This is a genomic window from Tritonibacter horizontis (assembly GCF_001518015.1).
Taxonomy (GTDB): domain Bacteria; phylum Pseudomonadota; class Alphaproteobacteria; order Rhodobacterales; family Rhodobacteraceae; genus Epibacterium; species Epibacterium horizontis.
Map to the genome: position 1 here is coordinate 1 of NZ_LPUY01000096.1, position 43476 is coordinate 43476.

Sequence of the window (43476 nt, forward strand, 5' to 3'; positions counted from 1 at the left end):
AAAAAGGTGAAAACTTCAGCCTTGGAGGTGAAATCGCAAGTGTCCAGATAATCGACCAAAGCAAGGAGATCACCGCCGATTTTCGGCACCGGGCCCTGCGGCACCATGCCGAGGGCATATTCATGGCCGAGACGATCTTCGGCCAGACCCTCACGCTCTCGACCGGGCGCATCATCCCGACCCGATGGGTTGGCGAACAACATGTGAAAGAGGATCTCGGCTTCATCCCGAGCTTTGCCGATTGGGTGAAGGCCATCCGGCCCGAACCCTGGATGGGCCGGTCCGAGCGGATCGAGGCGCAGGTCGATCCGCATCACGCCTCGCCCGTGGTCGAGGTCAGCTGACATGACTGATCCCGCATACTTGCGCCTCGGTCTGCCGCCGACGGCGTCGCCCCAGACAGTTCTGCGCGCGGCGGTCCGGGCGCTGCACCCCGACACGCGCGCCGTTTGCGGCCTCCGGACCGCGCGCAAGCGTTTCTACCGGCAGATGCTCTGCGCGCATGCCGCACGACAGGCAGCGGGCGACAGTCTCACCGGCTGATCGTCCCCAACCACCCCTTCATTCGAACACAACGCCCGGCCGCCCGGCCGCCCGGCCGGGTTTTCCCCATTCAGGAGGTCCCCATGGCGGATTACTTCACCCATTTCTCATGCCTGATCGACGTCGGCAGCCCCGAAAAGGCCGCCCGCGCACTCGAGCTGTTTCATGACCTGCGCGCTGCGGATCAGCACGCAGACGAGCCTGAGGTCTCGGGCTTCACTCTTGCGTGCCAGGACGCGCCCGAGGGCAGCACCCTCTGGATCCATGAGGACGAGCACGGCGATGTCGAGGCGGTCATCCGCTTCGTGCTGCGCCTTGCGGAAGAGCTCGATCTCACCGGCCTCTGGGGGTTCCAATATTCCCTGACCTGCTCCCGGCCGCGCCTCGACGCTTTCGGCGGTGGCGCGCATGTCATCGATCTTGGTGCCCGCAAGTCCATCGGCGCGACCAGCACGCAAGAATGGCTGGCCGCCGCGCTGAACGGGGAGGACGTCGATGCCTGAGGTCATCTGCACCACCGTCTACCAGTTCCCCGAGCTTTCAGATGCAGCCAAGGAAAAGGCGCGCAGCTGGTATCGCGAGCTTGGGCCTCACGACGATTGGTGGGACACGGTCTACGAAGATTTCGAACGTATCTGCGATATTCTCGGCGTCCGGCTCAAAACCACGCCTGTGCGGCTGATGGGCGGCGAGACGCGGGCCAAACCCTGCATCTGGTTTTCAGGTTTCTGGAGCCAGGGTGACGGAGCGTCGTTCGAAGGGTACTTTGGTCACGCGAAGGGCGTCGCTGCGCGCATCCGGGACTACGCCCCGACCGACGCGACGCTACATGGCATCGCCGACCGGCTGCAGGCCATCCAGCGGCGTAACTTCTACCAGCTCGCTGCCGAGGTCAGCCACCGCGGTCGCTACTACCACGAATACACGATGTCGGTGGACGTCACCCGCGACAGCCCGACATGGCAGCCGCCCACCGAGGACGCAGAAGAGACCGTGACCGAGGCGCTGCGCGACCTTGCCCGCTGGCTCTACCGTCAGCTTCAGAGCGAATACGACCACCTTACCTCGGACGAGTCCGTTGAGGACGGCATCATTGCCAATGAATACACCTTCACCGCAGGGGGGCGGCGGTTCGGATGACACATGGGAGGGCTCAACCCATCTCTTGCAGAATATCCAGAATGTATGTATATTCTGCACAAATGGAGACCCCGATCATGCATGATCTTCCCGAGTTCAAGGCGGCCGACCTGACGCGGCACACAAGTGACCTGTTCGATGCGGCTATCCGGTCGCCGATCGCGATCACGAAGCACCGCAAGCCGAAATTCGTGCTGATGAGCATGGATCAGTATCAGCAACTCACCCGAGGGGCCACGCAGCAGGCTCACATGCTCGAAGAGATGCCCGAGGATCTCAAGACGCTGATGATAGAAGGGCTCGAGCGGGACTTGACGCAGGCGGATGACTAAGCCTGCGGCTGGAGAGGTTTTCCGCTATCCGTTCCTGTGGAAACGCGAGCAGATGGCGGGCGAGACCGAGGGCCGCAAGACACGGCCTGTCTGTATCGCCGTCACTGTCGCCAAGTCCGATAGCGAGACCGTGGTGTTCATCCTGCCGATCACGACGCAACCGCCCTTGCCCTCGCGCAAGTGCATCGAGGTGCCACAGATCGAGTCGCAGCGTGTGGGGTTGGAGACCCATGTCCGCAAATGGGTCATGCTGGACGAGATCAACACCGATATTCTGGAGCGGTCCTATGTCTGGGAGGACCGCACGCCCATCGGCACGTTCAGTTCCGTCTTCACATCCAAAATCCAGTCCAGCCTGATCGCGCTTGCCAGGTCGGGCGGGGCATCGATTGTTGATCGGCTGAAGTAGTCTCAATCACCGCAGGGGCTACCCAGCTTCATTTGTTCCCGTCGATCCACTTCGACATCAGCCCCTTGTCGCGGAAACATTCGTCCGGCACGGCGCGGCGCTTGATCCGGGCGAGGCGTTCGGCGAAGGCGACCTGCTTCGATGTTGGGCGGCTGTCCTGCGCACCCGGGTTCATCTTGGCTTGTGCGTCGATCCAGGCGCTCAAGGAGCGCCGATCTTGCTGAACCTTCCACGGCAGAAGCGTCTGGTTGCGCAGGGCCAGAGCGCGCGCATAGGCGATCTGCTTTGGCGTCGCGGGCAGGGCGTTAGCGGTGCTTTCCATCGGGGATCTCCCTTCTTAGCTTGGTTTCAAAATAGAACATAACAGGAACAAAAGCAAGCCGCCTGTGGAAATCATGGGGTTTGAGAGGAAGAGGAGGGCCGGGGGAGGTCAGGCCTGAGGGTGCTCGAAAGAGGGTGTCCGGGCCTGATCCTGTTCCTCATTCCGGAGTTTCCCGATGACCCATCTCGCCCCCTTTGCGACCGAGCGCGCCCTTGCGCCTGTCGCCCCTATCCCGTCCCTCGATACGGCCGCTGCGATCTTGAGCGTGGCCGAAGCGCTGCAGACTGATCTGGCGCAGGGTTTCCAGATCGATGCGCTGCGCCTGCGCGTTGAGATGGAGCGCGTCTTTGGCGGCTCTGATGCGACCGGCGCCTGGGACTGGAAGCTGGCCTATGAAGCGGGCGAGGCAGCGCTGGTCCTGTTCCTGCGGAAGTTCGGCCGTGCGCTCCTGGCCCGGGCGGGCTCGCCCGCGGCGCTGCTGCCGATCCTCGTCAAGGTGGCGGGCCTTTTGCCGACCCATACGCGGCGGTCCGAGGAGATGGAGCGGTTCCAGCAGTTCTCGACGCCGCTGCCCATGGGGCTGGCGGCACTGGCTGCAGCACAGATCACCGCGCGCGATCTGGTGCTGGAGCCATCGGCTGGGACGGGCCTTCTGGCGGTCCTCGCAGAAATCGCGGGCGGCAGCCTCGCGTTGAACGAGTTGGCCGACACCCGCGCCGATCTTCTCCGCCGCCTGTTTCCGGGGCGGCCTGTCACAGGCTTTGACGCGGCGCAGATCGACGATCATCTCGACGCGGGCGTCCGCCCGAGCGTCGTCGTGATGAACCCGCCATTCTCGGCGGTGGCCAATGTCGACGCTCGCACCACCGAGGCGACAGCCCGGCACCTGCGCTCGGCGCTTGCGCGTCTGGCCCCCGGCGGACGGTTGGTCGCCATCACCGGTGCGGGCTTCGCGCCCGATGCGCCCGCCTGGGTCGAGACCTTCGCTCGCCTGACCGAGACCGCGCATCTGGTCTTTACGGGTGCTGTGTCGGGTGCGGCCTTCGCCAAGCACGGCACCAGCTTCGAGACGCGGATTTCGGTCTTCGACAAATTCCGCGGTGGCGAGGCGGGCGGCATCACAGCCGATCTGGCGCGCCCGATATCGCCTGATGTCGCCAGCCTGCTGTCGCTGATCACTACCCATGTCCCCCCGCGCCTTGTGCTGGCGCAGGTCGTACCAGCAGGGCAGGGCCCCTCTTCCCCCTTCCCGGGAAATCCTACCCGCACCACGCGTACGGCCCTCAGCACATCCCGCGCAACAGATGCAACGAACCCCACCAACACCGCGCCGCAGATCGAGGCCTCAGACCTCGCCTATACCCTTCGGGATGTGACCGAGGACGGTACCAATGCGCGCTTGTCGGATGCAATTTATGAGACCTTCCGCCTGCAGGCCATCGACATTCCCGGCGCGGCACCGCACCCGACGAAGCTTGTGCAATCTGCGGCCATGGCCTCGGTCGCGCCCCCGAAACCCAGCTATCGCCCCAAGCTGCCAGCCGCTGTACTGTGTGATGGCCTCCTGTCCGACGCGCAGCTTGAGACCGTGATCTACGCGGGCGAGGCGCATGGCGCGTATCTCGCGGGGTCTTGGACTGTCGATGAAACCGGCGACATGGTCTCGGCCGCGCCCGACGATGCCGCGGACGCTGTCCGCTTCCGCCGTGGCTTCTTCCTTGGCGACGGCACCGGGGCGGGCAAGGGCCGCCAGTCGGCCGGGATTGTGCTCGACAATTGGTGCCAAGGCCGGCGCAAGGCGCTCTGGATATCGAAGAGCGACAAGCTTCTCGAGGACGCTCAGCGCGACTGGTCTGCCCTTGGCCAGGAGCGCTTGCTGGTGACGCCGCTGTCGCGCTTTGCGCAAGGCAAGGATATCCCGCTGACCGAGGGCATCCTGTTCACCACCTATGCAACGCTGCGCTCAGAGGAGCGCGGGGCCAGGAAATCCCGCGTCGACCAGATCGTCGACTGGCTGGGGGCGGATTTCGACGGGGTGATTCTGTTTGACGAAAGCCATGCCATGGCCAATGCCGCAGGATCGAAAGGCGATCGCGGCGATGTCACGGCCTCGCAGCAGGGCAGGGCGGGCCTGCGCCTGCAGCACAAGCTGCCCAATGCCCGCGTGGTCTATGTTTCGGCCACCGGCGCAACCTCGGTGCACAACCTCGCCTATGCGCAGCGCCTCGGGCTCTGGGGTGGCGAGGACTTTCCGTTTTCGACGCGGGCGGAATTTGTGCAAGCTATCGAAGCTGGCGGCGTTGCCGCGATGGAGGTGCTGGCCCGCGATCTGCGGTCGCTTGGCCTCTACACGGCGCGCTCGCTGTCCTATGACGGCGTCGAATACGAGATGCTGGAACATGCGCTGACACCGGAGCAGCGCGGGATCTATGATGCATATGCCGGGGCCTTCGCCATCATCCACAACAACCTTGCGGCGGCCATGGAGGCCGCCAACATCACGGGCGACAGTGGCACGCTGAACCGGCAGGCCAAATCCGCCGCGCGCTCGGCTTTCGAGTCTGCCAAGCAGCGCTTCTTCGGCCATCTGCTCACCTCGATGAAAACCCCAACCCTGATCGCTGCCATCGACGCCGATCTCGCCGCGGGCCACGCGGCCGTAATCCAGATCGTCTCGACAGGTGAGGCGCTGATGGAGCGGCGCCTGTCAGACATCCCTACGGATGAGTGGAACGATGTGCGGGTGGATATCACGCCAAGAGAGGCTTGCCTGGACTACCTCGCCCATTCCTTCCCGGTGCAGCTCTATGAGCCCTTCACCGATAGCGAAGGCAACCTCTCCTCGCGCCCGGTCACGCGCGATGGCCAGCCAGTGGAATGTCGTGAAGCGGCGCGCAGGCGCGATGCGCTGATCGAGCATCTGGCCTCGCTGCCGCCGGTGCCCGGCGCGCTGGACCAGATCGTCCAGCGCTTCGGCACTGATCTGGTGGCCGAGGTCACGGGCCGCTCGCGCCGCATCGTGAGAAAAGGCGATGGTCCTGCCGCGCACCTCGTCGTCGAAAGCCGGGCGGGCTCTGCCAACCTCGCGGAAACCGCTGCCTTCATGGATGACCAGAAGCGCATCCTGATCTTCTCGGACGCGGGCGGCACGGGGCGCAGCTATCACGCCGATCTCGGGGCGAAGAACCAGCGCCTGCGGGTCCACTACCTCCTGGAACCGGGCTGGAAGGCCGATGCGGCCATTCAGGGACTGGGCCGCACCAACCGCACCAACCAGGCGCAACCACCGCTGTTCCGGCCCGTTGCTACCGATGTGAAAGCAGAGAAACGCTTCCTCAGCACCATCGCGCGTCGCCTCGACACGCTCGGGGCGATCACGCGCGGCCAGCGTCAAACCGGCGGGCAGGGGCTGTTCCGGCCCGAGGACAATCTGGAGTCTCCCTATGCCCGCGATGCCTTGCGCCAGCTTTACCGCCGCATCTATCGCGGCGATGTCGCGGGGTGCTCACTTGGCGCTTTCGAGGATGCCACAGGTCTCAGCCTGACCGATGACAATGGGCTGAAGGATGATCTGCCCCCGATCACGACCTTCCTCAATCGCCTGCTGGCGCTGACGATCGACATGCAGGCCGTGCTGTTCTCGGTCTTCGAGGAACTCCTCGACCAGCGAATCGAGGGCGCTATCGCTGCCGGGGTCTACGACCTCGGGCTCGAGACGCTGCGCGCCGAGAGCTTTCAGGTGACGGATGCGCGTGTGATCTACACCCATCCCGGCTCCGGCGCAGAAACCCAGCTCCTGACCATCGCGCAAAAGCAGCGCAACACGCCGACCGCGCTCGCTGATGCGCTCGACTGGCTGGACGATCCGAAGGCGCGTTTGCTAGTTAACAGCCGCTCAAACAGGGCTGCCGTGCAGGTGCCCGCGACCAGCCTGATGCTAGACGACGGCACCATCGAACCGCGGCTGAGGCTGATCCGGCCAACGGAGGCCAGCACGGTTCCGGCCCGGATGATGGAGGACACCCATTGGCTCGAAGCCGACCGCGCAGTCTTCGCCGCCGCCTGGACCGCGGAACTGGCCGAGGTGCCGGAATTCTCGGAAACCACGCTGCATATCGTGGCGGGGCTGCTGCTGCCGATCTGGAAGCAGCTCCCCCAGGATGAAACCCGCGTCTACCGGCTGCAGACCGATGACGGTCAGCGCATCATCGGTCGCCGCGTTTCGCCGTCGTGGGTCGCGACCACACTTGCCGCCGATGCGCCGAAGCTCACGGCGGCGCAGGTCCATGCCCTTGTTCTGGAGGGCAAGACCGTGGTGCGCTTGGCCGAAGGGATGGAGCTGCACCGCTCGCGCGTCATGGGCGTCAACCGGATCGAGCTGTCGGGCTTTTTGGGTGCCGCCAAGGACCGGCTGAAGGCAGATGGGTTCTTCTCGGAGATCATCGCCTGGAAGCTGCGGCTCTTCTGCCCAGCAGACTCCAGCGGCATCACAGTGCTTGATCGTCTGCTTGCACGTTGTCCCGTGACAGGACTACATGCGCGTGGAGGGTGCTGAGCCATGTATTCCGAGACTGAAGATGTGATCCGCGCTCTGGCGGAGAACGCAGAGAGCGTGTGTCGCGCCTACCTTCCCGCCGGACGGCGGGAAGGGTCCTACTGGATCGTCGGCGATTTGCAGAACAACCCCGGCCGGTCGCTCTTCGTGCGGCTGACTGGACCCACATCAGGACCGGGAGCCCGTGGCAAATGGCAGGACGCGGCTGTCGGACTGCATGGCGATCTCCTCGACATCATCCGCGAGCGAACCGGGATCTCGCGCTTTCCCGATCTTCTGGCCGAGGCCCGAGCGCATCTTGGCCGTCCCCAGCCGGTCCTCCCGAATACGCCAGTGCCGAAGAAGGCCAAAGCCCCCGGTGGCACACGAGCCGCGGCGGCGCGATTGTTTGCGGCCTCGGTGCCGGTCGCAGGCACGCTTGCCGACACCTACCTCCGCGCCCGGGGCATCAGCCAAGGCGGCACGATGAGCGCGCTCCGCTTCCACCCAAACTGCTGGCATCGGGATGAAGGCCAGACCCGGAGCGTCCCTAGACCAGCGCTGATCGCGGCGGTCACCGATGGGGCAGGGGCCTTGCAGGGCGTGCATCGCACCTGGCTGGCGCCTGACGGACAGGGAAAGGCGGCCGTCGAGACGCAGCGACGGGCCATGGGTCACCTCCTCGGCAATGCCGTCAGGCTGACCCCGCATGACGACATCCTCGTCGTCGGGGAGGGCATCGAGACCATGCTGTCCCTCGTCGAAGCCGTGCCCGGCCTGCCCGTCTGGGCCGCGCTCTCGTCGGGACACCTCGGGGCCGTCCTGCTGCCGGAGGGGCTTCAGTGCCTCTACATCGCCATCGACCGCGATCCGGCGGGGCGCGCAGCGGCAGAGAGGTTGAGCGCCAGAGCCCTTGACGCCGGGATTGCCGTCCGGGTGCTGGAACCGCGGCTCGGAGATTTCAACGATGATCTCCGGGCGACCGGCAAAGAGGCGCTGCGCCAGCATCTGGCAGGGCAGATCGGGCTTGAGGATCGCCAACGCCTGTTGGGCTGAGCCACATCGCGCAGGGGGCGGTCAGGGGTTGAGGGGGTAGGCGTCCTGCAGTCCTGTCGCGGGTGTGGATCATCACCTTTGCCTCTTCCCGGGTAAATCTCATCCACCCGACACCCGAGCGGCCTTCAAGAGATGGGCAGGCGGCCGTCAAAGGGGACGCCTCATCAAGGGCGGCAGGCAAGCTATTTCCGCCGCGGGGGACGAGCCCCCGCTTTGCATCGCGAAACAAATAGCTTGCCTGCCGCCCTCCTCCACATGCGTTCCGGCCCCGAAAGGCGGGGTGAAGGGGCGTCCCCCATGACGGCTTTCGCAGCCCATGAAGGCCGCGCGGGTTGTCGCGCGGATGAGACAGGCCCGGAGGCAAGAAACTGATGACGATCCACACTCACGACGACGCGTATGAACCCGCCTACACCGCATCCCAGACCGCCCATGCGCTCGACGAGCTGCAGCTCTATGGCTACCGCCCCTTTGACGAGCCCGATCCGCGTCCGATGCCCGATGGGCAGCGCCTCGCCGTCGCCGTCGCCGACATCTTCGATGCCCTCGTCGCGACCCTGGAAGATACCCGCATGGAACCCGACCTCGAAGAGGTGCTCTGGGGCCAGGTCAACCTCTTCCACCGCGCCACGGCGAGGGTTGAGCGGTCGCTCGATGAGAACGAACAGGCGCAGCGCCGCCTGCAGCGCGAGCAGGACGGCTCCGAGGTGAAGGCGAACGAGCTTGAGCGCCTGACGGCCGAAGGCCTGACCCTGATCGAACGGCGCAACTGCATGGACATGATGCGCGATCACGCCGCCACCGAGTTCGTCCATCACACAGGTTCGACCTGGCGGCCTCGCACCGGCTCGATGGTGAACCGCCAGCACATGACAGCAGCGCTCATCGACAGCCGCGACTTCCTTGCCGCCAAGCGCCGCGCAGAAACCGAGGTGATGTTGCCCGCAGGCCCCAAGGTCGCCCTCACCGGCGGGACCGACTTCAACGATCACCGCCTGATCTGGGGCAAGCTCGATCAGGTCCGGACCAAGTATCCCGACATGGTCCTTCTGCACGGGGGAAGCCCGAAGGGCGCGGAGCTCATCGCCGCCAAATGGGCCGAGGCCCGGGGCGTGACGCAGGTGGCCTTCAAGCCCGATTGGACCAAGCATGCCAAAGCCGCTCCCTTCAAGCGCAACGACGCGATGCTGGATGTGCTCCCCGTGGGTGTTCTCGTCTTTCCGGGCACCGGCATCCAGGAGAACCTTGCTGACAAGGCCAAAAAGCTCGGCATCCCGGTCATGAAGTTCGAGAAGGGGGCATGAGCCCCCTTTTCCTCTCGCGGGGAAATCGAGGTGGCAGGGTATGCGTCCACTTGATATTATGGAAGAAAGCCTGCTGGATCACGATATGTCTCACTCTGTCGCTCAACTTGAGGTGTTCCCGACCGACCTGCAGATGCGGCGGATCGATCCAGCCTGCAACATGAGGCGGTTTTACCGCATGAGCATTCAACCCGATCTCTTTGGGGGCGCCAGCCTGGTGCGCGAATGGGGCCGCATTGGCGCGCGCGGGCAGATGATGATTGAGCAGCATCCAGATGAAGGGCGCGCCGTAACCGCGCTGATGAAACTTGCGGCGATAAAGAAGCGGCGGGGTTATGCATGATGCGCGGCCGCGGTTCGAAAAGCGGGCAGACACAGGAAAACGAGGGGGAGATGGCACTCGACATCGATAAGATTGATGATGCGGCTCTCGCGATCCTTAGCCTGACGCTGCATTACGGCGATCAGGTCTGGAAGGGAGTCGATTGGGCCATCACCAACCGGCTTTTCGAGAAAGGCCTGATTTTTGATCCCAAAAACAAGGCGAAATCGCTGAGCCTGACCCCAGAAGGGGTCGCGCATGCGCGGGAAATTCTCGCGCGGGAGTTCAGCAAGGCCGAGTGACGGGCGGCTTTGCGGGACCTTACAGTCGTTCGCTGCATCTGCGCGCAATTTGCTCGCATCTGCAGCATCAGCAACGCGCAGGGCGGATTCCGGTCATTGGCTGCGGTTTGCGTGGAGGTCTGGAATGCGGGACAAAGCCGCCGTTTCAACGAACAGCCTCAATCCCATCTTCTATCTATAGTATTGACTCCAATCATAGAGCTGTCCGAAAACACCGCAAAGTGCATCTCCCTTCGCAGTAAGCGAGTACCCGACACGTTGACGTGCATCGTTCTTTGGAGAACGCAATATCAACCCTTGCTCCTCGAATTCCTTCAACTGATCGGTCAGTACCTTCCGACTGATGCCGTCTATCGCTCGTGTGAGCTCTAGAAAATGAAGTTCACCTTCCGTTAGGCAGTGCAAAATTCTTGGCCCGTGTTTGCCACCTAACGTACGAAGTATTTCGGCGACGGGGCACGCACCGGTGATTGGATCTGCCCAAGACTTAATGAGAACATTTTTCTCTGTCACCTTGATCTCCCGTTACAAAAAAGTACCCAATTGTCGTGCTCGGCTGAGCGTTTAACAAACGCATTCAACACAGATTGGAGCTAGCACTTAGAATGTCAAGAACTGTCATAGAAACAATCCCCATACTGCCATTTGGCATGGTTAATTCATTCCTCATCGCCTTCGAGGGGAAAGCCATACTTATCGATACTGGCCTCCCTCAATCAGAGCCCAAAATTCTCAAGGCGTTGAAGAAACACTCTTTAGTCTGGTCGGATGTTAATGCCATCGTCCTGACGCATGCGCATATCGATCACGCTGGATCTGCAGTCGCGATTAAATCCCTAACATCCGCACCGATTATCGCACATGAAATGGAAATACCATATTGCCAAGGTGAACGGCCCACCTTGAACGCAACGGGGCTGTTTGGACGCCTCTTCTACAAAACAGGCGCGATTCTGGAACCCTTCCCCTATTTCCGGCCAGACGTTCCTATAGCGCAGCCCAAACTGAATCTTTCAGAATATGGTTTTCCGATGTGTACACTTCATTTCACTCCTGGACATACTCCTGGGTCGCTATCAGTACTGTTTGACGATGGACGGGTGATCGCTGGTGATCTGGCAGCTTCGGGAATACTTCTCGGTGGAATTGCCTTTCGCAAACGCCCCAAACGCCCTCCCTTTGAAGAAAGTGCCGCTCTGGTTGCTACGTCCCTTGAACAGCTTTTGGCACTAGGGGCGCGAAAATTCTATATTGGTCATGGTGGACCACTTGGAGCCAAAACGATCGACACTCATGTTCATGCGTTGAGAAAGATTAGCCCCTTACCGGGTTGATCGTCGATTTCTACCAACGTGAAACACCGGTCAAAATGGGCTCAAACCAGCCTCTCGCTGCAAGATGTGTCGACGGCGGCTGTGGGCCGAACACGATGCTGCACCTGCGAAATAGGCTTCCATGCTGCGATGTGCGTGACTGTAATGGTGAAGGTTTCGACATGGGCAAGCCCCGTAAGCGGGGCCGGGCTGCTGAGGCTCCGCCCTGAATTCCGACCTTGCTGTCTTCCTGTGCCAATACGTCTTGGTCTGTCTCATCCTGAGCCATCCCAAAACGTTTGCCACATGGTCGCCTTCACGATCCGCTTTCAGCCCTGACGGGTCTGCATCCCTCTTGCAAGGTGGACGCTGCCGCCGGGCGAAGCCGAGGGGCTCTAGTCTTCGCCACCTGGCATAAGACTCCGAAGGGCTATGCGTCTGGCTTCTGGTCGAACAGAATAACGTGCGCGCCTTCTTCACTGTCAGGGTTGCCTACCAGCACGAACGGCATATCCGACCCGTACTTCTCGTAGAGACAGCGGTATTTCATCTCGCCGCTGAGCGGATCGCGCACTTGGTCATAGCGAAAGCTGTGCTGAACGCCGTCTTCGATCCAGGCCTTGACGCCATCGGGGGTCACCAGTGCAAGCGGCGCGCCGTCCAGCAAGATTGTCTCGCCAACGTTGAAAATCTCTTTCATCTCATGGGTCTCCTATCGGTCTTCTTTGGTAGCGTTACAAACCGTCGTCGCCTTTGCAACGATCTCTGCCCCGCGTGTTCCCTCTCTCGGTGTCATTGGCCCGGATCACAATCGTGTCCTGCTCCGGTCGCTTGCGAACATTTTAGGGCTGGAGGCGGTCTATCCCGCGTCCTCATAGGGCTCGTACCTCAGGTTCGCGCCGTCCGCCTGATCAAAGTCATCGGACCATCTGGTACGGCGCATGCCGCAGCTCCATTGGAATACGACGCCGACCTCGACGTCTTCACCGTTTACCGTCGTCCAAATGACTTCGACGGGGTATCCCGCATACTTCTTCATGCTCTTCTCCTGACCTCCATTGGTCGGAGCCGCAGTAATCAGGTGGCAGGTATCTGCCTGTCCCTATATATGCTTGGCCAACACAAAACGGAGTTTAGTAACTTGCTTTACAGGCCTCTACATATTGCGCTCTTTCTGGGCGCGGCTTCATCGGCTGTCGCTGCCGAGTGGGAGATCGGCTTGTCGCGAGGTCTGGAGACCTATGCTGCGACTGCAAACGACGGGACCTTGCTCTTAGTTTGCGATCCTGACCGTGTCTACAACCCAAACGAGAGCCATGCGTACTTTTTGTCGCGTCACAGCGATGACAAAGCGCCACAACGCATTGTCTTTCTCGCGGCGACCGGAGAGCAGGCTGCCTTTTCAGTGCAGGACGGGATCGCAACGCAACGGGATGCTGATCCTGCCGAATGGGCACAGCTCATCGATATGATCGAGGCGGGCGGTCAGATTGCTGTCGTGACCGCACGCGATGCCTTTACGCTGGATCAGGACGCGCTGCCCGGGCTTCGATGCCGCTGATCTTTTGAGCGAGCTCTTCGATCTCGGAGTGCAGCAGCGCCTTACCGAAGGCGGATAACAGCAGCGTCACCCCATAGACGTTGAGCGGGTCATCAATGCTTGTCTGCAACGCCGCCATATGGGCGGCGTCGAGCCTGATCATCGATTTCATAAAGGGGGCACCAGTGCCTTTGGACTCGGACAGGCGTGGTCGTGCAGCGGAGGCAACCTCATGCCAGGTCGCGGTGTCGCGCAGGTTTTGCATGCGGGCGCGAACCACTTTGATCAAGGCACGCCGAATGTAATCCGGGTCAAGGCCAGATCGTTCTGCCAGCGCATCAATCTGTGCCTGATCCTCAGCCCCGATGCGCACGTAATAGGTTCGAGACTGCCCTTCGGTGCGAGTACTGCAAGCATCATCCGCCACCGGCTGAGTAGACACCCCCGAGTTGATGCGCGCCGTTTCAGCCGAGGCTGCCTTCTCCCCTTTCCGGGGTTCTTTCTTGTCCACTGAATTTACCGCTGGGCCTTCTGTCGCGACCGCTTCCGCCGTACTCTGATCGAACACGGCATATTTCGTGGCGCTCGTGGCGAACTGCCGCGACCGCGTCAGCCTGTCTTCGTTCGAGACAGCGGTCCCGGACCGGTTTGGAATCTTCCTAGCCATTGGCAGCATCCACCACGGCCTCGATGTCGCCAAGGATCTCACTGCATAAGGCGAGGGCGGAGGAAAGATGCCCCGCCTGCAACCGATGACGAAGATCTTGTTCATAAATGTCCCGCACATATCCCAGTGGCCCGGTCAGCGGCATGCGCTGGATCGCGGCGAGATGGGGCACCGGCGTTGGCAGAAGTGGCAGGGTTGAAATCACCTCGAAGACCTCAAGGTCCTGCCGGTGAACCCTGCTTCTTGCCGCATCACGCTCAAGGTCATCGCCTGCGGTCACGAAATCGATCGCGCGTTTGTCCGCGTTCATCAATACCGCCGAAAACAGCGGGGCGGGGTCATCCGGTCCGAGGGTCTCGATCATGCGCATAACCCATGTCAGGGTTTTCAGGGCCGCCACGAAATCCGATTGTACCGGCACGGCCGGCACCAGGATCATGTCGCAGGCCAGCGCCAGTGTTTCGGTGTCGGGGTGCTCGCCGGGGCGGGTGTCGATCAGAACCAGATCAACACCTTCAGCCTCAAAGCTGTCCAGCGCGTGGTAAAGGCCTTCAACGGTCTCGGGGGCATCGACCACGGTCAAGCCCGTGGGCCATGGAAGGCGTGGCAGATCACCGAAGTCGGCGCGCGCGCTTTTTGATTCCCATTCGAGGATTTGCTTGTCAGCATCCGCATCCATGACATGCACACGGCGGCCGCGTGCCAGCATGGCGGACGCAAGCATCTGTATGAGAGTTGTCTTTCCCGAACCGCCCTTCGCGGAGATGGCCGTCACAACAAGCATTCAATGTCTCCATAACGTATATTTTGCGCCGTTATGGCGATGCCTCGGGATGGCGTCCAGACCTTGCGCGATACAGACGTTCAACCTTTGGGTCAGACAGATGTGTATCTGCTGAGGCGATGTGCTGTTTTGGCGATCATCTGCGTACGCGTTCGGTCAATTGGTCAGCAGGTCACTCACGCCGACCGTGATTGCAGCGTCCATCCTTTTCGCCATCGCGTCGTTGTGGCAATTTCCCAATGCTGCCATCAGCCTTCGAGGTGTCGGGTCACCTGACCATCGACTATCCGTATCAGCGCCGAGGTAATACGCACGGTGCTGCGCAGGCGTTCCAATCCCACAAGGTCTTCTTCTCCTTCCGGGAAAACCCCTTTGAGCATTCAACGCCAATGAAGGGATATCGTGTCGGCTGCGCCGACGTCATTCCCGCGCCTGTTCAGGATCCGGGCTGGGGTCCCGGATCGCGGCGCGGGGGAGGCGGTGTCCCTTCGGTCTGTTCGTTGTCGCGTGGGGTTTACAGCAGGCATGGCCAAGGCCCTGCCTGCTGATCACCGAAGGTGCGACAACGGACCGAAGGGACGTTGACAGGAACGGTATTGTGTATGACAAAACTTGTACGGCGACTCATTAGAGTTTTCGTGTTTACAAAAACTATCTAATGATAAATCTTGCCGCCCATGTCGAAACGCCTCTCCACCATAGCCCGACAAGAGGTTCTCCGGCTCGCTGCTCAAGGGCTTGGCGATGGGGAGATCGCCGTGCGTGTTGGCTGCTCCCGACCCACTGTCGCCCGCATGCGGGCGCGCGGTGTGGTGACGGATCGAACCACAAAGGGCCGCGTGCTGCAGGTTCGGGTGTCCGCCCGTGAGGCCGAAGCATTCGAGGCGCTTGTGGCTGAGACGGGCATGACCACGTCGGGTTTGCTCCGGCACATGATCCGTCTCTCATCCGGCATTGTCGCGTTTCGCCGGGACGAGGTCACGGCGCTCAAGGCGTCGGCCAATCAGCTCAATGCCTTGGCGCGCAATCTTGTGCAGATGCTGAAGCTTGCCCATGCGGGCAAGCTGCGGTGGAACGCGCGCGACGCGGCAATGGTCGGTCGGCTTGCGGACCGGGCCGAAGAGGTTGCTCGGGCCGTGCAGGCTTTGCGCGCGGCCTCGCTGCGCGGGGCCTTCGTCCGGGTGTCCGATCTTCGGGACGTTGGGGAGGGGTAGCGCGATGGCTGAAACACGCACCCTCCAGCAGGCGTTATTGGGCGAGATACTGCCTCATGTGGGGCGGCGGTCTGCAGCCATGGCGGGCGAGGCGCGCGTATCGCCGGGCCGTCGGCGTGGCGCGTCCGGCGGGACGGTTGCGGTAATGTCCTGGAACGCGCTGCGGGTGCCGCAAAGCGTGGTGAAGCGGGTCGGCACGGGCGGGTGTCATTCGCCCAAAGAGTTACGTCGACAGATGAAATACATCCTGCGCGACGAGGCGCGGATCGCAGCCTGGTCGAACCAGATCGGCATCGATCGTGTCTTTGGCGAGCGCGGCATGGAAAATGTCATTACCGATTGGAGTGCTTCCTGGTGCGGGGCGCCGAAACGGGGTCATACCGATCACATCATCCTGTCTTTTCCCAAGGGAACCGAGGCGGAATTGGCGGAAGCCATCTCGCGCGAATGGGCGCAGGAGGTGTTTGGCGGGGATTACAGGGATCGATATCGGTATGTGGCGGCCCTCCATTGCAACACAGATCATGTGCATGCCCATGTTCTTGTCGACAAGGTCGGGATGGAGGACGGCAAGTTCCTCTCGATCAGTCGCCATTCCGAGATCAGCTATGACATGATGCGCGAGCTGCATGCGCAGATCGCGGGCGAGCACGGTCTGGTGCTGAACGCCTCTTCCCGTCTGTCGCGCGGCATCATGGAAAACGCCCCGCGGGACACTGATTTGCAGGCGGCCCGCAAGGAGGGACGGGAGCCAGTGGTTGCCCCGCTGGATCCTGAAAGCCGCGCTCTGCGAGAGGCCGAGATACGCAGACACGCCGCGGGGTATCGGCAGCTGGCGCAACTTGCGGGGATGGGCCTGGAGGCCGACACCCCTCCGGATGGATGGATGGGGCGCATCGCGAAGGGCGCAGAGCTTGCCGCCACCAACTTGATGAAAGGAATGCCGGTGAAAGAAGGGTTTGCCGAAGGGGTTGATATCCCCGCTGCCGGAGCGGATGTGATCGGTCGTCTGATCGCCGCCCGCGAGACATTGCAAGCGGAAGCCGACACCGCGTGGAGCGCTATTCAGGACATGGCGCCCGGTGCCGAAAAGGTCGAACTGGAACAGCTCTTTGCCGGGCAGGCCCGCGAAATGGGCAGGCTTCTGGGTCGCGACTTTCTTGCGGATCATTTTTCATCGGTGTCGCCCGAGCGCGATCCCTACAGTGTGCAGGGGATAGCGGGGCTGGCTGCACGGGCAGCAGAGGAGGGCAATCCGCTCGTCGCTGAGGCCGATGCTGCACTGGGTCGTTTCAGAGCTGAATTGGCGCGCGTTCTGGCACCGATGGAGTCACGGCTCGAGGAGGCGGGCAGCAGCGTCGAAGAAGTCGCTGCCCGTTTCACCGCACCCCATCGCAGCGAGGCGCAACTCGAAGCCTCACGCCCAGTGGACGCACAGGAGCGCTCGGACTGGCTTGGGCTCGAACGCGACCTGCAGGCGCGCGCGCGTGATGTTTTTGCGGGGCTGCACATGGATCGTGATCTTTTGGCGGATCTGGCGCGTCAGGACATTCTCGACGCGGGGCAGGGCAGTCGCCTTGCCGACATCGCCACGCTGGACAAGCTGATCTCCGACGTGCGGCAAGACCTGCGCGACGGGGATATGGATCAGCTGGCCGCTGGCCGGATCGATCCGCTCATGGACCGCATCGAAGACCCCGGTCTGCGACAAGCCGTGTTCTCGGAGCTAAAGGCCATCGCCGCAGTGGATGCGGGTGATGACATTACCGGGCGCGACAGCGAACCAGCCGCCACCTACCGGACCCGGATCGAGGCTTTCGAGCGCGCCGAGGAGCGGGGGCGCGACCGGGACGATACCAGTGGCGATTACGGCCTCTAGAGGATTCAAAACATGCTGCATGCAATGGAAAGCCGTTGGCGGTATCCGATCGCCATCCTGCTCGGTCTCGGTGTTGGCACCTGGATCGGTGCCGCGATCGCCACGCTCTATCTGATGGCGCGATTTGGCGAAGACCTGGGTGGGTTCGATATTTTCGAACTTTGGCTGCTCAATCTGTCTGATCCACGGATCAAGGCAAACCCTGCGGTGGAACATACTGCGTGGCTCATCACGGCACTTCCTGCCCTGCTTCTGGCGGCGACAGGAGCGACATCCGTTCATCGCGGGTCGCTCACCGATTATGATGATGCGCACTTCCAGTCGCGTCCCGAGCTCCGCCGCAACCGTATGTCTGCGTCTCTTTCCCAGAACGGCTTTCTGTTCGGCAAGCTCGGGTCACCTGCGTCCCGCGCGCCTTTCGTGTCTGCCACGCCAGATCGCTTCCCACACGCAATGATGATCGCGCCAACGGGCCGGGGCAAAGGGGTAGGCTTCGTTTTGCCGAACCTTTTGCACTTCCAGGGCAGTGCCGTGATCCTCGACGTCAAGGGCGAAAATTTCGAGAAGACATCCATCCACCGCCAAAAGGCGCTGAACAATCAGGTCTGGTACTTTTCGCCCTATGACTACGTTCAGCCCGAGGGCAAGAACGGGCCCGTCCTGACCCGCACGCACCGGTTCAATCCTCTCCAGCGCATTGCCGATCTGCCCAGCCCCGAGCAGCAATACACCGCCGTCAACACCATGGCGGACTTGTTCCTCATCGTCGAAAGCGTGAACGCGCAGAGCTTTTTCCAGGCCGGACGCAGCCTGTTCGTGGCGTCTTGCCTCTATGCCATCGAGACCGGAAAGCCGACGATCGGTGAGGCGCTGCGGATCATGACTGGCGGCGGCAACAAAAAGGAATTCTACAAACGGGCCGCGATGCAGACTGCAAACCCGGTGGTGGCAGAGATTTTCCTGAGCATGGCCGACGAAGTGGACAAGATTCTCGATTCCTATGTCAGTGTGATCCGCGGGGCTGGATTGGAACTCTGGCTCGATCCGGCGGTGGACCGGGCGACACAGGCAAGCGATTTCGACTTCGGGACGTTCCGACGAGAGCCACAGTCGCTCTATATTGTCGTGCAGCCGGAGCACCTGAAAACACTGGCCCCCCTGATCCGGCTCCTGTTCGCTGATGCCATCGCATGTCTGCAACGCGCGCATCCCGGACCGGACGAGCCACATCCCGTCATGTTTCTGATGGATGAATTCGACCAACTGGGCAAACAACCCCTGGTCTTGCAGAGCATCAAGACGATCCGCTCCTATGGCGGGCGGCTGTTTATCATCTCGCAGTCGATCCCCGGTCTTGAGGGCATCTACGGCGAAACCGACCGCCGCGCTCTGCAGGCCGGCGCTGGTGTGCAGATCTACATGACCCCGCAGGATGATCGCACCGCAGACGTGCTGTCCGCAGCCCTCGGCAAACGCACGATCGTGGGCAAGACCAGATCACAGGCAACCGTGCGCAAGCTCTCGGAGAGCGCAAATATCAGCCGTCGCTCGGAAGAACGGGCGCTGGTATCCCCCGCTGAATTGCTGCGTTTCCCGCTCGACAAGGTCCTAGTCCTGCCTGAGGGGCAATATCCAATCAAGGCGGATCACATCCGCTACTATGCGGACCGGCATTTTGAGGAGATCGACAAAGCACGGCAGGGGCATTCCTTGCCCTATCCTCCTGCTGCAGCGCCAGTCTCGAACAGGCCGAAGAAAATCACCCTCGAGCATTCAGAACCTGCAGCACCCGCGGCGGTCTCCATGGGCGACAAGGAATTCGAGACTGCGGTGCAGACCTACACAGGCGCGCTACAGGGATACGCAGAAGCCGCGAGGGCAAAGCCAAAGAAAACACGTTTTGGTGGTCGGGCGCGCTCTTCGGACGCAAAGGCGAGGGGATGATCTGGAAATCGAATGTGGCTGTGCTGTTCTGCCATGCGCCAGCTATGAGACAGATACCAATCGCGCCTGTTTCGGGTCATAGACATAGCCCGAAATCGTCCCGTCCTTGATCCGTTCAACTGCATCCTTTATCGCGAATATTGGCACGAGAAACCACTCTCTCGGAATCACGGGCCTACCAAAGCGATCCATGATCTCGATCTCGAGCCGCGCGGGCTCGAAGATGCGATGGATCAGGTTCTCCAGTTTTGTCCGATTGATGTTGTAGAGTTCATAAGTCGCAACCACCTCGACGTTCGCCATCAGAAACGTAGGTTGCAGATGTGCGCCAGCGATCCGCTTTTCAACGCTCATATTGGTGACGCCGATCTTGTGTACGAGGTCGCGATTTTCGGCCACAAGTGGATGATCGGACTTGCTGCGAAGCACATAAATTGTCCCGCTCGCCTCGTCGCCATCGATTGTCTGATCGGAAAAAAGTGGCCCTGCCGATGGGTCGGTGATCCGCCGTCCGGCGTCGTCCTTGTTCAACGCGCGCTGAAGCGAGCGCATCAGCATGTTGCTCTCGGTCCCGTTGTCGAAAATCACCCGCAGACGCGCATCCGTGCGACCTTGCTCGTTGGTGATGGTCTCGCCCTTGTCGGCGACATAGGCCTTTTGACCGCTGACAATGAAGAAGCGTCCCTTCTCGATCTCGGCTTTCATCTCGAACGGGCGAGTTTCGCGCAAGCCGCTATCCAGTTCTTTCTGGACCTGCTCGAACAAGGGTTTGAACGTCGCGAAATCCTCGCATTTCTCGCGGTTTGCGACTTCGTCGGCGGCCTTTTTCTCGGCTGTTGACCGGACATGCTTCAATTCCGTGAGGGGTGATTTAGCAACTTCCACGCCCAGTTCGGCGAGGAGGGCATCGTCATCGAGGTCATCGGAGTCCGATGCTGAGGGCGCAGGGGTGTTTGCTAGGAGACCCTGCTCGTCGAGTGGGGCAAGGAGGTCGCGGCATTCCTGCAAGTCGCGGATCCGATCAAGACGCACGGCGTAGAGGCGTTCAAAGATATCACGATCCTCCCCGTGCTGGGGAGGCCGGCCATGCTCATCTGCAAATCGCAAGATTTCCTCAAAACCTGCGATGATGCGTTCTTCGCGTGGTGTGCGGCTGAGCTGCTTCTTGACCTCGACCTCGACGCCAAGCTCAGCAAGGAGGGCGTCGTCTTCGTCGGTGAAACCCTTAGCCATTGGTAGCCTCCTGCTTCATGCGCGCGAGATAGGCGACGCCTTCGGCCATTTTCTTCTCCCACGGATCAGGCGATGTGATGGAAGGCAGACGGCCCCGCTCCTGCTTGAACTTGACGGCGCGTTTCGCCAGATCTCGCGCCTCGTCCGGTGACAGTTGCACCTTTTTCGCAGAGATGACGGCCTGGACCTGCCGAAGGCTTTCCTCGCTCATCGTCTTTGCCAGAATCGAGTAGGCTTCGCCGAACGGGTTGATGCGATCAATCAGATCGATGTCGAGTTCGCGCACGTCCATTGCGAATTTGCGCACCCCGTCGATCAAGGCGGTATTGCCGGTTGTTTCTGTGTCATCGCGGTTCGACAGCGCGATCTCTTTCGCCTTCTGGGTCAGGTTCAGCGCAGCAACTGCGTGTTGGCGCACCGCTTCCTGATCCTCTGCATCTAGCTCTGGGAACCTGGCACCGACAATCTTGCCCATGCGGACCTGCGTCAGTTCCTCCGGCACCAGCTCCTCATCGAAGAGCCCGCGCTCGATCGTGGTCTTGTCCTGAACGAAAGCTGTGATGACTTCGTTGAGGTCCTCCTGGCAGATGCGTTTGGCTTCCTTGCTCTTGGGTTCGACCAGACCTTTGATTTCGATCTGGAACTGCCCGCTGGCCTCGCTGAAGCCAACGTTCTCTTTGTTGGGGTCATAGCCGCCCTCGCCGTAATCGAACCCTTCGACAGGGCCACTTTTCACGGTCTTGGGCGTGAAGTTGAAACGTGGGGCCAGCACCTGCTCCATCAGCAGGCTTGCAGCGATCGCCTTCAGTGTATCGTTGACTGCCTCGGTCACGGCTTCGGCCGCGGCGTCGGGCTCCGCGATAAGGTTGGTGAACCGCGCTCGGGTCTTGCCCTCGGCATCGCGGGTGGCGCGGCCGATGATCTGCACGATCTCCGTCAGGCTGGCGCGATAACCCACCGTCAGGGCGTGTTCGCACCAGATCCAATCGAACCCTTCTTTCGCCATACCCAGGGCGATGATGATGTCGACATGATCGCGGTTGTTCTTCTGCGTGGAGTCTTTCAGCGCGGCGGAAACCTTGTCACGCTTGGATGGCTCGTCGTCCACCAGATCGGCGATGCGTAAGAATCGCTCGTCGGGCGTCTTGACCAGCTGAAAGCCTGTGATGGGATCCGCTCCCTGCCAATCGCCCAGGGCGTCAATGATATGCTCGACCTCGCGATGCTTGTCCTTAGTGCTTTCGCGCGAGTTCACGTTCGGGATGTGAAGGATTGTCTTCTCGGTCGGATCCAAAACCTTGAGGATGTCGTCCGCATAGGACCCGGAATAGAAGAAATACCCGATGTCGAGCGTCTTGAGGTATTTGTAACCATTCAACTGCTGATAGTAGGTATAGGTGAAGGTATCGAACTTTGCCTCATCTTCGGGCGACAGAACGGCTTCGGCATCGCCGCGGAAATAGGACCCGGTCATCGCAACCAGATGCACCTTGTCGCGCGCGACCAGTGCGCCCAGATGCGTGCCCAGCTTGTTATCAGGGTTGGCAGAGACGTGGTGAAACTCGTCTACCGCGATGAGCCGATCATCAAACGCTTCAATCCCGAACTTGTCCACGGCGAACCGAAAGGTCGCGTGGGTGCAGACCAGAATCTTGTCGTCGCTCGCCAGAAACTTGCCGACAGCGCCGACCTTGCCGTCATCCCCGCCGGGAGCGTTGCATAGGTTCCATCGCGGTTGCACGGTCCAGTCTGCCCAGAAGCCGTACTTGCTCAGCGGCTCGTCGTTGAAGCTGGACCCGATGGACTTTTCCGGCACCACGACGATGGCCTGGCGCAGGCCCTGATTGTGCAGCTTGTCGAGCGCGATGAACATCAGCGCGCGGCTCTTGCCCGAGGCCGGGGGCGACTTGATCAGCAGGTATTGCTCGCCCCGCTTCTCATAGGCACCCTCTTGCATTTCGCGCATGCCAAGCTCGTTCGATTTGGTCGAGCTTCCATTGGCCGCGTAATTGACAGAGACGGAAGGAACCTGCTGTGTCATGATGTTTTCCTTCTGAGGGGCGCGGAATCATTCGCTTTGGGGCAGGCAATCAAAACCCGATCAAGTAGCGATACCGCACCCTGCCTATCGTAACAGTATGATTTATATGTATTTTCCAATTTACGCCCTCCAGCCCACATACGCACAATCAAAACCCGATCAAATGTTGTCCCTGTCACGCCCATGAGGGGACATATCCGGCCCGAGGGCGTTCAGCATCCGCAGGACGGATCAGATCAGCATCCAGCGTTGCGCGAATAACCCGCGATGCCTGCGCAGCGTTCTGGTCGTCGATACCAAGCCGCTCGCGAAGTGTCGCGTTCGTCATCTTCTGACCGCCTACGTATTTGAGCGCGGCATGTTGGTAACACGCTCGCACGGCTTCTTCCGGTGTCATGTCCGCAAATCGGCGTGGTGCAAACAGAACCACGCGCACGGCGTCTCCCTCCATGCGGAAATCCGGTGGGGGCAACTGGTGTAGCTCAACCGCCGAGATCACCTTGTCGATGCCGGTGCCTTGTTCTTCGCAAAGTTTCATCCGCCGCATCAACGACGCAAGGGCTTCATTTCGGGAACGCGGCGGCGAGTCCAAAAACCGGTCGGGGCTAACCAAGGGGGCGCCCGGGTTCGTGATCTCCATTCGATCACTGAACAACTCGATGAGTGGTCCTGCGCCGGTGATTGTCATGTCTTGGTGGATCAATGCGTTGGCGATCAATTCGCGGATCGCTATCGACGGGTAAAGTGGTCGCTCCTCGCGGAATGCTTTACCGATCAGTTCGTTGCGGGGCAGAAGGCCGTCGATGTAATCCACCAGCCCCTGAAATCCCGCTGCATAGCCGCGCTGGCCATCCTGGCGGTGACTCACGTCATCTGCACGTCCGGTGCCGGCATAGGCCACGAAACGGACGCCTTTGCGCTCTACAGAGGGGCCGAAATCGGCAAGTTTCTTGGCATACAGGATTGCACCTAGATTGGTGATGTTCCAACGATCGCTTACATCTTTCTGGATCAGGCGATCCGCCAATAGCCTGTCGAAGATCCCCTGCCTGTTATCCGGCAAGGGCTGGCCCGTAAGATCGAAGTAGTTGGCGTAATTCAGCCGCTCAAGAACATCGTCACCGGTCAGGAACTGGGCCGCGATCCCTGTCTCCCAAGCGTAGGGCTGCAACTTGGCCCAGAGGGCACGCAGGCGTTCCGGATGGTCGGAGAGGCGCGGCGTGGCGCTGCCGATGCGCAAATAGGCTGTGCGGTCAAATTCTACCGGGGCGGTTGCGGCGGCGGGGATGGTCAGCAGGATCAGGCGCCCCCCATCGTGATCGACTTCTTCGAAACGAAACTCGATGCTTGGCGACAGGTGGTTCGCAATCCACAGTTCGAGCGGCTGCCCCTTCTCCTTCTTCACTGTCGGCTCAAAAACCGTGCCGACAGCCGCATGATCACCGTCTCGCACCCCCCAAACCACATAGGCAAAGTGCTGATCGGCCAGACGTGCGGCATTGGACAAGGCCGAGATCAGCTTGCCGATCAACGGTCCGTCAGCATTGTTTTCCTTGAACTCGATCCAGGTGGTTTCCGCTGGTTTGGCGCGCAGATCGTCCACCAGCCTGCGGGTGCGTTCCGCGCTCATGACAGGGTCAAGCGTCATGGTGTGTTCACTTTCTGACCCATCACGATCGGGCAGCGTTTTTCGTAGGCGCATTCCTGTATGTCCCGACGACGCTGATCGTTCGGCTTGGCCGGGCTACCGTCGGTGGCATAAATAATCGAAATGGAGGGAAAACCTTTGATCATTGATCTTTCACTCGCTTATCAAAACGTCTTAAAAATATGCGGGCTGTGATCAGGATTATTTGAAACCGAAAAGCACAATCTTCTTCATCTGATAGACCCGGATGGCTGCCGTGGGGATGCAATCTTGCCCACAACCCCAATACGTATGCGGGTTTGCCTCTGTCGTTCTCCCACTCATTGTATTCGTGAAGTAGGAATGGTCCCGATTTTGTATCTGCAAGATATTGCCTCTTCGCATCATCACTAACCTTAGGATCACATCCAAAATACTCCGCAATTTTGTCCAGCAGTTCCTGATAGAAATCTCGGATCATCGCGTTTGCAGATGACCAATTCCCTTGCGAAAAATTCTGAGTTGCTTGCGCCAAGTGTCCCTTGGCCACATTAAACCCATGCCGATCAAGCAGAGCCTCAACTTCGCTTGTCGCTTCACGAAAGTCTGCCTCAGGCACATCCTCAGGTAGCATCCGCCTTAGGACGATTTTTTTGATCATCCTTGGAGCATCGTCGAAGATTGAAGTTCCGCCCATCGGATCCGGAACCCTTTCTTCCACAAGTTCGAAGCCATCCATTTTCAGACCAGCAACAAGACGCAACCAGACGTCAGGCTTGTTTTGTTTGTCTCGATCGGACGCGGTAGTTGCATGTTCAACCATCGCCCTACGCAGGTCGCAGTTCCCATTGACCGTCGGAACAGAACGCTGTCCCATACTGCTTTTGGCGAACCTAACCAAATCATTGGCCTTCGATGCTACCGATCCAGAGCCACAGAATTCCTCTACACCCCACCCTAAAATAAGAGATGAGAACGCGGCTTGCGTCGACATTTCAGCAATCATCTCGCCCGCTGCCATCAGCGTCATGCTATTGAAGTTGCTCATACGCTCACCTTCGTCGTCATCTTCGTATACATCTCGAACAGCTTTTCCAGCCGTTCGGTGTCGTTGCGGAAGCGGCGGCCGATATAGATGCGTTCCAGAACCTCGTCGTTGTGGTCATGCGCTGCGCGGAGGTTGGCGGGCATTTTCTCGGGGTCGTAGAGGTCGGCGATGGTGGCGGGGAAATGCGCCTCGCGGGCCAGAAGGATGCCTTCGGCCGCCGCTGTCAGGTCGGCGCGGTTCTTTTCGGTCAGTTTGGGGACGGGGAAGGTGTTCCAGCCGAGGGTGTTGGAATAGCGGATGCGCGTTTCAAGCTGGCCGCAGACCGTGGCGATCCAGACCATATGCAGGCGCGAGGCGATCAGCGCCATGTTCCAGAGCTGGGCGTCGTAGAGGGCGAAGGCATTGTCTGAAACGATGGATTGTTCAGAGAGCAATCCAACTGGCAAGTAAGGTCGGTTTTCTGAACTCACTTTGGGAACAACGATCGAGGAATTCTTACCACGACCCTGTATCTGTTTAAACCGATGTGCGCGACTTGCGTAAGCTCTGGTTGACTCCGCATCGCTAGCAAGACGCATTTGCCTCACACCCTCAAGACGTTGAGCTATTTCCGGTGATTGACTGGCTTCCGCAACTTGATCATCCTCGATCCAAATACAACGCCGAACAATTCCTTTCACAAACTCCTGAGACCCAACGAAATCAAAAATGAATTTTCGCGCGGCGGGTTCTCGCGATATCAAATCGTCAGCTTCTTGCCTCGACATCAATAAATGCCCGCCATCCTTGGGCATGTTTCCCAAGTCCATATAAGCGTTTCCCGAGATCGACTTTCTCAGAGGGCTTACCTCAATATTTCGCCCAGCAACCAAGTATGCATTAATATTGTCTGGCTCAGATAGTAAGACTCCGCCAGCGTCAGCTTCTGAATAAAGCTTTCTTGCCGAAGAAAGATGATTTGAAATAGCAACAATCGCTACGGTCACGCCTGCGTTGTGGCTCGCAAGGTTCGCCCATTTGAAACTGGTATGGGCAAAGGCAATCTCGTGCCCTGTCTTGAAGATCAGTGGCCAAAGGATTGATACTTGCAGACCCTGACAGATCGAGTTGGTGGACACGAAGGCCGACACGGTGGGCGTGTGCAGCCCGTAATCGGCGGCCTTCATGAACCAGCCCGCGACATAGTCGAGCGATTTCCAGCTTTTCGTGCGTCCCTCGAAAATGCGCCCAAGGTCTTCCTTCTGCTCCGCACTTTGCCACTTGGACCCCAAATACGGCGGGTTCCCGCAGATATAGGTCTCGCCGCCCTCGTTCTCGAAATCGATCTGCGCCTGATCCAGCGGCGACATGAACAGGTCATCGGCCCGAAACTTCACCCCCGTCCCCGTGGGCGGGCAGACCGACAGCCAGTCCAGCCGCAGGGCGTTGCCACAAGTGATCCAGTTCTGCGCGTCCAGCGGCAGGAACTCGGCCAGCGCTTCTTTCTGGCCGCGATAGGTCACGTCGCATTGGTATTCCGCGATGATCAGCGCCAGCCGCGCGATCTCGGCCGAGAAATCCCGCAACTCGATCCCGCGATAGTTGGTCAGGGGAATGTCAGTGCGCCGCTGCGGCTCGCCCCGGCGCTTGTTGATCTCATACTCGATGGCGCGCATTTCCTTGTAGGCGATGACAAGGAAGTTGCCCGACCCGCAGGCGGGATCGAAGACGCGGATCTTGGCCATGCGCGCGCGCAGATTGGAGAGCCTCCGCGCGTTGTCGCCCGCCGCCTCCAGTTCCGTCCGCAGGTCATCTAGGAAGAGCGGGTTCAGCACCTTCAGGATGTTCGGCACGGAGGTGTAGTGCATGCCGAGGACCGAGCGTTCCTCCTCATCCGCGACGGCCTGGATCATGGAGCCGAAGATGTCGGGGTTGATCTGGGTCCAGTCGAGGCTGCCGATATGGGACAGGTAGCGCTGCGCGATCTTGGAAAAGCGCGGGGCTTCGGTGGACCCCGAGAAGAGCCCACCGTTCACATAGGGAAAGGTGTCGGCCCAGCGGGGCAGCTTGGCCTCGGCCCGTTTGGGGATGGCGGTGTTCATCGCGCGGAAGATTTCGCCGATGACCTGATGCGTGTTCGACCCGTCGCGGTTAGCCATCTGGTCGATGGTGGCGGTGAACAGGTTGTCGCTGACGAAGATGTCGGTGTCTTCGGCGAAGAAGCAGAAGATCAGCCGCGCCATGAAGTGGTTCATGTCGTGGCGTTTTTCCGCGCTGCCCCAGTCGGGGTTGTCCTTGATCAGCTCGATATAGAGCCGGTTGAGGCGGCTGGTCGCCCGGATGTCAAAGGCGCTTTCGCGGATCTGCTTGACGGTGGAGATACCGGCGAGCGGCAGGAAGAAGCCGAAATGGTCGGGGAAATCGGTGTAGCGGCAGGCGATGGTCTCGCCAGTGGTGATATCTTCGGCTTCCAGATCAATGCCATCGGTAGCGAGGATGAACTTGGCCTTAGCGCGGGTGGTGGTTGGGCTGTCGCGCAAGGCGGTGAGCGTTGCCGCGATATCGCCCGGCGCACAGGTCGCAAGGTGGATGTTGTTGGTCTGCAGGACGCCGCCGAGGTCGGACTTGTTCGACGCGCCGGTGCGCAGCCGCTTGATGGTCGTGTCCTTGTTGCCGAAGGCCATGAGGAAGGCATATGGGAACTCGGCAGCATCAAAGGGCTGCTCGGCGAGTTCGGAAACAGCTTGTTCGATTTCAACGGCGTTCATGCGGCTGTCCAGGGGTTGATCAGGTCGATCTCGCAACCCTCGAAGTCAGGCGTATTGCGCGTGGCGACGGTTGCGCCGCAGGCGTGGGCAATGGAAGCGATCTGGCAATCGGCCTGAGCGATCGGTCGCCCGGCGGACCGTCGTGCCGCTGCTATGGTAGCGAAGGACTGCGCGGCGTTGCTGTCGAAGGGCAGAATGCGCCCGGCCAGGTCTTCGCGCAGGATGCGGTCCACGGCGTCAACCAGCGCGGCGCGGTGCTTGCCGTTCCCCATGATTGCGAGGCCAAAGCGCAGTTCCGCCTCCGATATCGAGGTCAGGTAAACGTTGAGCCCTTCCTGAGCCGACAACCAGTGTTCGACCTTGGGCTCCGGGGCCGGGCGCAAAAGCTCGGAGATGACATTCGTGTCGAGGATGATCATGCGTCAGGCCCGGTCGAACGCGGGTGGTTCACGCATGGCCTCACGCTGCGGAAGGTCCAGATCAACGCCGCCCAGAGGCGCGACCCGCGCACGTATCGCCGCGGCAAGATCGTGGGAGGGCTTCGCTTCGCCGACGACGTGGCGCAAGATCTCGCGCGCCTCCTCTTCCATTGAACGGCCATGTTCGGCTGCGCGGATGCGAAGGCGGCGCTTCACGTCATCGTCAAGGTTCCGGATGGTAATGCTTGCCATGATGTCCTCCTGAGAGGAGTGTAATCATCGCAATCAATGCGATCAAGCGCAAACGCGTTCATGTTGTGACAAGACGGGAGAGGTTACCGTCCGATAGTGCTCAATGCGCACCCTTCCAAACATCCCTCAGCTGGTCACTTCTGATTTTAAGATACCAGGCACCCACACCTGTTCGACCCCACGTCTTCCGTCTTTCCGACCAAGCTGCACCACGACATCGATGCTGGAGGCGGCATAGCGCCTTACCTCCTCAAAACTCATATTGATGCCCACCGACATGACCATGAGGGCAAGGCGGTCGAGCGCCTTCTGCGCGGTATCGGCGTGAATTGTGGTGAAAGAGCCGGAATGGCCGGTGTTGATCGCGTCGAGGAAGGTCTTGCACTCATCGCCGCGCAACTCGCCAAGAATGATCCGGTCAGGACGCATGCGCAAAGAGGTCTCCAACAATTTGGCCGCGGTGCGCTCACTTGAGGGGACACGGTCAGCCTTGAGCATCGCGCGATTGGGCTGCGGAGGAAAGAGCTCGAATGCGTCCTCGATGGTCACGATACGCTCCGTCTTGGTCACCAGCGCGAGAAGCGCCCGGGCAAAAGTCGTTTTGCCCGTGGACGTCCCGCCGCTGATCATGATGTTCAACCGCTCATCGATGCAGAGTTTCATGGCGGCTCGAATATCCCCCGCCTGCGTCAGTGCGATCACCCGTTCGGCTTTTGCCTGTCGTTCGGCATCCAAATCCACCAGTCCACCGTGCAGCAGACCGATGTCGCCCAAGGTGAGTTGGTCTTCACTATAGCGGCGCAAAGTGATCGAGGGCCCGCCATCCACGACGGGCGGATAGACGACCTGTGCCCGGATCGGCTTGCCATTCATCTCAATCTTGCCGGAGACGAGTGGCTTTTTCTCGCTGATCTGTCCGTGGGTCGCGCTGGCAATGGATGTTGCAAGGTCCCGAGCTTGGGAAGGGGAGTAGAACACGCCCTCGAGGCCGACCATATGCACAGCCCCCCGGGTTTCCACCCAGACCTTTCCGTCGGGATTAATTGCTATTTCGACCACGCAGGGATCGGAGAGCGGTGCAGCCAGAGGTTTTAGATAGGTCGAAAGAAAACTGGTCTTTTCTGCCGCCTGGTTCATCAATAGAACTCGAGATCACGATCGACGATCACACTGATCGCAGCACCTGGCTGGACCGAGATAACCGGAGGCAGGGTGGCATATTCGCCGATCACCGCATTGGTGGCCTGCGAAAAACTGCCCGCGACATCCTCGGCAATTTCTGATCCGGTCTCGGAGCTGGCCTCGGATGCGGCGATTGCCGGTCCTGCGCCGATGATCGAGAGCAATGCAGCTGTGCCAAAGCGCAGCCCAAAGCGGGAGTTCACGGAGCCCGTCACGCCCGAGCGGCCCTGATCGTCCGCGCCAAATGCGGCGAGCTGAACCGATTGCCCCTCGGGTGTGACGATGCGTGACCAGCCAACCAGAATGCGGGCCTGGCCCAAAGAGACATTCGAATTGTAGGTCCCGAAGAGGCGGGAGCCTTCGGGAATGAGAACGCGGGACTGATCGAAACTCCAGACCGGGTAGTTCACGATGGCGGTAATCTGTCCGGGCAATGTGGATTCGATGGCGGTTTCCAGTGACGCTTGAATGAGCGTGCCCTGCAGAACCGTATTGGAAGGATTGGCGATTACCTCCGCTGTCGCGACCTGAACGGGCTGGGCACCGTCCAACACGAAGGCGCGCGCCGCCGCATCTCCGACCGCAGGTTCCCTCTCAGGGTCAGATGCCGGACTGCCCGTCAGGCCGCCCGCATCAAAGATCACCCCTTCGGACCGGATTTGTGTGTTGCGCAGCGCCGCCGCCTCGGCACGCCGACGGTCCAGTTCAGCCTGTCGCGCGGCTTCCTCGGCGGCGAGCTGATCCCTCTCGGTTTGCGCGCGTAGAGCGTCACTCATACCGTCATCGATCTGCTGTTGCAGGGCGTCGTTCTGGCGCTGCAGTCCGAGCATTTGCTCCATCAACTGCTCCATCCGGCCATCGGCAACACGCGCGCGTGCGGCAACCTCATCAGCGATACGCTTTTGCGCTTCAAGATCGGCTTCTGCCAACCGGGTGTCCATCTCGCTTTGCATCTGGGCGATAAGCGCCGTGTTCTGTTCCTGGACCGAGCGCAGCGCTTCGGCCAGCTCGGCGGAATTGTCGGGGGCAGGGGCCTCGGCCAGTCTTGCCAACTGGGCTTGTAGGGCGACCACGTCGCTCGCAAGCTTGGCGTTCTGTTCCTCGAGAGCTTGGCGCTGCGCCGCGAGTTCATCCTCGATTGGTCCGGGATCGAACCTCGGCTCCGATCTTTGTTCGGTCGGTTCAGCGTCGGCTGTCATGCGGCCAAACCCGTCACCGTCGACCTGATCCTGAAAGTCGTCGGCTTTCGATGTTTCAACGGCAGAAGTGATGCCGCTGCCTTGCACAAGCGGGTAGGCAATGATGGCGGTCCCTGCCAGAAGCAACGCACCCAAACCAAGCCTGAGCCCGAGAGATGCGCGCCGCTTGGGTGCGAAGCTGTATTCCTTTTCCCCGGTTTTCTCGTCGCTCATGATCAGAACTCCCGTCCACGCAGGGCGGCCACGGCAGCAGCCTCGGTCGTGAACCCACCAGTTTCCCGGGTAATGCAGATATGATCGTCGCCCATTCGGATCGTGTAGGCGTCCCGCACGCCGGTGACCCGCACGACCGCACCTTGCGTCTGGCTGTTCTGGGTGATCTCGTAGCCTTGGGCGTTCAAGCCGAAGATCGAGGGCCGCACGCCGGGCCGGAATTCAAAGAAGGTCGAGCGCCCATCATTCCAGACCCGCACCGGGCGGATCGCACCGCTGCCCGCGAACTGATAGCCGGTATCTCGGCCTCCAGCCGCAAGCTGGCGCCCGGCGGGTCGCTCGTCGGGAAAGTTTACGACGACCCGGAAAGACTGTGTCCGCGAGCGTCCCTCTGTCAGATAGAAGGCGACAGCGCGGCGGTTGGTAAAGATCGTCAGGTTTGTCGCGGCCCGAGCCTCGACAGGCTTGATCGAGATCGTATTGCGGTTTGACAGAACCTCCACTTCATAGGACGCGGAGTCACCGATCAGGACTTGATTGATCCGTTCGCCGGGACCGAATTCGATTGACGTGTTTACCCGAAGGTGGGTGTCGATCCGGATCACATCCGTAGGGTTGAAGGTCACGTGGCGAACGCGGGCGTCCTGACCCATGGTGACCGGTGCGCGCTCGGCCAAGGCGGGCGTTCCGAGCAACCCGCCGACCGTTGCGATGGCAATTATGAAGGTTTTCATGAACTATTCTCGTGTCAGTGTTTCGGCATCGACCCGGTAAGCGGTCACCGAGAAGCCAAGGGGATTTTCCCAAACGCGTGTCAGGGAGCGTTCGCGGCGGGGGGCAAATTCAAACCCGACGGTGGCAATGAATGTTTGCGTGACGGGGGTTTGGTTGGGTCGGGTGAGGCGTTTGTCGAACCGGATCTGGGCCACTTCGTCCTGCAGGAAGGTGATCGCCCGCACGCGGACATCGACCTGCGCATTCGCGCCGTAGCTGCGCGGTGGATAATTCTCGGCCCCCGTAGTCCAGAGTTCTATCAGCGAGGCGCGGGCTGGCCCGCTGGAGCGCCGCTGGACACTTTCGAGCCGTTCCTGAATGCCGTTCCTGAAATAGCTTTCGCGGTCGCTGATATAGCTGACAAGCAGGGACTCCTTGATCGCTTCCTCATCGGTGATACCGGTTGGCTGAACCTGGTAGATGCGTTCTGCTGCACCCGACGTGCTGTCGACGAGGACGGTAAACACTTCGGTTTCGCGCAGGGGCAACATAACCGTAATGGTCAGGGCCAACAGCACGGATACGGCGCAGGAACAGCCCGCAACGATCCATGCGGCGCGCGCTGCCCGGCGCGGACCCATCACCAAATCGATATCGAAATCACTCATGACTATCCCTTCTTCATCTTTCCGGCGAGCTTGACCGCACCGCCCGCATAGCTCCCGGCACGGGCCGCGCTGGACGATCGGTCGGAGACGCCTTGTCCCTGAAGTCCTGCGTTGAAGCCCCGTCGTATGTCATCTCCGCCCCGGATCGCGGCACCGGTATTGCGCCATGCGTTCCCGGGCATCCGCGCGGCATTTGCACCGATCGAGGCGAGGCCGATGTTCGTGGCGGCAAGCCCTTGCGCGAAAGTTGGCACGAGCAACATCAGGCCGGCGCCGATCATCATCACCACGACGAACGAAATCGCGTCCCCGAGTGTTTCGACGCTGTCGAGGCTCCCCGGCGCGACGGCGTTGCCAGTGGCAATGGTAAATCCTGCCATGGCAGCCACGAACAGCGGCACAAAGGAAAAACCGATGGCGAGTTTGACCCAGGCCTCGAACAGCGGCGCGGATTGTTTGAACAAGGTGCAGGCCACGGCCACAGGTGCGATAGCGATCAATACCGCCAACATGATCTTGGCAGCCGACAGAACGATGATGGTGATCGTCGCCATGGCGGCGGCCACAAGAAACATGACCACGCTGGTCATGGCACCGGCCAGCCAGCCTCCATTCTGGCTGATCGCCTGTCCGACATTCAGGGCTTGGGAGTAGAGATCGTCGATTCCATCATAAAGGTTCCCAACTGTGCCGCCTGACAGTGAGTTCAGTATCCCCGCGCCGAGCTCCGCCGGGGCATTTGTCAAAGCGTCATAGGGGACAGAGAGGTTCGCGAAGGTCAGGAACACGTTCACCAACGCCAAACGCAGACCAAGGGCGACGATCGTTGCACGCGTAAGTTCAACGCTTTGGATCAGCAAATTAGCACCAACGAGGATCGTTACTAATACGGACGCTGCTCGCACCACGGGGCGCACAGCTGCAACGGTGTTGTCATAGGTATCAGCTGCGACACCTGCCACAGTCGCGTCGACCATGGTCAATACGTCCGCGATGATCGCCATTACGCGCCACAGCTTTCTTCGCGAAAGGTTGCATACCGTTGATCAATGATATTCCAATCAGCGTTTCGATACCGGCGCATGGTATTGAAATCCGCCGCTGTGAGCGCATGCGCAGGCTTGTCGACCCGTTCTGTTGTGAACGCATCGAGCGACCCGAGATCATAGATGCAGCCGCAGAAGCCATGCGACATTGCAAGCTCTCTCAGGTCGGTGCCGAAGCCCCATCGAACCGCTCCACGGAAAATCTCGTTGCCGAAAAACTCAGTGTCCGGATAGCTGAAGGTGCAGGTTTGCGGCTTCGGGAACATCAAGAGCCCTCTTGCCTGTACCTCGCGCATGAGATCGAGGAGGCGCTCTTCCTCCCCATTTTCGGTGGCAGTGACGACCTCCCCGAGCAACGTATCGTCGGGCAGGTCTTGCAAGTCTTCCGCCCAGGCACTGCCTGCTAGGGCGATGAAAACTGCAAGTGCTTTGAGTGATGTATTCAAGGGTCAGTCCTCGGCGCCGGAAAAATCAAAGAAGGAGCGTGTGCGGGCCTGCTCGGCCGCGAAATCAATGCCGTTTTGACCTTGCGCCAAGCCTTGGGCGGCATTCAGGCGCCACATCTGGCCCAGCATGTAATTCGTCTCTGCGGCCATACGCGTGTTGAGATCGATCGATTCCTTGAGCGTTTCCTGTTCGCCAATCGCTTCCACCAGCCCATCGATACGCTCGATGCTCTGGGCGGCTTCCTCGTAGGAAATTTGGGCTTGCCCGATAACCATGGCATTGGCAGCCGCCAGATCGGCTATGGCAGCGCCTTGCGGGTTCCCGGCGTCGTTCAGCTCGGTGAGTTTTTCCGAGGTGAACCCCGCACTGGCCATGGTCTCGCGCATGGCATCTGCGGCGCGGCGCTCACCCATGGTGACGTCGCCATCGAGCAGATCGTCCAGCAGGCTGTCAAAATCCCCGAGTGACAGGTTGTCCATGAAACCCGATAGATCGGTGATCTTCTGGGCGCGGGCACGCAGGTCCTCCACATCGTTGTAGAGGGCTGCGATTTCATTCAGGCCGGTAATTGAACCCAGGACGTCATCAAGAAGGCCCTGAATATCAGTGAGGCGTTCGATCTGGGTACGCAATTCCTCGATTTGCTGGAGCTGGTTTTCCGCATCGCGCAGCGCGGCCTGCAGCTGCTCGATATTCTGCGCGAGGTTCGATCCATCGATCACAGGCACACCCTGAGCGAAGGCAGGGGGCGGGTGTGCCGCCATGAGAGTGCCCGCGACAATAATTGCGGCAATGCGGGTGTCAGCCCTCATCGGAATACCTCCAGAAAGTGGATTGCTCTAAGTGATCGGCGGCCTCGGTCAAACCTTGTGCCGCTTCGACTTTCACGTGGGCCGCGCGCAGACGCAGCGTCAGCGCCATGAGCCGCGCCCGTTCAGCAAGCATATAGGTGGAGCGGTCCAGCGCCTCTTTTGCGTTACGGGGCGGATCTTCACGCAAAAGCGCCGCGATCCTCGTCATGGCCTGATCGATCTGGGTGCCCATGTAGGCGCCATAGCCGACCGAGGCATCCGCCCAGTTGCCCCAGGCGGCCGAGGCACCATCGAAGCCCGCCAGTGACCCCGTCATGTCGACGCCGGTGATGGTGCCAAGATAGTCGTTGTAATAGCCGTTGATGCGCCGGACGTAGGTCTGGGTTTCCTCGAAAGGAGGCACACCACCATATTCGAGAACACGGCCGGGGCCTGCATTATAGGCCGCCAGAGCGTGATCAATCCGACCGAAGCGGTTCAGTTGCGTGAGAATGTAGCGTGCGCCACCGTCCAGGTTTTCCCAAGGATCATACGGGTTCACACCGAGATCCGATGCTGTGCCCGGCATCAGCTGGCAAAAACCGCGCGCACCCACGTGGGAGACGGCTGCATTGTTGAAACGACTTTCCTGCTTGATCAGTGACTGAAACAGGATACGCCATGTCAGTGGCGTCAGACCGGCGGCCGCAACACCGGGATGACCCTCATAGCGCCGCGCCACCGTGATGATCATGCGCTCCACGTCGCTTGGCTCACCGAAGAGGCGATCGGCATCAGGATGATCTTCCTGGGCTGGGTAAGTCTCTGCAGCGCTCGCCCAGCCGGGCCCACCAGCCTCGAACCCACTCAGGTCGGTGACACCGGTGGTCTCCGCAAGGAAACGCTCATAGGCTTCAAGCTGCTCTTGATAGATATCCGCTTGTTCCTGGCGGGCGTCGCGCTTCTGGCCCTGCCGCAAGGCGTCGCGTGCGAGCTCTTCGACGCGAGACACAGCGCGGGCAAGGTTGGAGCCATCGATCACTGGCACGCCCTGCGCGGAGGCAAGCGAGCCAAGACCCAAGGCCAACGGAATCGCCATTCTAGAAGCTCTGGAAATCACAATGCGCATTCCGTGAAACAAGGTCGGGAGCAGGGGCCGAGAACGCCATAACGGGCCGCTCAAAACAGGGCGATCGCACGCCTGTTGATGCACCTTCGCAAGCGCTCAGGACCGTCATGGCGACCAACAGAAAAAATCGTGCTTTCACATCATGTCCTTCCAGAATTCTTCTTTCTTGCGCCAATCGGCAGGCGCCTTTTCCTCGCCGGTCTTGCCGCCACCAAGAACAGTAACCAGACCGCCCAAGCCTGCGAGATCGGTATTGACGAACACGCTGTCGGCGCCGGAACGGATCAATGCCAGCCGCAACCCGGCTGTCGGGCTGGAAAGAAAATCCGCCTCGCGCGCGTTCAGGCGCAGGATGCTGTAATCCTCCGGATTTGCCCGTGGATTGGGAAACAGGATCTGGGTTGCCACACTTTCCGCGATGATCTGGCCGACCGAACTTTGGTCCAGATGACCCGGTGTCTGGGTCAACATCATCACCACGCAGTTGCGCTTGCGCATGGTAACCAGCCAGTCATGGAGACGCTTGACGAAGATATCGTCAGCCAACATCTTCCACGCCTCGTCGATCACAATGATTGTTGGTCTGCGATCCTCGATCACGCGCTCGATACGGCGGAAGAGATAGGCGAGCAGGGCTGAGCGTTCTGCGTCCTGGTCCAGAAGTTCGGTCATGTCGAGACCAAGGACATCCTCGCCAATGGCTATCGCCTGGGCACTAGGCCTTGAGAAAAGCCAACCGTACCGGCCGACTTCTGTCCATTCCCGCACGCGGGACACCAGGTCGCCATCATCATCAGTGGAGGCCACGAGACTTGCCAAACCGTCGAAGGTTCTGAGGCCCGGCTCCGCAGCGGCAATCTGACGAACCGCCTCGTTCAGTGCTGCGGTCTGGACCGTCTCAAATGGACGGTGACGGGCCAGAATGTCGCCGAGCCAATCTGTCAGCCAGGCGGCCCCCCGCGCATCGGTCTCCGTGGTCATCGGGTTAAAGCCGGTGGGCTGGCCCACCTTGATTTCGCTGTAGCTGCCACCCAAAGCGCGGATCGCCATCTCCAACCCCTGATCCTTGTCGAAAACGATGACCCGCGCACCCACTCTGCGGGCCTGCGCCATGAGAAAAGCCGTGCCGAGTGTCTTGCCGGATCCGGTGCGGCCCAGAACAAGCGTGTGCCCGACGCTTGGCTCATCGGTCCGGCGCCCCGGTTCGTGAAAGTTGAACCGGTAGAGGCTGGAGGTCACGGTCGGGAAGGCCGTGATCGTCTTGCCCCATGGGCTGGCCTCGGGTCCGCGCCCCGGCCTTGTCTTGTGAAACGCTGCAAGTTCCGCGAAATTGTGCGACGAAACGATCCCGTCACGGATCCGGTAGGCCCAGTTTCCCGGCGCTTGCGCGAAATAGAGCGCCTTTGCGGCCCAGGATTCCCTTACCAGAACGGCACCGGTCTCTTGCCCCGCCCGCCAGATCTCGGAAGCTGCCTGTTCCAGTTCCTCGGCGCTGTCACAGAAAACCTGTACGGAGGCATGGTGTGTCCCAAAGGTCGACCGGCCGGATGCCACGGCGTCGGCGGCTTCGATCAATTGCTCTGTCAGGCTGACACCAGCATCCTCGGAGGCACCCCGCTGGCGAAAGGTGCGTTGAATGCGCTCAACCATCTCATTGGCGCGCCGCGGCGTGAAAGAGTTGGTGATCGTGATGTCATAGGGCAGTTCCAACGCGTCAAGCATGGTTGGCCAGGTGCGACTGGGATAGGATTTTATCCCGAAAATCGCGCCGTATCGTGCACTGTCGCCGCTTTCCAGCCGCATGGTTTTGCCTTGAAAGCTGACGTCGAAATTGCTCATCGTGTCAGCCAACAGTTGCCCGGGGGCCGCGATGATCTTGCCGTAGCTCTGTCCGTGTACCGCGGCCAACACTGCAAGCCAGTCCCCGCTCGAGACTGTCAGGCGCGCTGCGCCTGCGTCGGAATACATCGCCATGAGCAGCGTCATGGCCTCTTCCAGGGCAACAATTCGCGTATCGATGTCTTTCCGGAAATCGCGGCCTCCGCCTAGGGCACCCAGAACCTTCGAGAAGGCCTGCGGCATCGACGGACGCATCAATACTGTCAGCATCAAGGTGCGGGCTTTCAGGTCACGTGCGCGCAGGCTTCTCTGCCACGCCGCGTCTACCGCATCTGCAAAGGGCATACCGTCAGGCGCAGCAAGGTCCGCGACATCCGGGCGTGATACCTTGTTGATGTGGAAACCGAAACGCTCGCCCAACTGACTGACGATCCGGGCAAAGCCTTCACTGATCTCATCGATCCGGGTGTCATCGCTGGTGAAGCTGTCGATCCCGCCGAGCGTGACCGACGCCATCAGATCACCTTGGCGCGTCAGGATGACATTGTCTCGCACCGCAGCGATGTAGGGTAGGTGCCGCCCAAGACGCTCGGCTTTCAAGACCTTGTCCCCAAGTGCATCCCGAACAGCGTTGCTTGCAATCAACCCCCGAAACTCACGCGACATAGAGATCGCCTCCATCGCGGGATCGCACACTCGTTCGCGGTGTGCGCGACATCACCACGTTCAAAATCTGAAACAGATTTGGATTGCGGTCTGCGACCAGCCAAAGCGGTGGGTAGCCCGCGATGAACACCAGCAGGAACCGCATGTCGTCAACCAGAATGAAAGGGATCACGGATGCGAAGACCAGCGCCACAAAATATCCGATCGGGAGACCGAATATCCGTGGCGGCTTGGTAAGCCCCAGAAAGAGTGGTGTGTCGCGCATGGAGGTCTCTGCGGCCTGTCAGATCAAGGAGCCGCAAAGCCATCGATGATGGTCTCGGCCGAAAAGATCAGCACCACGCCGACAAACACGGCGACGAAGATCGGCCAGTTGAGACGCCCGAAAAACATCATGACACCGGATCCCACGAGAGCGAGCACACCGAGGCCACGACCGATCGGACCCGTCACCGCGTCGATGATGTTATCGATCATGTCAGACACCGGGCTAAGGTCTTGTGCGAGCGCCGGGGCTGCGGCCACTATCAGCAACGCGGCCAATGCCGCCCTGGTATAGTCGATGCGTTTCATGTCTGGTCTCCGATGGATTGGGCATAGACGGCCATGACCTTGCGGACATGGCCTTGGGTTTCGCGGTAGGGGGGAATCCCGCCATGGCGCGCCACGGCTTCGGGGCCGGCGTTGTAGGCCGCGAGCGCAAGCTGCGGCGTGCCGAAACGATCAAGTTGTGTCAGCAAGTAGCGGGCGGATCCATGCAGGTTTTGCTCAGGATCATGCGGATCGACGCCAAGCACGCGTGCAGTGTCCGGCATCAACTGCCCAAGCCCGATTGCGCCGACATGCGACCGCGCGCCTGGATCAAATGCGCTTTCAATAGCGATGTTGGCGCGAAAGAATGCGAGCCAGTCGCGAGAGGACATCCCGGCCCTGCGCAGGGCCGGGTGGTCCGCGTAGACCGACCCCACATCAAGGATCATAGTCTCGACTGCAGGGCGGCCCGATGGGACCCGAGGCGGAGAAAGGCGTGGTGAGTCAAGAGGGACGACCTCAGACCGTGCGACAATGTCGCCTTGCTCGGGTTGGGGTCTTGCAAAGTCGAGAACGCTACTGGTCAGTCGACCAACACGGTCTGGAGCATCGAGATCGATAACGGATTGTGCATAAGTGGAAGGGCCTGAAAGCCCCCAGAGAACGAGGCTAGCCGCTGGTAGGATACCTTGTCGTCTCAAACTCCCACGTGCCTCTCTCACCTTCTCGGAGAGGGCAGCTGAATACCTTTGCGTCGAGCTCCAGGCAGAAGCTCATGAGCCCTGCTGCGGTCTTGAAGACGCGTGGTTTAAGATCCCGGTTGGTCACATAGACCGACCGGTGCACACCGCCTTGACCGTCATTGGAGCAGACGAAAACCGTCCAGCCACCCCTATGCGTGTTGCCGCCCTTTTCCGGGGCTTCAACGCATTCCACCTCGATCCATGCCCCACCCTCGATCGCCTCTTGCATGTGCGATGTTAGGATCACGGGGTATTTTGTTCCTGCCATTTTGCCTCCGAAGGAAAGAAGTTCCTACGGAAGTAACCTGCTTTTGCACCGCTTCAAACAGTGCATGTCACAAGATATGCGGCGACGTATCTGAAAACTCTTTAGATGGTCAATAGATATCTTTTGATTGATTAAGATATTTTTTCAGTGATAGGTCCGACACACGATTCGCCCCCAGATTGTCGGGAGACCACCAGATGTCGCGGTTGCTGGCATGTAGCACATTCATCGCCCTAGCGATCCCAGCAAATGCCGAGACGCTGGCGATGGACTGCGTGTTGCCGTTGCGGCCGGAGCTGGCGGCCTCGCCTGCGCTCCTGAACGAGTACGGCGACGACATCAGAGCCGAGTTCAACACCTACTTCGATGAGGCACAAACCTATCTGAATTGCCTCGCCGCAGCATCAGCTTCCGCGCAGGCCGAAGTCCGTCTTGTGCTTGACGCTTACCAGGAGATGTTCCAATGAAACGACGCGCAAAATATGTCAGCAATTATGACACAATTAACATAAGTCTGATTATACGACAACGCTTTAGCGGCGGCGCTCTGTCATGAGGCGGCTTGTGTCAACTGCCGCGATCATCGCGATCGGGCTTACACCGCTTGCTGCCAAACCTGCCGCCGCACAAGGCTACCAGATCGATTGTGCGATCCTCCTGTGCCTCGCAGGCGGTTGGCCGCCTTCGGTCCCTTGTGCCCGGGCGCGCGCGGAGTTTATCCGCCGGATCACGCCCTGGCCAGTCGAACCACCGCTGCAGATCTGGCGTTGTCCAATGCGTGCTGAGTTCGAAGCGCCGAACCCGGTTGAGCGCCTCTACAGGTTGGCGGGGTTCAATCCGGGTCCAGCAGTCTCCCTGCCCCGAGAGCGAGAAACGCTCCAACTCGCCCAAGCTGTCGGGCGTGCCGCCGATATCGATGTGACGGACCCTGCTTTTAATTTCATCCGCTCCATAGATGTCTTTCAGGTTACGGCACGTCAGAGGGAGGGCCGTGACGATTGCAACAGATATGCTTCCGTGCGGCGTGGCACGTATGATCAGGACGGCCAATTTCGGTGGCAAAACAGCTCGATAAGTGCCCTTCCTCCAGCCTTCCGAGGGGCCGAGCGATACGGCCAGAACTGCCCCGATATCTGGGTCCGTGCTGTGTTCGTCGATTGGGAGGATTTTGAGGGCACCTATGGCTTCGAACAAGTCAACTACTGATCTCAAACAGTCACAGGCAAACGATAAAAAAGAAGAAACCCCCGCAAGGCGGCAACCAAGCGAGGGGCTCAAAGAACAACGGAATTGGCGTTCCGTCAGATCAAATCAAACTGTGATCTCGTTCTAGCAGTCCCGACAGTCAAGGCAATGAAAAAACGTGTCGCTCGCGGGGACACGGATGCCCTGTTGCAGCCTTGTTCCAATTCACAAGGACTAGACAGTGAACGTGATCCAAACCCATCTCACCCTGCCGGAAGGCTGGACCAAAGGTGCTGTTATGGCACTAATTTCAGAGGTTGCCCCGCATATAGGCCTGCGCCCGGCGCGCCTCGCAGTTCTGAACTACATCATCGGGCGGACCCGCGCATCCGACTGGACCTCTCCCCATCGTGAACCGGTGTTTTTTGGCACGCAAGATCTCGCAGCGGTCGAACTTGGCAAGACGTCGCGCCAGTTGCGAACGGATGAGGCCGCGCTGGCCAAGCTTGGGCTGATCGTGAAACGTGTCGCGGCGAATGGGGCCCGCTATGGTCGCGCTGGCCTAGGCTTGATACTGACTCCGCTGATCGCGCGACTGGAAGAGTTCATAGCCCTTCGCGATCGGCTCCGTGCGGAACGGAGGCATTTGCGCGCTTTGAAGGATCTTCGGTCCCTTCGTTTGCGTCACATGAAACGGTGCATCGCCGCCCTGCCCTCCTCGGCTATCAAAGATCCTGAGATCGTCAAGATTCTCGCCAGTTTCGATAAATGGCCACGCAGCGATGCTTTAAGCCGTCTCGGTCTGGAGCGGCTCAACGCCCATTTGAAGGCCAGTTCCGATCTGTGCAACAGCCTTGATGACTGGCTTGAAAAACATGGGCTTTCTTCCGACCAGCCAGTGGAAAACTTCCGGCCCTTTACACAAAACACCAGAGAAGAAACTCAAACTGTAGAGACGCCGCCCGCTGTGGATAACTCTGAAAGACACGCGGAAATCGCACAGAGTGAACCGCCATCATCAATTCCCTGCCCCGCGCCACCCGCTCTGACGCCAGAGAATCTATATCGCATTGCCGGCGACGGCTTACGCATGATGCTTGACGCGAGCCGAGATCAGAACCGACCTCTCAAAGAGCGCGACATCATCGAGGCTGCCTGGGCGTTGCTGCCGATGCTCGATATCCATGCTTCAGTTTGGCACGAGGGCCAGAGCACCTTGGGCGACCACGGGTTGGCTTTCTGCCTACTATTGGTTGATGCGCAGCGAGATCACCCGAGCTACCCTGTTCGCAATCCTGGCGGTTTGATGCGCGAACTGATCCGTCGAGCCAAGGCAGGAAGGCTGGACTTCGATGCAAGCGTTGCGGCTCTGCAAAAACGGCGCAATGGGGTGAGGTAGAGTTTCCAACCCGCAACTGAACTTGCCCAAAAACGCGCTGAAAATCTGGTAATGAAGTTTATGTTAAGGCAATCTCCAGATCCCTTCGTCCTGAACCACCCGGGATTCTGAAAGAAGCTTCTCCAGATCCGCCGCGGCATTTCGTTCGGCGGCCATTGCAATATGCGGGTCAGATTTTTTGTAAACAGAAGTGGCGATATTCTGGAGCGAGTCGGAGGTACTTGAGAGGTGCGCGAGAATCTCCGACTCACGACGCATCCGGTTGGCGAGCAACCGTTTGACGTACGGTCCCGGGTCCCGGAGTACAGGTCCGTGACCCGGCAGGCTGACCTTATCGTTGCGATCGATTAGCCGCTGAAGCTGGCTGCAGTAATCGCGCATGTTGCCGTCAGGGGGGCTGACTATAGAACTGTTCCAACTCATTACGTGGTAAGCGGGAAGGGAACCCCGTGGCTTAAGCTCGTGGCCGGTCTGGAGTAGGCTT

The 43476-nt window shown here is 60.2% G+C and carries 44 protein-coding genes and 1 pseudogene; 19 read left to right on the forward strand and 26 right to left on the reverse strand.

The genetic code is table 11. The annotated features are described in order from the left end of the window. The 6 genes from TRIHO_RS24235 to TRIHO_RS18560 form a co-directional block, all read left to right on the forward strand. On the forward strand, positions 1-344 hold a 344-nt coding region (locus tag TRIHO_RS24235), incomplete at its 5' end, for a DUF6915 family protein (RefSeq protein ID WP_068247239.1). 1 nt (position 345) lies between these two features. Next, entirely contained in the window at positions 346-543 is a 198-nt protein-coding gene (locus tag TRIHO_RS18540; RefSeq protein ID WP_068247242.1) for a hypothetical protein, read from the forward strand. A gap of 83 nt (positions 544-626) precedes the next feature. Further along, a complete protein-coding gene (locus TRIHO_RS18545; protein ID WP_068247244.1) occupies positions 627-1046 on the forward strand; it encodes a hypothetical protein in 420 nt (139 codons plus the stop codon). Continuing rightward, positions 1039-1683 carry an antitoxin of toxin-antitoxin stability system gene (locus tag TRIHO_RS18550; protein ID WP_068247247.1) on the forward strand — a complete coding sequence of 215 codons (645 nt, stop codon included), beginning with the start codon at positions 1039-1041 and terminating at the stop codon, positions 1681-1683. The genes TRIHO_RS18545 and TRIHO_RS18550 overlap by 8 nt, the downstream gene beginning before the upstream one ends. A gap of 77 nt (positions 1684-1760) precedes the next feature. Next, the gene (locus TRIHO_RS18555; protein ID WP_232367831.1) at positions 1761-2015 is read left to right on the forward strand and encodes a type II toxin-antitoxin system prevent-host-death family antitoxin; all 255 of its coding nucleotides are present in this window, start codon (positions 1761-1763) and stop codon (positions 2013-2015) included. After that, positions 2008-2424, forward strand: coding sequence for a hypothetical protein (locus TRIHO_RS18560; protein ID WP_232367832.1), 417 nt, complete (start codon positions 2008-2010; stop codon positions 2422-2424). Before TRIHO_RS18555 ends, TRIHO_RS18560 begins: the two co-directional genes overlap by 8 nt. Before the next feature lie 28 nt (positions 2425-2452). Here the strand turns inward: TRIHO_RS18560 and TRIHO_RS18565 are convergent, their stop codons facing one another. Continuing rightward, positions 2453-2746, reverse strand: a complete 294-nt coding sequence (locus tag TRIHO_RS18565; RefSeq protein ID WP_068247252.1) for a hypothetical protein — start codon at positions 2744-2746, stop codon at positions 2453-2455. A gap of 175 nt (positions 2747-2921) precedes the next feature. Between TRIHO_RS18565 and TRIHO_RS18570 the strand changes: the two genes are divergently transcribed. The 5 genes from TRIHO_RS18570 (at position 2922) to TRIHO_RS18590 (ending at position 10264) form a co-directional block, all read left to right on the forward strand. Then, a complete protein-coding gene (locus TRIHO_RS18570; protein ID WP_068247256.1) occupies positions 2922-7301 on the forward strand; it encodes a bifunctional class I SAM-dependent methyltransferase/DEAD/DEAH box helicase in 4380 nt (1459 codons plus the stop codon). A 3-nt stretch (positions 7302-7304) separates the two neighbouring features. After that, on the forward strand, positions 7305-8336 hold the full coding sequence (locus TRIHO_RS18575; RefSeq protein ID WP_068247259.1) for a DUF7146 domain-containing protein: 1032 nt from the start codon (positions 7305-7307) through the stop codon (positions 8334-8336). Between the two features lie 371 nt (positions 8337-8707). After that, the gene (locus tag TRIHO_RS18580) at positions 8708-9640 is read left to right on the forward strand and encodes a DUF2493 domain-containing protein (RefSeq protein ID WP_068247263.1); all 933 of its coding nucleotides are present in this window, start codon (positions 8708-8710) and stop codon (positions 9638-9640) included. Between the two features lie 85 nt (positions 9641-9725). After that, complete coding sequence (locus TRIHO_RS18585; RefSeq protein ID WP_067296573.1) at positions 9726-9983, forward strand: WGR domain-containing protein; 258 nt, start codon at positions 9726-9728, stop codon at positions 9981-9983. After that, positions 9980-10264 (forward strand): DUF6429 family protein, encoded by a 285-nt coding sequence (locus TRIHO_RS18590; protein ID WP_232367833.1) that lies wholly within the window; start codon positions 9980-9982, stop codon positions 10262-10264. Before TRIHO_RS18585 ends, TRIHO_RS18590 begins: the two co-directional genes overlap by 4 nt. A gap of 171 nt (positions 10265-10435) precedes the next feature. Here TRIHO_RS18590 and TRIHO_RS24430 read toward each other — a convergent pair whose 3' ends face one another. Beyond that, positions 10436-10777, reverse strand: coding sequence for a winged helix-turn-helix transcriptional regulator (locus TRIHO_RS24430; RefSeq protein WP_200813257.1), 342 nt, complete (start codon positions 10775-10777; stop codon positions 10436-10438). Positions 10778-10869: 92 nt separating this feature from the next. On the opposite strand from TRIHO_RS24430, the gene TRIHO_RS23400 reads away from it, so the two are divergent. Next, positions 10870-11598, forward strand: coding sequence for an MBL fold metallo-hydrolase (locus TRIHO_RS23400; RefSeq protein WP_082705204.1), 729 nt, complete (start codon positions 10870-10872; stop codon positions 11596-11598). Positions 11599-12007: 409 nt separating this feature from the next. Here TRIHO_RS23400 and TRIHO_RS18595 read toward each other — a convergent pair whose 3' ends face one another. Then, the gene (locus TRIHO_RS18595; RefSeq protein ID WP_040179869.1) at positions 12008-12277 is read right to left on the reverse strand and encodes a hypothetical protein; all 270 of its coding nucleotides are present in this window, start codon (positions 12275-12277) and stop codon (positions 12008-12010) included. 255 nt (positions 12278-12532) lie between these two features. Between TRIHO_RS18595 and TRIHO_RS23760 the strand changes: the two genes are divergently transcribed. After that, positions 12533-13138 carry a hypothetical protein gene (locus tag TRIHO_RS23760; protein ID WP_131811222.1) on the forward strand — a complete coding sequence of 202 codons (606 nt, stop codon included), beginning with the start codon at positions 12533-12535 and terminating at the stop codon, positions 13136-13138. Here the strand turns inward: TRIHO_RS23760 and TRIHO_RS18610 are convergent. Both TRIHO_RS18610 and TRIHO_RS18615 read right to left on the reverse strand, forming a co-directional pair. Further along, positions 13095-13793 carry a hypothetical protein gene (locus TRIHO_RS18610; protein ID WP_068247268.1) on the reverse strand — a complete coding sequence of 233 codons (699 nt, stop codon included), beginning with the start codon at positions 13791-13793 and terminating at the stop codon, positions 13095-13097. The genes TRIHO_RS23760 and TRIHO_RS18610 overlap by 44 nt on opposite strands. Next, positions 13777-14568: an AAA family ATPase gene (locus tag TRIHO_RS18615; protein WP_068247275.1), complete on the reverse strand. Its 792-nt coding sequence runs from the start codon at positions 14566-14568 to the stop codon at positions 13777-13779. The genes TRIHO_RS18610 and TRIHO_RS18615 overlap by 17 nt, the downstream gene beginning before the upstream one ends. A 677-nt stretch (positions 14569-15245) precedes the next feature. Here TRIHO_RS18615 and TRIHO_RS23765 point away from each other — a divergent pair. The 3 genes from TRIHO_RS23765 to TRIHO_RS18630 are packed head-to-tail and all read left to right on the forward strand — an operon-like array spanning position 15246 to position 19605. After that, on the forward strand, positions 15246-15782 hold the full coding sequence (locus TRIHO_RS23765; protein WP_131811223.1) for a plasmid mobilization protein: 537 nt from the start codon (positions 15246-15248) through the stop codon (positions 15780-15782). A gap of 4 nt (positions 15783-15786) precedes the next feature. Continuing rightward, a complete protein-coding gene (locus tag TRIHO_RS18625) occupies positions 15787-17661 on the forward strand; it encodes a relaxase/mobilization nuclease domain-containing protein (RefSeq protein ID WP_165595931.1) in 1875 nt (624 codons plus the stop codon). Positions 17662-17673: 12 nt separating this feature from the next. After that, positions 17674-19605 (forward strand): type IV secretory system conjugative DNA transfer family protein, encoded by a 1932-nt coding sequence (locus tag TRIHO_RS18630; RefSeq protein WP_068247284.1) that lies wholly within the window; start codon positions 17674-17676, stop codon positions 19603-19605. A 42-nt stretch (positions 19606-19647) separates the two neighbouring features. Here the strand turns inward: TRIHO_RS18630 and TRIHO_RS18635 are convergent, their stop codons facing one another. The 20 genes from TRIHO_RS18635 to TRIHO_RS23405 form a co-directional block, all read right to left on the reverse strand. Beyond that, on the reverse strand, positions 19648-20838 hold the full coding sequence (locus tag TRIHO_RS18635) for a GIY-YIG nuclease family protein (RefSeq protein ID WP_068247292.1): 1191 nt from the start codon (positions 20836-20838) through the stop codon (positions 19648-19650). After that, positions 20831-22879, reverse strand: coding sequence for a pseudomurein-binding repeat-containing protein (locus tag TRIHO_RS18640; protein ID WP_068247294.1), 2049 nt, complete (start codon positions 22877-22879; stop codon positions 20831-20833). Before TRIHO_RS18640 ends, TRIHO_RS18635 begins: the two co-directional genes overlap by 8 nt. A gap of 175 nt (positions 22880-23054) precedes the next feature. Then, entirely contained in the window at positions 23055-24527 is a 1473-nt protein-coding gene (locus tag TRIHO_RS18645) for an ATP-binding protein (protein WP_082705206.1), read from the reverse strand. After that, positions 24524-24673, reverse strand: coding sequence for a hypothetical protein (locus TRIHO_RS23965; protein ID WP_165595932.1), 150 nt, complete (start codon positions 24671-24673; stop codon positions 24524-24526). The genes TRIHO_RS18645 and TRIHO_RS23965 overlap by 4 nt, the downstream gene beginning before the upstream one ends. Continuing rightward, on the reverse strand, positions 24670-25554 hold the full coding sequence (locus tag TRIHO_RS18650; RefSeq protein ID WP_068247295.1) for a hypothetical protein: 885 nt from the start codon (positions 25552-25554) through the stop codon (positions 24670-24672). The genes TRIHO_RS23965 and TRIHO_RS18650 overlap by 4 nt, the downstream gene beginning before the upstream one ends. After that, the gene (locus TRIHO_RS18655; protein WP_068247296.1) at positions 25551-28301 is read right to left on the reverse strand and encodes a class I SAM-dependent DNA methyltransferase; all 2751 of its coding nucleotides are present in this window, start codon (positions 28299-28301) and stop codon (positions 25551-25553) included. The genes TRIHO_RS18650 and TRIHO_RS18655 overlap by 4 nt, the downstream gene beginning before the upstream one ends. Beyond that, entirely contained in the window at positions 28298-28720 is a 423-nt protein-coding gene (locus tag TRIHO_RS18660; RefSeq protein ID WP_068247303.1) for a type II toxin-antitoxin system VapC family toxin, read from the reverse strand. The genes TRIHO_RS18655 and TRIHO_RS18660 overlap by 4 nt, the downstream gene beginning before the upstream one ends. A 3-nt stretch (positions 28721-28723) precedes the next feature. Continuing rightward, positions 28724-28972, reverse strand: coding sequence for a FitA-like ribbon-helix-helix domain-containing protein (locus tag TRIHO_RS18665; protein ID WP_009819916.1), 249 nt, complete (start codon positions 28970-28972; stop codon positions 28724-28726). Between the two features lie 126 nt (positions 28973-29098). Beyond that, positions 29099-30109 carry a P-type DNA transfer ATPase VirB11 gene (gene virB11 / locus TRIHO_RS18670; protein ID WP_082705207.1) on the reverse strand — a complete coding sequence of 337 codons (1011 nt, stop codon included), beginning with the start codon at positions 30107-30109 and terminating at the stop codon, positions 29099-29101. Continuing rightward, entirely contained in the window at positions 30109-31566 is a 1458-nt protein-coding gene (locus TRIHO_RS18675) for a TrbI/VirB10 family protein (RefSeq protein WP_068247307.1), read from the reverse strand. The genes virB11 and TRIHO_RS18675 overlap by 1 nt, the downstream gene beginning before the upstream one ends. A gap of 2 nt (positions 31567-31568) precedes the next feature. Continuing rightward, positions 31569-32300, reverse strand: a complete 732-nt coding sequence (locus tag TRIHO_RS18680; RefSeq protein WP_068247310.1) for a TrbG/VirB9 family P-type conjugative transfer protein — start codon at positions 32298-32300, stop codon at positions 31569-31571. Positions 32301-32303: 3 nt separating this feature from the next. Further along, positions 32304-32948, reverse strand: a complete 645-nt coding sequence (locus TRIHO_RS18685) for a virB8 family protein (protein ID WP_068247313.1) — start codon at positions 32946-32948, stop codon at positions 32304-32306. Positions 32949-32950: 2 nt separating this feature from the next. Then, on the reverse strand, positions 32951-33952 hold the full coding sequence (locus TRIHO_RS18690) for a type IV secretion system protein (protein WP_068247316.1): 1002 nt from the start codon (positions 33950-33952) through the stop codon (positions 32951-32953). After that, entirely contained in the window at positions 33952-34440 is a 489-nt protein-coding gene (locus tag TRIHO_RS18695; RefSeq protein ID WP_131811224.1) for a hypothetical protein, read from the reverse strand. Before TRIHO_RS18695 ends, TRIHO_RS18690 begins: the two co-directional genes overlap by 1 nt. A gap of 3 nt (positions 34441-34443) precedes the next feature. After that, a complete protein-coding gene (locus tag TRIHO_RS18700; protein ID WP_068247323.1) occupies positions 34444-35253 on the reverse strand; it encodes a type IV secretion system protein in 810 nt (269 codons plus the stop codon). Then, a complete protein-coding gene (locus TRIHO_RS18705) occupies positions 35243-36331 on the reverse strand; it encodes a lytic transglycosylase domain-containing protein (protein ID WP_068247324.1) in 1089 nt (362 codons plus the stop codon). Before TRIHO_RS18705 ends, TRIHO_RS18700 begins: the two co-directional genes overlap by 11 nt. A gap of 165 nt (positions 36332-36496) precedes the next feature. Continuing rightward, positions 36497-38866, reverse strand: coding sequence for a VirB4 family type IV secretion system protein (locus tag TRIHO_RS18710; RefSeq protein ID WP_068247328.1), 2370 nt, complete (start codon positions 38864-38866; stop codon positions 36497-36499). Next, the gene (locus TRIHO_RS18715; RefSeq protein ID WP_068247331.1) at positions 38856-39131 is read right to left on the reverse strand and encodes a type IV secretion system protein VirB3; all 276 of its coding nucleotides are present in this window, start codon (positions 39129-39131) and stop codon (positions 38856-38858) included. Before TRIHO_RS18715 ends, TRIHO_RS18710 begins: the two co-directional genes overlap by 11 nt. Positions 39132-39154: 23 nt before the next feature. Next, on the reverse strand, positions 39155-39439 hold the full coding sequence (locus tag TRIHO_RS18720) for a TrbC/VirB2 family protein (RefSeq protein ID WP_037239483.1): 285 nt from the start codon (positions 39437-39439) through the stop codon (positions 39155-39157). Then, positions 39436-39984, reverse strand: a complete 549-nt coding sequence (locus TRIHO_RS23405) for a lytic transglycosylase domain-containing protein (RefSeq protein WP_408646201.1) — start codon at positions 39982-39984, stop codon at positions 39436-39438. The genes TRIHO_RS18720 and TRIHO_RS23405 overlap by 4 nt, the downstream gene beginning before the upstream one ends. Before the next feature lie 621 nt (positions 39985-40605). Between TRIHO_RS23405 and TRIHO_RS18730 the strand changes: the two genes are divergently transcribed. From TRIHO_RS18730 to repC, 3 genes are all read left to right on the forward strand, one after another. Next, positions 40606-40875, forward strand: coding sequence for a hypothetical protein (locus tag TRIHO_RS18730; protein WP_068247338.1), 270 nt, complete (start codon positions 40606-40608; stop codon positions 40873-40875). Between the two features lie 85 nt (positions 40876-40960). After that, a complete protein-coding gene (locus TRIHO_RS18735; RefSeq protein WP_068247341.1) occupies positions 40961-41614 on the forward strand; it encodes a hypothetical protein in 654 nt (217 codons plus the stop codon). Positions 41615-41834: 220 nt separating this feature from the next. Then, on the forward strand, positions 41835-42992 hold the full coding sequence (gene repC, locus TRIHO_RS18740; RefSeq protein ID WP_082705211.1) for a replication initiation protein RepC: 1158 nt from the start codon (positions 41835-41837) through the stop codon (positions 42990-42992). 63 nt (positions 42993-43055) lie between these two features. Here the strand turns inward: repC and TRIHO_RS18745 are convergent. Further along, positions 43056-43476, reverse strand: a pseudogene (locus TRIHO_RS18745) (hypothetical protein); the annotation flags it as partial.

Excerpts from the sequence above, each read along its gene's own strand:
- TRIHO_RS18540 (WP_068247242.1), top strand. The coding sequence starts at position 346 with ATGACTGATCCCGCATACTTGCGCCTCGGTCTGCCGCCGACGGCGTCG.
- TRIHO_RS18545 (WP_068247244.1), top strand. The coding sequence starts at position 627 with ATGGCGGATTACTTCACCCATTTCTCATGCCTGATCGACGTCGGCAGC.
- TRIHO_RS18550 (WP_068247247.1), top strand. The coding sequence starts at position 1,039 with ATGCCTGAGGTCATCTGCACCACCGTCTACCAGTTCCCCGAGCTTTCA.
- TRIHO_RS18555 (WP_232367831.1), top strand. The coding sequence starts at position 1,761 with ATGCATGATCTTCCCGAGTTCAAGGCGGCCGACCTGACGCGGCACACA.
- TRIHO_RS18560 (WP_232367832.1), top strand. The coding sequence starts at position 2,008 with ATGACTAAGCCTGCGGCTGGAGAGGTTTTCCGCTATCCGTTCCTGTGG.
- TRIHO_RS18565 (WP_068247252.1), bottom strand. The coding sequence starts at position 2,746 with ATGGAAAGCACCGCTAACGCCCTGCCCGCGACGCCAAAGCAGATCGCC.
- TRIHO_RS18570 (WP_068247256.1), top strand. The coding sequence starts at position 2,922 with ATGACCCATCTCGCCCCCTTTGCGACCGAGCGCGCCCTTGCGCCTGTC.
- TRIHO_RS18575 (WP_068247259.1), top strand. The coding sequence starts at position 7,305 with ATGTATTCCGAGACTGAAGATGTGATCCGCGCTCTGGCGGAGAACGCA.
- TRIHO_RS18580 (WP_068247263.1), top strand. The coding sequence starts at position 8,708 with ATGACGATCCACACTCACGACGACGCGTATGAACCCGCCTACACCGCA.
- TRIHO_RS18585 (WP_067296573.1), top strand. The coding sequence starts at position 9,726 with ATGTCTCACTCTGTCGCTCAACTTGAGGTGTTCCCGACCGACCTGCAG.
- TRIHO_RS18590 (WP_232367833.1), top strand. The coding sequence starts at position 9,980 with ATGATGCGCGGCCGCGGTTCGAAAAGCGGGCAGACACAGGAAAACGAG.
- TRIHO_RS23400 (WP_082705204.1), top strand. The coding sequence starts at position 10,870 with ATGTCAAGAACTGTCATAGAAACAATCCCCATACTGCCATTTGGCATG.
- TRIHO_RS18595 (WP_040179869.1), bottom strand. The coding sequence starts at position 12,277 with ATGAAAGAGATTTTCAACGTTGGCGAGACAATCTTGCTGGACGGCGCG.
- TRIHO_RS18610 (WP_068247268.1), bottom strand. The coding sequence starts at position 13,793 with ATGCTGCCAATGGCTAGGAAGATTCCAAACCGGTCCGGGACCGCTGTC.
- TRIHO_RS18615 (WP_068247275.1), bottom strand. The coding sequence starts at position 14,568 with ATGCTTGTTGTGACGGCCATCTCCGCGAAGGGCGGTTCGGGAAAGACA.
- TRIHO_RS23765 (WP_131811223.1), top strand. The coding sequence starts at position 15,246 with ATGTCGAAACGCCTCTCCACCATAGCCCGACAAGAGGTTCTCCGGCTC.
- TRIHO_RS18625 (WP_165595931.1), top strand. The coding sequence starts at position 15,787 with ATGGCTGAAACACGCACCCTCCAGCAGGCGTTATTGGGCGAGATACTG.
- TRIHO_RS18630 (WP_068247284.1), top strand. The coding sequence starts at position 17,674 with ATGCTGCATGCAATGGAAAGCCGTTGGCGGTATCCGATCGCCATCCTG.
- TRIHO_RS18635 (WP_068247292.1), bottom strand. The coding sequence starts at position 20,838 with ATGGCTAAGGGTTTCACCGACGAAGACGACGCCCTCCTTGCTGAGCTT.
- TRIHO_RS18640 (WP_068247294.1), bottom strand. The coding sequence starts at position 22,879 with ATGACACAGCAGGTTCCTTCCGTCTCTGTCAATTACGCGGCCAATGGA.
- TRIHO_RS18645 (WP_082705206.1), bottom strand. The coding sequence starts at position 24,527 with ATGACGCTTGACCCTGTCATGAGCGCGGAACGCACCCGCAGGCTGGTG.
- TRIHO_RS23965 (WP_165595932.1), bottom strand. The coding sequence starts at position 24,673 with ATGATCAAAGGTTTTCCCTCCATTTCGATTATTTATGCCACCGACGGT.
- TRIHO_RS18650 (WP_068247295.1), bottom strand. The coding sequence starts at position 25,554 with ATGAGCAACTTCAATAGCATGACGCTGATGGCAGCGGGCGAGATGATT.
- TRIHO_RS18655 (WP_068247296.1), bottom strand. The coding sequence starts at position 28,301 with ATGAACGCCGTTGAAATCGAACAAGCTGTTTCCGAACTCGCCGAGCAG.
- TRIHO_RS18660 (WP_068247303.1), bottom strand. The coding sequence starts at position 28,720 with ATGATCATCCTCGACACGAATGTCATCTCCGAGCTTTTGCGCCCGGCC.
- TRIHO_RS18665 (WP_009819916.1), bottom strand. The coding sequence starts at position 28,972 with ATGGCAAGCATTACCATCCGGAACCTTGACGATGACGTGAAGCGCCGC.
- virB11 (WP_082705207.1), bottom strand. The coding sequence starts at position 30,109 with ATGAACCAGGCGGCAGAAAAGACCAGTTTTCTTTCGACCTATCTAAAA.
- TRIHO_RS18675 (WP_068247307.1), bottom strand. The coding sequence starts at position 31,566 with ATGAGCGACGAGAAAACCGGGGAAAAGGAATACAGCTTCGCACCCAAG.
- TRIHO_RS18680 (WP_068247310.1), bottom strand. The coding sequence starts at position 32,300 with ATGAAAACCTTCATAATTGCCATCGCAACGGTCGGCGGGTTGCTCGGA.
- TRIHO_RS18685 (WP_068247313.1), bottom strand. The coding sequence starts at position 32,948 with ATGAGTGATTTCGATATCGATTTGGTGATGGGTCCGCGCCGGGCAGCG.
- TRIHO_RS18690 (WP_068247316.1), bottom strand. The coding sequence starts at position 33,952 with ATGGCGATCATCGCGGACGTATTGACCATGGTCGACGCGACTGTGGCA.
- TRIHO_RS18700 (WP_068247323.1), bottom strand. The coding sequence starts at position 35,253 with ATGAGGGCTGACACCCGCATTGCCGCAATTATTGTCGCGGGCACTCTC.
- TRIHO_RS18705 (WP_068247324.1), bottom strand. The coding sequence starts at position 36,331 with ATGGCGATTCCGTTGGCCTTGGGTCTTGGCTCGCTTGCCTCCGCGCAG.
- TRIHO_RS18710 (WP_068247328.1), bottom strand. The coding sequence starts at position 38,866 with ATGTCGCGTGAGTTTCGGGGGTTGATTGCAAGCAACGCTGTTCGGGAT.
- TRIHO_RS18715 (WP_068247331.1), bottom strand. The coding sequence starts at position 39,131 with ATGCGCGACACACCACTCTTTCTGGGGCTTACCAAGCCGCCACGGATA.
- TRIHO_RS18720 (WP_037239483.1), bottom strand. The coding sequence starts at position 39,439 with ATGAAACGCATCGACTATACCAGGGCGGCATTGGCCGCGTTGCTGATA.
- TRIHO_RS18730 (WP_068247338.1), top strand. The coding sequence starts at position 40,606 with ATGTCGCGGTTGCTGGCATGTAGCACATTCATCGCCCTAGCGATCCCA.
- TRIHO_RS18735 (WP_068247341.1), top strand. The coding sequence starts at position 40,961 with ATGAGGCGGCTTGTGTCAACTGCCGCGATCATCGCGATCGGGCTTACA.